Annotated in this window: 24 protein-coding genes; 13 read left to right on the top strand and 11 right to left on the bottom strand. The window is 64.7% G+C overall.

Translation table 11 applies throughout. From position 1 onward, the window contains the following. Window positions 1-52: 52 nt before the first annotated feature. The 4 genes from EBS11_RS21835 to EBS11_RS21820 form a co-directional block, all read right to left on the bottom strand. Complete coding sequence (locus EBS11_RS21835; RefSeq protein ID WP_290606328.1) at window positions 53-13,720, bottom strand: filamentous haemagglutinin family protein; 13,668 nt, start codon at window positions 13,718-13,720, stop codon at window positions 53-55. 180 nt (window positions 13,721-13,900) lie between these two features. After that, window positions 13,901-14,848, bottom strand: a complete 948-nt coding sequence (locus EBS11_RS21830; RefSeq protein ID WP_290606327.1) for a FecR domain-containing protein — start codon at window positions 14,846-14,848, stop codon at window positions 13,901-13,903. Further along, entirely contained in the window at window positions 14,841-15,398 is a 558-nt protein-coding gene (locus EBS11_RS21825) for an RNA polymerase sigma factor (protein ID WP_290606326.1), read from the bottom strand. Before EBS11_RS21825 ends, EBS11_RS21830 begins: the two co-directional genes overlap by 8 nt. A gap of 2 nt (window positions 15,399-15,400) precedes the next feature. Beyond that, window positions 15,401-16,120, bottom strand: a complete 720-nt coding sequence (locus EBS11_RS21820) for a secretin and TonB N-terminal domain-containing protein (protein ID WP_290606325.1) — start codon at window positions 16,118-16,120, stop codon at window positions 15,401-15,403. 192 nt (window positions 16,121-16,312) lie between these two features. Here EBS11_RS21820 and EBS11_RS21815 point away from each other — a divergent pair, with 192 nt between their 5' ends. The 5 genes from EBS11_RS21815 to EBS11_RS21795 all read left to right on the top strand — a co-directional run bounded on the left by EBS11_RS21815 (window position 16,313) and on the right by EBS11_RS21795 (window position 20,635). Continuing rightward, the gene (locus tag EBS11_RS21815) at window positions 16,313-16,678 is read left to right on the top strand and encodes a hypothetical protein (protein WP_290606324.1); all 366 of its coding nucleotides are present in this window, start codon (window positions 16,313-16,315) and stop codon (window positions 16,676-16,678) included. A 94-nt stretch (window positions 16,679-16,772) separates the two neighbouring features. Then, on the top strand, window positions 16,773-19,121 hold the full coding sequence (locus EBS11_RS21810) for a Tex family protein (protein WP_290606323.1): 2,349 nt from the start codon (window positions 16,773-16,775) through the stop codon (window positions 19,119-19,121). A gap of 4 nt (window positions 19,122-19,125) precedes the next feature. Next, window positions 19,126-19,599 (top strand): GNAT family N-acetyltransferase, encoded by a 474-nt coding sequence (locus tag EBS11_RS21805; RefSeq protein ID WP_290606322.1) that lies wholly within the window; start codon window positions 19,126-19,128, stop codon window positions 19,597-19,599. A gap of 105 nt (window positions 19,600-19,704) precedes the next feature. Then, the gene (gene grxD, locus EBS11_RS21800; RefSeq protein WP_034753766.1) at window positions 19,705-20,016 is read left to right on the top strand and encodes a Grx4 family monothiol glutaredoxin; all 312 of its coding nucleotides are present in this window, start codon (window positions 19,705-19,707) and stop codon (window positions 20,014-20,016) included. Beyond that, window positions 20,009-20,635 carry a UbiX family flavin prenyltransferase gene (locus tag EBS11_RS21795; protein ID WP_290606321.1) on the top strand — a complete coding sequence of 209 codons (627 nt, stop codon included), beginning with the start codon at window positions 20,009-20,011 and terminating at the stop codon, window positions 20,633-20,635. Before grxD ends, EBS11_RS21795 begins: the two co-directional genes overlap by 8 nt. A 187-nt stretch (window positions 20,636-20,822) precedes the next feature. On the opposite strand, the gene EBS11_RS21790 is transcribed toward EBS11_RS21795, so the two are convergent. After that, window positions 20,823-21,149, bottom strand: a complete 327-nt coding sequence (locus EBS11_RS21790; RefSeq protein WP_290606333.1) for a hypothetical protein — start codon at window positions 21,147-21,149, stop codon at window positions 20,823-20,825. An 89-nt stretch (window positions 21,150-21,238) separates the two neighbouring features. Then, window positions 21,239-21,646, bottom strand: coding sequence for a hypothetical protein (locus EBS11_RS21785; protein ID WP_034753756.1), 408 nt, complete (start codon window positions 21,644-21,646; stop codon window positions 21,239-21,241). 716 nt (window positions 21,647-22,362) lie between these two features. On the opposite strand from EBS11_RS21785, the gene EBS11_RS21780 reads away from it, so the two are divergent. The 6 genes from EBS11_RS21780 to EBS11_RS21755 all read left to right on the top strand — a co-directional run bounded on the left by EBS11_RS21780 (window position 22,363) and on the right by EBS11_RS21755 (window position 29,058). Then, complete coding sequence (locus EBS11_RS21780) at window positions 22,363-22,767, top strand: MerR family DNA-binding transcriptional regulator (RefSeq protein WP_290606331.1); 405 nt, start codon at window positions 22,363-22,365, stop codon at window positions 22,765-22,767. A gap of 126 nt (window positions 22,768-22,893) precedes the next feature. Further along, window positions 22,894-24,078 (top strand): isovaleryl-CoA dehydrogenase, encoded by a 1,185-nt coding sequence (locus EBS11_RS21775; RefSeq protein WP_290606320.1) that lies wholly within the window; start codon window positions 22,894-22,896, stop codon window positions 24,076-24,078. A 53-nt stretch (window positions 24,079-24,131) separates the two neighbouring features. Next, the gene (gene aceK / locus EBS11_RS21770) at window positions 24,132-25,955 is read left to right on the top strand and encodes a bifunctional isocitrate dehydrogenase kinase/phosphatase (RefSeq protein WP_290606319.1); all 1,824 of its coding nucleotides are present in this window, start codon (window positions 24,132-24,134) and stop codon (window positions 25,953-25,955) included. Then, window positions 25,948-27,144 (top strand): acetyl-CoA C-acyltransferase, encoded by a 1,197-nt coding sequence (locus tag EBS11_RS21765; RefSeq protein WP_290606318.1) that lies wholly within the window; start codon window positions 25,948-25,950, stop codon window positions 27,142-27,144. Before aceK ends, EBS11_RS21765 begins: the two co-directional genes overlap by 8 nt. Window positions 27,145-27,223: 79 nt before the next feature. Then, window positions 27,224-27,892: an SDR family oxidoreductase gene (locus tag EBS11_RS21760; RefSeq protein WP_290606317.1), complete on the top strand. Its 669-nt coding sequence runs from the start codon at window positions 27,224-27,226 to the stop codon at window positions 27,890-27,892. Between the two features lie 38 nt (window positions 27,893-27,930). After that, window positions 27,931-29,058 carry an acyl-CoA dehydrogenase family protein gene (locus EBS11_RS21755; protein WP_290606316.1) on the top strand — a complete coding sequence of 376 codons (1,128 nt, stop codon included), beginning with the start codon at window positions 27,931-27,933 and terminating at the stop codon, window positions 29,056-29,058. Between the two features lie 479 nt (window positions 29,059-29,537). Here EBS11_RS21755 and EBS11_RS21750 read toward each other — a convergent pair whose 3' ends face one another. From EBS11_RS21750 to EBS11_RS21735, 4 genes are all read right to left on the bottom strand, one after another. Further along, complete coding sequence (locus EBS11_RS21750; RefSeq protein ID WP_290606330.1) at window positions 29,538-30,431, bottom strand: YihY/virulence factor BrkB family protein; 894 nt, start codon at window positions 30,429-30,431, stop codon at window positions 29,538-29,540. A 96-nt stretch (window positions 30,432-30,527) separates the two neighbouring features. After that, window positions 30,528-31,607, bottom strand: a complete 1,080-nt coding sequence (locus tag EBS11_RS21745; protein ID WP_290606315.1) for an LD-carboxypeptidase — start codon at window positions 31,605-31,607, stop codon at window positions 30,528-30,530. Window positions 31,608-31,695: 88 nt separating this feature from the next. After that, window positions 31,696-34,449, bottom strand: a complete 2,754-nt coding sequence (locus EBS11_RS21740) for a TonB-dependent receptor (protein ID WP_290606314.1) — start codon at window positions 34,447-34,449, stop codon at window positions 31,696-31,698. A gap of 218 nt (window positions 34,450-34,667) precedes the next feature. Then, a complete protein-coding gene (locus tag EBS11_RS21735) occupies window positions 34,668-36,470 on the bottom strand; it encodes an ABC transporter substrate-binding protein (RefSeq protein WP_290606329.1) in 1,803 nt (600 codons plus the stop codon). 216 nt (window positions 36,471-36,686) lie between these two features. Here EBS11_RS21735 and EBS11_RS21730 point away from each other — a divergent pair, with 216 nt between their 5' ends. Continuing rightward, the gene (locus tag EBS11_RS21730; protein WP_034753725.1) at window positions 36,687-37,925 is read left to right on the top strand and encodes a nucleoside recognition domain-containing protein; all 1,239 of its coding nucleotides are present in this window, start codon (window positions 36,687-36,689) and stop codon (window positions 37,923-37,925) included. 8 nt (window positions 37,926-37,933) lie between these two features. Then, window positions 37,934-39,436 (top strand): D-alanyl-D-alanine carboxypeptidase/D-alanyl-D-alanine-endopeptidase, encoded by a 1,503-nt coding sequence (dacB, locus tag EBS11_RS21725; protein ID WP_290606313.1) that lies wholly within the window; start codon window positions 37,934-37,936, stop codon window positions 39,434-39,436. Window positions 39,437-39,450: 14 nt separating this feature from the next. On the opposite strand, the gene EBS11_RS21720 is transcribed toward dacB, so the two are convergent. Next, the gene (locus EBS11_RS21720) at window positions 39,451-40,332 is read right to left on the bottom strand and encodes a type II CAAX endopeptidase family protein (protein ID WP_290606312.1); all 882 of its coding nucleotides are present in this window, start codon (window positions 40,330-40,332) and stop codon (window positions 39,451-39,453) included. Between the last annotated feature and the right edge of the window lie 364 nt (window positions 40,333-40,696).

Here is a 40,696-nt window from a genome sequence, read left to right as displayed (position 1 = left end):
GTCGCCGCGCGCGGCGACTGCCGAATGTCATCAAATGTTCATAAAACTCCGCTCAAGGCTGCAAACCGCGCCGCTCGTTCGGCGTGAGCGCCTGCAGCTGCGGCGCCGTCAACGGCCCCGCGCCCAGCACCTGCACCACGCCGGCCGGCTGGTAGCTGGACGCCTGCGGCTCGCCGCCCGTGTGCTTGCCCAGGCCGCCCTCGTCCGCCTGCTCGTTGCCAAAGCCCAGCACCTTCACGGTGAACAGCGACGGCTGCGCCTGGCGCGTGGCGGCCCGTTCGCGCTGCAGCACGTCCTGCGCCGCCGTCACGGCCTGCGTGGCGGCCGCGCTGGCGTTGCTGAGCGCCCCCACGTTCACCGAGGCGATCACGGGCATACCCGTGGACTTGCCCTGCACCTGGATGTTTTCCGCGTTCACCACCTGCAAGGCCGCCAGGTTGACGTTGCCCGACACGCGGATGCCCGCCTCGCCCGCGTCGATGGTGCCCAGCGGGGCGATCAGGTCGATGTCGCCGGGCGGCACCTCCGGGATCGGGTTCAGGGTGGCGATGCCGGCGCCCGTGCTTGGCGTACTCGGCGACAGGCTGACCAGGCCGATGCTGTCGTAGAGGCGGCGCTGCGGCGTGTAGACGACGGTGGACTTGGTGCCGCGGCCCGCATTGATGTCGCCCGTGGCCGACCAGGCCAGGATGTTGCCGCCGAAGGTGGTGAAGATGCGGCTCTGGCCCAGCAGGATGCTGTCTTTCGCATACATCTGGATCTCGCCCGCCCCCTGCGTCAGCACGCCCGAGCCTTCGCCCGGCGCATAGCCGCCATCGACGCCGATCAGCGCGCGCCCGCCCGGCACCATGATGCCGATGTCGCCGCCGAAATCCGTGTGGATGCCGGCATCGTTGACGATCACGTGCGGCACGTTGACGGCCGGACGGCCCGCCTCGGCCCACTCCTGCGGACTCAGGTAGCGCACGCCCGCGACCGGCCGCTTGGTATAGATGCCTGCGTAGTCGTTGACCGTGTACAGCGCGCTGCTGAACATCGTCAGGTCGCCCTTGTACTCGATCTTCTTGCCCGCCTTGTCCTGGGAGGGGAACAGGGTGGCGATGGCTTCGCGGCCGCGCAGGTAGCTGCCGCGGCGCATGCCGTCCGGATCGTTGTATTCGCGCCCGGCCGCCTTCAGTTCGGCAAAGTAGACATTGCTCAGGTACACCTGCTGCTGTTCCTTCGGCAAGGCGGCAAAGAAGCTGCGCGCATCGGTGGCCGGGTCGTAGCGGATGCCCAGGCCGCTGTCGCCGCCGAAGCGCGTCGTCAGCCAGTTCACCAGGTGCAACTGGCTGACCAGCGCGTATTCGCGCGCCAGGTCGCGCCGCACGCCGCCCGTTTGCGCGCCGGCCTTTTCCAGTTCCGCCTGTTTCGTGCCGAGGAAGGCGGAAGCGCCCGCCTCGTCGCCGCCGTAGCCGAACTGGCCGCGCAGCCAGTCGGCCAGGGTCAGCTTGCCGCCGTAGACGTACACGGCGCTGCCGGCCTGGTCGGCCAGCGGGCGGCCCGGGTCGGCCAGCTTGGCCGGGTCCAGGTAACGCGCCGCGAAGGCCGCATAGTCGGGGCCATTGCGGCCCACGCCGGCGGCCACGCTGATGCCGGCGCCGTTGCCGCGCTCGCCGGAACCGGTGCCGACGATAGAACCGAGACTGCGCAATTCCGCCTTGTCGGCCATGTACAGGTCGCGCCCGGCGCTCACGTCCAGCTGGCCGGGACCCGCCACATAGAAGGTGCTGTAGCGGATATCGCGCCCGGCGCTGACGACGGAGACGTCATCGGCACGGCGGTGCACGAACAGATTGCCGCGCGCCGACGAGCTGCCGGTGACGACCGGCTTGTCTGGATAGTCCGGCCGGCCGACAAAGCCCTGGCTGGTCCATCCGGCCGCGCCGTCCGGCACGTCTTCGACGCTGCCGAGCGGCGTGCCCGAATTGACGATGTCGCGCCCGGCGCGCACGGCCACGGCGCCGCCGCCCTCGTACCACACGCCCAGCGGACCCACGTCTCCCCTCAGCGTGGCCCGGTACACGATGCCGCCCGTGCGCAGGCCGACGATGTCGCCGCTGTTGGCATAGAAATGCGCAGGCAGCTGGCCCACGGGCACATAGTCCGACACCGTCGGTGCCGTCATGCTGAACAGCGGATAGGTCTGTGCCTCCACGCCGGCACCATTAGCATTCCCCGCAAACGACTTCAGCGGCGAAGGCGCCAGCGCGTTCGTGCTGACGTTATGCAAGGGCAGCAGGCCGAACCAGACCTTGTCCAGCGCCCCGACGAAGCCCGGATTGAACGGGTTCGGCAAGAGGCGCGGATCAGCGCCCGATGGCGTGATGGGATAGCCGGCCGCATGGATGGAATCGGCGGCCAGCATTTCCAGCTGGCCCGTGCCCGTCTTGACGAATTGCGGCGCCACCGGCGACGGCGCCAGGATCACGCCGTTTTGCGGCATGTCGACCTTGCCGCCCTCGCCCAACCTGCCCAGGCTGGCATTGCCGTAATACAAGCTGCCGCTGGCAGCCACGGCGCGCAGCACGGACGGCATGACGAATCGTCCGTCCGAGGGCGCATGGTTGTCGCCCGTCGCCGATCGGATCCAGGCGGACGTCGGCGTCAGGTTGCCGCCGGCGCTGAACAGGTCGATGGCGGTGGCCGGCGTCCACAGCGAGAACCAGCTCCAGCCCTCGCCGGCGCGCTCGACGCCCTGGTAGTTGAACGGCGAGCCATTGCCCAGCTGCTTCACGCGGCCCGCATCGGCCGTGCCGCCCAGCACCAGGTCGCCACGCGCATCGATGCGCACGCCGCTGTCGCCCGGCACCAGGATCGGTCCGCCACTGGCAATCGCCGTGCCCGCCGTATAGGTTTCATACGGCCGCGATTCCTTCGGATCGGCGCGGTCGAAACGCAGCTCGACGCCGCCCACGGCGCCCGCCTCCATGCGCAGCGCGCCGCGCAGGTTCGTGAAGGTGCTGTTGAGCGTGAGAGACTGGCGCTCGTAGCGCGTATCGACATTCTGGGCATCGCTGTTGCGGTCGAAACTGCGCACCTCGGCAACAGGGTTGAGCCCGCCGCCGATGCGGATGTCGAGGTCGCCGCCGCCCGTCAGCAGCAGCTTGCCGTCCGGCGTCACCCTGCCCGTGCTGCCCACGGCCACGTTCAGGCCCTGGCTGCGCGGTGCGTACTCGCCGCCCGGATCGGTGCGCGAGGTCAGCATGCCGGCATCGCCGCCCGCCTGCAGCAGCACATTGCCGCCGCCCAGGGTGCCGATGCCCGTAAAGCCCGACACGGCCGGCTGGCCGGCAAACAGCTCGCTGCCGTCGGGACGCGCGACATAGGTGCCGAAATTGATCCACCATGCCGTCGGCACGCCCGCGCCCGTGCTGCCGCTGCCCTGGCGCCACAGCCAGGTGCCGATGTCGCTGGTATCCTGCTGCCGGCTCAGGGCGCCGATGGCGTCCTCGCGGCGCTGCGTGGCGGTGCCCACGGTGTCGCCCTTGACGTCGCCCTGGGCGCGCAGCAGCAGGTTGCCGCCGTGCTCAGGATACCAGGCGCGGTACAGGCTCTCGCTGCCCCCATCGACGAAACGCGTCAGCTGGTTGTCCAGGGCGCCGAGCAACTGGCCCTTGGCACTGACGCCGCGGGGCAGGTTGAACAGATCCTTGCCATCGACCAGCGGCGAAGCCGACTGCGTGCCCGCCGTGTAGACGCCGTACAGCGAACGCATGTCGAAATCGCCGGCGGCCAGCAGGTCGAGGTCGCCCGTGCCCGTACGCAGCACGCTGAACAGGGGCTGGCGCGCCGGCGCAATCACGTCCACGTATTCGGGCGGTGTGCCATCGGCAACCTTGACCACGATTGCGCCATATTCATTGAAGCCAAGCAGCACTTCTTCGCTGCCAAAGTCATCCAGGTTGATCGGCGTGCCCGGTTCCTGGCCAAACAGGCCGGCATCGTCGCCCCAGATGTATTGTCCGGGCAAGCCGGTGCCTGGAACCAATTCGCGGGCAGGGACCATGCCGTAATGCGTATCGGCCAGCATCAGATGGGCGTCCTTCGCATGCGGCCGCAGCGCACGCGTGTCGGCCGCGGCCGTATCGGCGCCGCCCACCAGGCGCAGTGACCACGCTTGCGAACCCTGGGCCAGCATGGGCGCCAGCGCCAGGTTGCGGCCCTGGCTGCCGCTGCCATCCTCGCTGCGCAGCGCCACCATGGTCGCGTCGCCAGGCAGCTTGACCACGGTGCCGGCGGGCAGCACGCTGCCCTTGTCCAGCGCCAGCGCGGTGGCCAGCACCACGCCGTTGACGGGATTCCATCCATCGCCCACATCCCACGGCTTGCCTTCCGGGAAGGGCAAGGCCACATTCGCGGGCCACACCATGGCCGCCACCCTGGCCGCGCCAGGCAGGCGCAGGCCGGGATCGAGCTGCATGCCGCTCGATAAGGTCAGCGCCTTCTGCAAGACCGTGCCGGCCGCGTACAGCACGCTGCCATCGGCGTTGCGCACGGCGCCGCCCAGCACGCTACCGGCCGGCAAGTTCAGCTCCGCCGTCAAGGTGGCGCGCACCGCCAGCAAAGTGCCGCCGCGCAATTGCATCGCCTTCATCGGCACGGCGAAATTGAGGCTCGTGCCCGATTTGAAATACGTGTCTTCGGCCAGGGTCACCAGGCCCCCTTGCGGCACGACGACATCGCCGCCCCACGGCAAACGGCCCTTCACCAGTTGCCAGCCCTGGTCGTCCGACGTGACGGGCAAGGTGCGCGTATCGAAACCATCCGTGATGCTGCCGAAGACGCTGAGCTTGCCACCGGCGCGCACGACCAGCGCGCCCGCCTCGCCCGAGCCGTACACGCCGCTCAGGCGCGCCAGCGGATTGACGCCGTCGTAGCGGTGGCCGGACAGGTCGATGTCGCCATCGATATACAGGTCGCCGCCCGGCGTGGCACTGACGATTTCGACGCCGGGGCGCAGGTGGAAGGCGTTCGCATCGCCGCGCAAGCCGCGCAGTTTGTTGTTCATCAAGTTGCCGTTCGCCAGCGCATTGACCATGAAGGCCTGGCTGTCCGCATGCTTCCCGTCCAGGTAAGCCTGGGTAATGCTCTGGTAGTTGCGGCCGTCCGCATCCTTGTCGTTACCCGCCGGGGCATCCTTGTATTGCCAGAAGGCGTTGACGTTGATGTTGCGCGCGCCCGCGATGTTCAAGGCGCCGGCCGCATCGATATCGATATCGTCGCCCGTGGCGCCGCCCAGGCGGCGCGCGTTCAGGTCGATGCTGCCGTAATTGCCGCCCTTGTCTCCGCTGCGCAGGTCGAGCCGCGCGCCGTTTTCCAGGGTCAGGCGTCCGCCAGGCGACGCCAGTTCGATCACGGCGCGGTTCGGCGCCTCGATCACTTGCCCGTAGCTGTCCGTGCGCAGCACCGTGCCATGCGCGTCGAGTACGGCGCCAGACTTGATGGTGACGCCGTCGCGGCCGGCCAGGCGGATGCTGCCCACCTGTTCGCCGCTGGCGTCGATGCGGCCGTTCACCGTCAGCGCGCCGCCATCGACGGACACGCTCACTTCGCGCGCCTTGACCTCGTCGCCGATGGCCAGGTCGCCCTGCTTGAGCTGGAAGCTGCGGCTGCCGAACACCTTGCCCGTGTTCAAGCGCTGGTTCAGGCCGGCGAAGTCGCCGATCCGCTGGGCGCGGATTTCCGCGCCGCCGGCCGCATAGGCTACCTGGGTGCCGCCCGCGTCATAGCTGCCGCTGGCGCCGCCCAGCAGGCTGCCGCGCAAGTCGGCCGTGCCGGCCGCCTCGCCCGTGGCGATCACGCTCAGCTTGCCGGCGCGGTTGTTCACGGCCGACAGGTCGATCACGGAAGCGGCCGCCTGGCGCACATCGCCCTCGCGGCTGTCGAGGATCACGTCGCCGCCCCAGCTGTACTTGCTGGTGTCGTAGAAATCGATCTTGCGTCCCGCCAGGTCCAGCTTGGCCTTGTCGCCCAGCAGCACATCGCGCTCGGCCGACAGGGCCAATTTTCCGCTTGGCAAAACCACCGACGTATCCACGCTGACATTGTTGCCGCTCAGCGCCACTTCGGCGCCCAGGGCGCCGGCCAGCGCCGCATTCGTCGGCGTGGCGGCGGCCGCACCTGCCGGCGCGCTCACCGTCAGGTTGCCGCCCGCCGTGATGCGGTTGACGGAACCGGCCGCGCCCGTCAGCAGGGGCGTGTTGATCACGACGTCGCCACCGCTGTAGCGGTAGCCATTGATGGCCGTATCCCACGCGCCCTGCGACTGGTAGACGGACAGGCTGCCCTTGTTGTTGGCGGTGACTTGCTCGCTGGCATTAAGCGCCACCTGGCCGAAGCCCAGTATCAAGCGGTCCAGATTGTGGATGGTGTCGGGACGGCTGTCCGGCGTAAAGCCGAACTCGATGCGCTTGGCATCGACCTGCAGGCGGCCGCTGCCGGTGCCGGGGCCATCGGCAACCACGGCGCCGGGTGCGTTCGTCGCGCCTTGCCACACCAGGGTGTCCGTGTGGATGCGCGCCAGCGCGTCGGCGCCGCCATAGCCATAGATGGCGGGCGTATTGAGCACCAGGCGCGACAGCGACGACTTGCCCGTGGCCGCATCGATGGTCGACAACTGCGTCGAGTCATAGAAATTGAAGGAATTGCGCGCCGTCAAGCCCAGGCTTTCCAGTGCCGGTGCGCCCGTGCTGGTATCGCCGCGCAGCAGGCGGTCGAGCACGCCCTGGTTCAGCGCCAGGCCATCCGGCAAGGCACCGCGGGCGCTGGCGTCCGCCAGCGCGGCTTCGCTGCCGATATTGATCGCGCCCATCGCCAGCTGCAGGTTGCGCGTACCGTAGCGCACGTTGTCGCGCAGGGTAAACGCGCGCTCCGTCACGGCCGCGATGGTGCCCTCGGAGTACAGCGCGGTGCTGCCGCCGCAGGCGCCGCCCGCCTTCCTGCAGGCGCCGATATCGATGATGCCGGGGCCATACGATTCGGACGGCGGCACTGCGGCCGGCAGCATGTCCAGCCAGCCGTTCGAGACGGCCAGCACGCTGCCCATCGGCTGGTACACATAGCCGTCGCGCGAGTCCCAGGCCGCCTTGCCGCGGCCCAGCGTATTGATGCCGGAACCCTGCTCGAGGATGATGCCGTCGTCTTTTTTCGACGTCACCAGGAACACTTCGGCCGCCTTCAGTACGGCGCCGTCGCGCAGCACGATGCCGCCCGCCGACTCATTGATGGCGGCGATGTTGGCGCGCTGGTTGCTGCCCGTGGCGAAATCGCTGTAGGTGACGCGCGGCAAGCCGCCGATGCCCACGCGCTGGGCGCCGAAGGCATTGATTTGCGAGGCGTGCACGGACACGCCATCGAAGTCCGCCAGCGGCGCCGTGCCGTCGGCCAGCACTTCGTAGCGGGTCGACGCATGCGACCCCGTCCCCAGCAGCAGGGAACCGCCAAAGCCGCCCTCGGCAGGCGTGTACAGGGCGCTGCCATCCATCATCAATGGCGTGTGGTTATTCTCGACGCCGTGCAGGGACGGGGCGATCAGCTGCAGTCGCAAGGCCTTGGCGTCGCGTTCGAGCATGGCGCGCGGCACGCCGTCGCGCGTGGCTTGCGCCATGGCAAAGGCCGCATAGCCTGTTTCATTGTATTGCGAATAGCTGCGCAGCACGTCGGCCGGGGTCAGGATGGCCTGGCCGGGCACGGCGTCGCGGATGGCCGTGCCGGCGATGCCCGTCTGCGCCGCCGTGGCATACGAGCCATTGCGCATGGCCACCGTGCCGCCCGCCTCGACGGCGCCGGCCAGGCCATTCAATTCCACACGGAAAGCGCCAGGCAGCAAGGCGAAATTCGATGGCAGCAAGGTGTAGGTACCGGCCGCCAGGCCGGGTACGCCCGCGCCGATGGTGATCTGGCGTCCCACGGCAGGCATGCCCGCGCCCTGCTCGGCCGTCAAAGGTGCCACGTCCGGCTGGACGCCGGGAATGATGGCGTACACGGGGTTGGTATTCAGGCCGGGCAAGGTGAAGCCGCCATTCGGCTTCATCTGCACCAGCGGATTGAGGCGCGCATCGGTGGAGCCGCCCCGTCCTGCCAGGAAGGCCGCGCCCGTCAAGGTGCCGCCGCCCGACAGGTCGAGCACGGCGCCGGCTTGCACGTCGACTGCGGCGCCCGTCAAGGCGATCTCGGGGCCGTTGCCCACGCCCTTGAACACGACGTCGTTGCCGTCATACAGGTAGCTGAGGCCATCGAGCGTGCCGCCGTACGGCATCGTCAAGCCTTTCGCGCTGACGGAAGTCAGGCTGCCCGGCAACAGGTTGACACGGTCCGTATAGGCTTCATAGCCTTCGGCGCCCAGGGTGATCTGGCCCAGCGGCGCGCGCAGCACGCCGCGCTGGTTGATGGTGGGCGCAACCAGGTTCAGGCTGCCAAAGACGGAAAACGGCTGGTTCGGCGTGGCGCTGCCGGCGCTGCGCTCGATATTGAGCGTGCGCAAGGGATCGAGCGTGACGCGCACGATGCCGTATTCGTCGACCCGGCTGCTCTGGCCCACGGTGACCGTGCCGCTGTCGCCCGTGGCCGGGTAGATCTGCGCGGCCACCAGGGTGGCATTGCCCGGCTGGTACAGGGCGGCGTTGTTCGACATGCGCAAGTCGCCACGGCTGTTGAGGGTCAGCTGTTCGAAGGCATCGCGTTCCACGGCCAGCGGCTTGCCGCTGCTTTGCACGATCTCGCCCCGCGTGCCCATGTTGACCTCGCCCGCGAGATCGAGCATGCCCGCATCGATCTGCAGCAGGGAGCCGTCGGCCACCAGCGGCACGCCCAGCATGCCGCGTCCCTTGCCCGAGTTTTTCGACCCTTTCACGGCATTGGGCACGATGAAATTGTCCTTCTGCGCGCGTGCGGCCGTTCCCAGGCGCACATACGGCGCCGCCAGGTGCACCTGGCTGGCCAGGCTTGGCCGCTTTTCCTGGCCGTCCTTTTCCTGGCCATCCATATCCGGCTGCTGCGGCGGCTGCGCCAGGCCCAGCGACGTGGCGCTCAGGCGCAGGCTCTGGCCCAGCGCCAGGTTGACGTCGCCATCCACGCTGAGCATGCCGTTCACGTGCATGGCCAGGTTATCGAAGCCGCCGGCCTGCACGCGGTCGGCGCCCAGGCGTGCACTGCCGTAGCGCAAGGCTTCATCCTGCTGGCCGGCGCGCAAATCGGCCGGCAGCACGCTGTCGCCCTGCACTTGCGCCAGCACGAATTCACGCGGCACCCGCACCGCATTGTCGACGCCCGCGCCTTCCAGCGTCTGGCGGTCCACCTGGCCATAGTTGGGCGTGTCCAGCGCCAGCGCCAGGGTGCCGCCGGCCGCCCCCGCGCCACCGGCCGCCGCGCGCATGGTGCCATCGGCAAAGATGCCGTTGTAGGAACTGAGCGAAATCAAGCCGCCGCTGCCGGCCACGTTGACGGCGCCCTGGTTCGGCAAGTCCAGCGTGGCTGCCGCGCCGCTGGCGTCGAGCAGTGCGCCCGGGCGCACGACGACAAAGGCATCGGCCGCATCGACGCTGGCGGCGTCGGCCTTGTAGCGGGCGCCGATTTCGATGCTGCCCCCCTTGTCGGCGCGGCCATAGCGGCCGCCGCGCATGTCGGTGGCGACGGTGGCGCGGCCCGCGACGTCGAGCACGGCGTGTTCGCCGATCCAGATCGACGTGGCCTGTCCCTTGCCGTTCGGCACATCCACATCGTTGCCCGTGCCAAACGTGCCCGGCAGCACGGCGATCTTGCCGCCCCAGGCCTCGAGGCGGCCATCGATGCTGACCTGGCCATTGCCCGTCAAGCTGATCTGGCGGCCCGGATCGACCGTCACGACGGCGCCCTCGGCCACCGCCAGGCCGCCCTTCACGTACGGGCTGCCCGCCGTCAGCGTCAGGTCGGCGCCGGCGCGCTGCGTCAGGCGGCCCTTGCGCGCATCTTCCTGGTACAGCGGCGGCGTCCACACTTCCAGCGCGGCCCCTGGATCCGTGCCGCCCGCCACCGTGTGGCCGGTGGCGGGGTTGAAGCGCAGCACGGGCATCCGCACGTCGATCTGCGCATTCTTGGCCACCACGACGCCGTCGCGGCCCGTGACGGCGTAGTCGGCAAAGCCGCTCTGGAACAGGCTGGCGTCCAGCGCCAGCATGGGCTGCACGGCAACGTCGCGCCCCAGCGCGACACCGGTCGGCAGCAGCTGGCCACGGGGCGCGGCCAGCGCTTCGGCAGCGATGCTGCCAGCCGCATACCGCGTCGTCATCGGCTGGATGGGCAAGCCGTTCGGAAAGGCCGCCGCCGAAACCACGAAGCCCGCATTCAAACCGTTAATCGACGTCAACACGCTGCCGGCGGGAACGATGGCGCCGCTGCCCAGATAGATCGCACCATTGACGACGACCTGCGCGCCCTGCGGCACCACCATGCTGGCCCCCAGGACCAGCGGTTTCTGCGCCGACACATCCACCGTCACGGCTTGGCTCAGGGTCTGGCCCGGCTTGATCAGGCTGGTGCTGAGCGCGAAATCGAAGGGGATCTTCTCGCCCTTGGCGATCAGGAATTCGTCGACGAGGCGCAAGCCGACGGGGGCGCTGCTTCCCGCAGGCAACACGTCGCCGTCGAGCAGCTTGCCGCCGATGCTCACGGCCGTGCCGCTATCGATCGTCAGACGGCCGCCGCCCTTCACGCCATGGCCGCGCAGCTCGCCGTCGAGCTTGAGCAAGGCGCCCGTCGGCGCTTTTTCGCGCGGCAGATCGACGGCCAGGGTGATGTCGCCGCCGCGGCCGCCCTGCAGGCTGCCAGTGCTCATCAGCGCGGCGCCGGACGAGACGTCGATGACGCTGCCGCCGGCCAGCTCGATGCCGCCGGAGCTCCTCAGGCTGACCTTGCCACCATTGATATACGGCAAACCGGCGCTGGCGCCCGGGTCCAGTTCCAGGTTGCTCCACAGGCCGCGCGCATCGAGACGCACGCCGGGCGCCACGCGCACGCTGGCCGCGCCCGCGGGACGCCCTTCCGGCGACACGGGCAGGTCCGCCCACACGGCGCCCCCGGTGGCAAGGTAGCGCGAAATCATGTTGCCGGCGGCAATGCTGCCGCTGCGCGCACTCACGTTCGCCTTGATCGCCACGTCGGTGGCGTGCAGGGCGATGTCGCCGCCATCGGCCACGCGCACGTCGGCATTGACGTCGAGCTTGTCGTAGGCGTAGATGTTCAGTGCGCCCAATTCCAGGCCATTGAGCCAATCCGCATCGAGCTGCAAGGTGTTGCTGCGCGCGGCCGGCAAGGCCGCAGTGAGCAGCTGGCCATCGGCGATGGAGGCCACCTTGCCGATCTCGACCTTTTCCAGCACGGCTTGCGGGCTGTCGCGCAACTGGCCCGTCTTCGGATCGAAGACGGGCGTCATTTTGCCGACGATCAATTGACCGGCGCGCGCCGCCGACGTCTGCGCCTGCTTGTAGCTGTCCACGCCGTCGTCGCGCTTGCGCTGCTGGCGTTCGCCCTGGAACACGGACGTGTCGATGTCGCCTTCCAGCACGGCCGCGCCCGTGGAAACGATCAGGCGGCCCGCATCGCGGCCCACCGTGTAGCCGTTTTCCAGGCGGTCGCGGGGACCGATCAAGGCATTGGCAAAGGTTTCCGTCGTGTTCGCGCCCCAGCGCGCATGCGTGCTTTCATAGCCGCGGTACAGGCCCGTGTACAGATTGTCGCCAGGGGCCGTGCTGAGCTTGTACATCGCGCCATCGGCGCCCTTCAGCCACGTCTGCTTGACCATGCCCGTCTGGACGTCCAGCGAACCGCCGGCGATGTTGATGCGCGAACCGGCCTGCGTCACCACTTCGCCGCCGCCAAAGCCGACGGTGCCGCCCTGGGCCGCCCATTCGCCGATGCCGTGGCCGCTGGTATTGAGGTAGCCGCTCACTTCCAGCAAGCCGCCCGCCGTGTACCAGCGGTCCGTGGCATAGCCGTTGGTGCCAGCCGGCACCAGCACCAGGTCGCGGCGGTCGACCCACACATCGCTGTTGTTCAGGTACTTGGCGTCGCGGCTGCCCGGCGCGTCGCGCTGCTCGTTGCCCTGCACATTGATCAGCACATTGTTGCTGCTCATGTCGACCTTCACGCCGACGGCGCCGGAGACGTCGATGGCGGCGCCGCGCGCCACGTGGCTGCGGCGGGCCGCATCGGCCAGCACCTGGCCGCCCGTGGCCAGGGTCAGCGAATCGCCCTCGAACTCGATGTTGCCAGCGGACACGATGCGCACCAGCGACTGGTCGCGCCGGTCCTGCGGCGTGTCCGTGCCCTTGCCCGTGTCTTTCAGCAGGGTATCGCGCTGCACGTCCAGCGCCGTGGCGCCATTGTCCTCGATGAGGATGGCGCTGACGCTGCCGCGCGCCAGGGTGACGCCGGCGTTCTCGTCCGCCGCCGTCAGGTGGATCGTGCCGCGGCCATTGACGGTCGTGCTCGACAACAGCACGCCATCCTGGCGCACGCTATTGCCGCTGAGCGTGATGTCGCCCGTCGCCGCCTGGATCAGGCCGCTGTTGACGACGCTGCCGGCGCTGCTGCCGGCCACGCGCAGCATCCCGACTTCATTGCCGCGCGTGCTCGAATATTGGTTCTTATCCGTGCCCATGCCCTGGCGCACGACGATGGCATCGCCGGCCGCCAGCATCGTCTGGCCGTTCGGCGTGGTGATGGCGCCCGCATTCTCGACGCTGCGGCCGGCCAGCAACACGTAGCCGCCGCCCTCGGTGACCGTCTGCGGCTTGCGCGTGTCGATGCGCGCGCCGGCGGCGACGACGACGTCCGCCTCGGCCGCGCCATGCGTGTAGGTGTTCTGCCCCAGCAGCAAGTCATTCGCGAAGGTCGGCACGGCGCCCGTGCCCTGCGCCTTGCCGTACAGGCCGCTCTTGAACTGGCTGTCGCTCATGCCCATGGCGGCGGCGGCCAGGTTGCGCGTATCGACCTGGCTGCTGCCCGTAAACACGATGCCGTTGCGGTTGACGATCATCACCGTGCCGTCGGCCTTGATCTGTCCCTGGATCTGGCTGGGGCGCGCCAGCGGATCATTCACGCGGTTCAACACGGCCCAGTTCGATTTCTGGTCGAATTGCAAGGTGGTGTTCTTGCCGACGTTAAAGCTTTCCCAGTTCAGGATCGCCTTGTCATCCGTCTGCACGACCTTCACGACAGTCTTGCCGTCGGCCTGGGTCTGCACGGGCGCCTGGGCGTTGAGCCAGCCCGCCGTCAGGCTGTTGCTGTCGACCTGCAAACCGCCCTTGACGAGGCCGTCCGGTGCGCCGCCGGCGGCCAGCGCCGCCTGGCGCGCGGCCGCCTGTACCGCTTGCTCGGCGGCGATGCCGCGCGCGGCCTGCAAGAGGTTGTTCAGCGATTGCTGCAGCTTGCCTTCGGCCTTTTGCTGCTGCAGCAAGGGATTGTTCAGCGAGGTGGCCGGCTGGCCATTCGGCAAGCGTCCCGTGGCGGCGGCCGTGCCCTGCTGCGCCCCCTTGCCCGCGAACCAGGCGCCGCTGAACGGCTGCTGCGCCTGCGTACCGCCCGCCTGCAGCAGCATGGCGATGGCCAGCGCCAGCGGTTTCAGGCGCACCGGGCGACCGGTCCGATTGCCCGCCATGGCGGAGGAGGATGCGTGTTTCGTGACCGACTTGCTTCGCTGCATGGCGACATTCCCTTTTCATGTTCCGTTGCTGACCGATATCGCGAGGCGGCGCGCGGCACGCACGGGGCGGGCGGCAGGCACTGATTCGCGGCTTCCAGCAGCATTGACAGGGAACAAGGTCCGGGACTGCAAAAGGTCATGAAAATGTCATAATTGGCGGCAGGCCATCGGCGTGCCGCGCTAGCCGAACAGCACGATGCCGCCCGGCAGCCGCGTCACGCGCGCGCCATACGCATCCTGGATCAGGGCGATCACGTCGTCGAGGCGGTCCAGCGAAAAGCTGGCCTGCACGCGCGTGTGTTTCAAGGCGTCGCCATTGAGGATCAGCTTGCCGGGACGGTAGCGGTTCACTTCCTCCACCACCTCGGCCAGGGTGCTTTGCTTGAAGACCAGCAGGCGCTGGCGCCACGCGCTGACCTCGCCCGCCCGCACCGTGCGCGTGATGCCGAAATGCGCGGGACGGTAGCGCAGCTGCTCGCCGGCAGCCAGTTCCGCATCGTTGCCGTTCTGCACCACGCGCAGGCGGCCCGCCAGGCACGTGACGCACACTTCCTGGCCAAACAGCCGGATATTGAAGCGCGCGCTGGCGGCCGAGACGCTGCCGTCGCCCGCCTGCACGCGCAGGCGGGCCGGGCCGCGCAGACCGGCCTGGAATTCCGCCTCGCCGGCCAGCAGCTCCAGCGCCGCCGTACCGTCCTGCAGGGGCGCCGCATCCAGGCGCGTCTGCGTATTCATCTGCACCAGCACGCCGCCGTCGAGCGCCACTTCGCGCTGCTCGCCCGTGCCCGTGGCGTAGTCGGCGCCCAGGCCCGCCACGGCCGGCCACAGGTCCGTGGGCGGGCGCAGCACCAGCAAGCCCAGCGAGGCCGCCACGGCGCCGCCCAGCCAGGCGCGCCGCGCCGTGTTGACCGGCTGCTGCGCCCGCCGGACGGCGCGCGCGGCCGGCGCCATCGCGCCCCACACGGCGCGCGCCTCGGCAAACGCCGTCGCATGCGCGCGGCTGCGCGCGCACCAGTGGCGAAACACTTGCGCATCGCGCTCGCTGACCTGGCCCGAGGCCAGGCGCACGACCCATGCCTGCGCTTCCTTCTGGATGACACCCATGTCGTCTTCCGCTTGTTCAATCATGATGGTTAGACGTTTTTCCCGCGCCGGGACCGAAGCGCTGGATGAAATCACGCCCCATGCGGGCGCAGCAATGTTCCAGGCCGGCGCGCAATTCCTTCTCGACCGTGCGGGCGGAAATGCCGAAGCGCTCGGCGATGTCGCGGTGCGGCAGCTGGTCGACGCGGGCGGCGATGACGATGGCGCGCCGGCGCTTCGGCAACTCCTGCAGGGCCCGTTCCAGCTCCTCGATCTCGGCGCGCGCGCTGAAGGTGCGGGCCGGGTCGGCCAGCTCGTCGGCCATCTCGTACAGCTCGTCGATGTCCGGCAGGCTGAGCAGGCGCGCATTGTCACGGCGTTGATCTTCCGCAATGTTGATGGCGATACGCATCAGGTAGGCGGACGGGTAGCTGATCGCTTCGGGCGCGTTCATCTTTTCCACTCGTAAATACGTTTCATGCAGCGCGTCGTTGGCCAGGTCTTCCGAGCCCAGGCGGCGCTGCAGGTGGCGGCGAAACTGGCCGTAGCGTTCCAGGAACAGCTTGCGCAGGGTGGCTTTCAGCACGTCCGTCACGGTCAGGGTGCTCCCGCCAGTGACAGATACGGCGCGCAGTCGGCAGCCGGGTCCGGCCGCGGCGTGAGGAGGATCGTCAGCGGCTGCGGCAGGCCGGCCGGCGGCGCGCCATCCATCAGCAGGCTGCGCAGGCGCTGCAGCACGGCGCGGTCGCGCTGCGCCACGCCGCTCGGCTCGAGCACGTGCACGTCGCGCACCCTGCCCCGCTCATCGAGCCACAGCTGGAAGGCCAGGCGGTAGCGGCCGAAGGCGTCCGGATGCAAACGGCACAGGGCGCGCGTGAGCGAGCGCTGCAGCACGGCCGCATACGCCGGCAGCCCCGGTGCGGCGGGAAGGGGCGCGGGCGCGGCCGGTGCCGCCGCAAGATCGTCGGCCAGCGCCAGCAGGGTAAACGCATTGCGGCCGCTGAAACGCACGCCCAGCTGCGTGCCCGCCAGCAGGCGCTGCAGCGCTTCGACCGGCGTGTAGTCGCCGCGCACGGGCGCGGCCATGCGCCCCGCCGCCAGTTCGCTGCTGACCAGCACGGAATAGCCGGTCGCTTCGCCAAACGCCACCAGAGCCGCGTCCAGCGGCTGGGCGGGCAAGTCGAAATACCGGCTCGCCGCCGGCGCGGCATCCATGGCGGACGCGGCCGGACACACGAAGGCCATCCATGTCATCAGCAGGCAGGCGGACAGGGCCAGGGCATTGCCCGTTGCGGTGCGGCGGTGGGGTCGTGTCATTTTCCAGGGAAATCAACGAGAACCTGCATATGAAGTGTCTTAACTGCAATGTTGCCTGCAGAATGGCAAGATCATAGCTTCACAAAATGACAACTGCATGACATGCGGCCCAGGCCCGGACGGGGTCCTGTCATCACGGCGACACATGGCCTTGCTACGCTGGCGGCTTCTTCATTCGCTACGGGAGCCAGCATGGCGCGCCTGTTCCTGACCGTCCTGCTGGCCTGTGCCGCCCTGTGCGCGCAGGCGGCCGACAAGGTCGTCATCGTCACGCCGGAGAAAACGGACGACCATTGCATGTCCACCGATGGTGCAGGCCGGCGCGTGCAATCGATGTCTTGCCTGAATGAAAAATTGCTGCCGGCGCCTGATGCCGCCACCCGGCAGCCGCCCGCCCTGTCGACGGCGGAAACGAATCTGCAGCGGCCGTCGAACCAGCTGGGCCTGTACAACCGCGCCGCGCTGGAACACCGCATGGGCAATGCCTTTGGCAAATCCGTCACGCCGCAGCGCCCGCCGCCGGCACCGCCCGCCAGCCCGCTGCTGCCGCCCCGCTGACGCCGTTGTCAACGCACAGTCCATTTGCGCTGTCAAGATTGCGCAATCGCGCCGATTGCGTATCATTCCAGGCTTGATCGCTCTGGAAACAACCATGCTGCCCACTATCGAACAACGCCTTGCCCTTGAACTTGCCGCCAAACCCGTGCAGGTTGCCGCCGCCATCGAACTGCTCGACGAAGGCGCCACCGTGCCCTTCATCGCCCGTTACCGCAAGGAAGCGACCGGCGGCCTCGACGATATCCAGCTGCGCCTGCTCGAAGAGCGCTTGCGCTACCTGCGCGAGCTGGAAGAGCGCCGCGCCGCCATCGTCGCCTCGATCACGGAACAGAACAAGATGACGCCCGAGCTGCTCGACGCCGTCATGCACGCGGAAGACAAGACGCGCCTGGAAGATTTGTACCTGCCGTACAAGCAGAAGCGCCGCACGAAGGCGCAGATCGCCATCGAGGCGGGCCTGATGCCGCTGGCCGACGGCTTGCTGGAGAATCCGGAACTGACGCCGGAAATGGAAGCGGGCAAGTTCCTGCGCGAAGCGTTTACTAGTGCCGACGGCAACAACCCGGGCGTGGCCGATACCAAGGCAGCCCTCGACGGCGCGCGCCAGATCCTGATGGAGCGTTTCGCGGAAGACGCAACCTTGCTGCAGACCCTGCGCGAATACGTGCAGGAACACGGCATCGTCGAATCGAAAGTGGTGGAAGGCAAGCAGGACGAAGGCGAAAAATTCGCCGATTATTTCGACTACTCGGAAACCATTTCCACCGTGCCATCGCACCGCGCCCTGGCCCTGCTGCGCGGCCGCCGCGAAGGCATCCTCGACGTCACCCTGCGCCTGGACACGGAAGCGGAAAAACCGAAATGGGATGCGCCGCACAACCCGTGCGAAGGCCGCATCGCCGCCCGCTTCGGCATCAAGGGCCTCGGCCGCCCGGCCGACAAATGGTTGCTTGATACGGCGCGCTGGACGTGGCGCGTGAAAAGCTTCATGCACCTGGAAACGGAACTGATGGGCGCGCTGCGCGAACGCTCGGAACTGGACGCCATCAACGTCTTCGCCACCAACCTGAAAGCGCTGCTGCTGGCCGCGCCGGCCGGCCAGCGCGCCACCATGGGCCTGGACCCCGGCCTGCGCACGGGCGTGAAAGTGGCCGTCGTCGATGCCACGGGCAAGGTGGTCGACACGGCCGTGATCTATCCGCACCAGCCGAAGAACGACTGGGACGGTTCCCTGCACACCCTGGGTCGTCTTGCCGCCAAGCACAACGTGTCGCTCATTTCCATCGGCAACGGCACCGCCTCGCGCGAGACGGACAAGCTGGCGCAGGACTTGATCAAGCAGCATCCGGAAGCGAAGATGACGAAGATCGTCGTCTCGGAAGCGGGCGCGTCAGTGTATTCGGCGTCCGAATTCGCCTCGAAGGAATTGCCGGACATGGACGTATCCCTGCGCGGCGCCGTCTCCATCGCCCGCCGCCTGCAGGACCCGCTGGCCGAACTGGTGAAAATCGACCCGAAATCCATCGGCGTGGGCCAGTACCAGCATGACGTGAGTCAAAGCCAGCTGGCCCGCTCGCTCGATGCCGTGGTGGAAGATTGCGTGAATGCCGTGGGCGTGGACGTGAACACGGCGTCGGCGCCCCTGCTGGCGCGCGTTTCCGGCCTGTCGGCCAGCGTGGCGCAAAGCATCGTCACCTACCGCGACATGAAGGGTGCGTTCACCTCGCGCGCGGCCCTGAAAGCCGTGCCGCGCCTGGGCGACAAGACCTACGAACAGGCAGCGGGCTTTTTGCGCGTGATGGGCGGCGAGAACCCGCTGGACGCCTCGGCCGTCCACCCGGAATCGTACCCGCTGGTGGAAAAGATTTTGGCCGACATCAAGAAGGACATCAAGGCCGTCATCGGCGAGACAGCCCTGCTGAAAACCCTCAGCCCGGCAAAGTACGCGGATGACACCTTCGGCGTGCCGACCATTTCCGACATCTTGAAGGAGCTGGAAAAGCCGGGCCGCGACCCGCGTCCGGAATTCACGACGGCCACCTTCAAGGAAGGCGTGGAAGAAATCCGCGACTTGCGCCCGGACATGATTCTCGAGGGCGTGGTCACCAACGTGGCCGCCTTCGGCGCCTTCGTCGACATCGGCGTGCATCAGGATGGCCTCGTGCACATCTCGGCCCTGTCGAACACCTTCGTCAAGGATCCGCACACGGTGGTGAAGGCGGGCCAGGTCGTGCGCGTGAAAGTGCTGGAAGTCGATGAAAAGCGCAAGCGCATCGCCCTGACCATGCGCCTGACGGACAGCGCGCCGCAGGCGGGCAGCAAGCCGGAACAGCGTGGCGACCGCAACGACCGCCGCAGCATGGCGCAGCACCAGTCGCAGTCGCGCAACGCGCCCGAGCCGGCCGGCAGCATGGCCGCCGCGTTCGCCAAGCTGCGCGGCTAAGTCCATGGCCGCCGGGCAGGACATCACCATCCTGGCGGCGGACGCCGCCGGCCCGGATGCGCAGTTGCTGCTCGATGCATTATCGGCGGCCTTGTTGCGCATCAATGGCGACAGCGGCCGCTCCTCGTTCGACGTGGAGGCGGCCACGCCGCGCGGCGGCTTCTATATTGCCCGCGACGGCGCCGGTGAACTGCTGGGCTGCGCCGCCCTGCGCCCGCTGGACGGCGTGGCGGACAGTCCCGTAGGCGAACTCAAGCGCATGTATGCGCGCCCCGGCTCTGCCGGCGTGGGCGCGGCCCTGCTGGCCCATGTGGAAGCGCAGGCGCGCCGCTTCGGCTATGCGCGGCTGCACCTGTCCACCCGCGTGGCAAATGCCCGCGCCATGGCGTTTTATGCCAAACACGGCTATGCACCCGTCATTGCCTGGGGAAAATACGTGGGCGCGGCGCAATCGGCCTGCCTGGGCAAGCCCTTATAAACGCCGGCGTGGCTCACTTGCCCGATTTATGACCTGGGCGCATACCCGCGCCGGCGTTTTCTTATAAAATGACGGCATCTATTTATTTACCCATCAGAGGCAGCTATGAGCGACGTACAAACCTGGATCAAAGAAACCGTGACGAACACGCCCGTCGTGCTGTTCATGAAGGGCACGGCCCAGTTCCCGCAGTGCGGCTTTTCTGGCCGCGCCATCCAGATCCTGAAAGCATGCGGCGTGGAAAACATCGCCACTGTCAACGTGCTGGATGACCCGGAAGTGCGTCAAGGTATCAAGGATTACTCGAACTGGCCCACCATTCCCCAGCTGTATGTCAAAGGCGAGTTCATCGGTGGTTCCGATATCATGAATGAAATGTTTGAATCGGGCGAACTGAAGTCCCTGCTGGATGCCTAATCAGCAGCAGCAGCAGCAGCAGCAGCGGCCGCGCCGTATCGTCGTGGCCATCACGGGCGCCACGGGCGCCGTGTATGGCTTGCGGCTGCTGCAATTGCTCGGCGCCATCCCCGGCGTCGAGACGCATCTGGTCCTGTCCGATGCCGCCGTACTGACCCTGCACCAGGAAACGGGCGTGGGGCGCAAGGATATCGAAGCGCAGGCGCACGTGGTGCACAAGCTGCGCGACATCGGCGCGAGCATCGCCAGCGGCTCGTTCCAATCGGACGGCATGGTCGTGGCGCCATGCTCGATGAAGACCCTGGCGGCCGTGGCCCATGGCCTGTCGGATAATCTGATCACGCGGGCCGCCGACGTGGTGCTCAAGGAGCGCCGCCGTCTGATCCTGATGGTGCGCGAAACGCCGTTCAACCTGGCGCACCTGCGCAACATGACGGCCGTGACGGAAATGGGCGGCATCATCTTCCCCCCCTTGCCCAGCTTTTATCACCATCCCGGCAGCATTGCGGAAATGGTCGACCATACGGTGGCGCGCGTCATCGACCTGCTCGGCATCGAGCACAGCCTGGCACCGCGGTGGAATGGCTTGAAGTCCGCTGGCGACACCCCTATCCTCTAGTTGGCGTCACTAATTCACTAATTCACTGGCATCACGATGCCTGACAAAAGCGTAGCGAGCGGCAGTGAGGCTCGGTGCCTCCGTGTGGTCAGGCAGCGCAACCGTGCTGAAGCACGGGGGCGCCGAGCCGATGAGGATCGCCGGCCGCAAAGCGCGACGCGCAGCAGCTTTGGTCAAGCATCCACCACTAGCGTTTTTCGAATTGCGTGGCACTGGCCTGCTTCAAATCCCTGGCTTCTTCCACCATCCTGCGGTGGGCGATCCGTTTGCGCATCACTTCCGCATGCTGCGCGGCAGTCATGGGAGGCACGGTCATCAAGTCCTTCAGCTGCGCGGTATTGCTGTAGTTACTTTTCATAAGACGGCTCAAATGCTCGGCTCCGTAGTGGATGAACTGGCTGTTTCTGATGTGATTATGCGCTGGTATTGGCCGCTGCGCCGCGGCAGGCAGGATTATTATCAAATAATCCCGCTGCAGCGCAACATGCGAGGTCTCATTGTGCGGCAAAATCATGTCTCCAGTATGACTCTGCGCAAATAAAAGAACAGGAGATACGCCGCCAGCGAAAAGCGGACGGCGCCGGCCTGAACAGGCCTGATGGACTACTTTTGGTAGTTGACTCTCACCAGCATGCGAATAAATTCACGCGCGATTTGACGATGATGTTCATCTAATCTTTGCAAATCGGCAATCAATTTCACATCGGCGGACTCAAAACGCGACAAGGCGCTGCCCGCTTCGCCATTCGGCGTGGCACTTTCCGGACCGCCAAAACGCAACCATTCCGCAGGCACGCCCAACCACTGGGCAATCATGCGCAATTTCTCTTGCGTGGGAATTGCTTCACCTACTAACCATTTCCTAGCAGCATGCACGGTAATCGGACGCCCGTCGAAACGGATATTGAATTCCCGCGCCAGTCTGGTCGGGCTGTCTGGAGAATAATGGGCGTTTTTGAGAGCCAACTGAAGTCGCTGGCTGAAGCTTTCGCGTTCGTTAGAAGAATTCATAGGTGTACTATTTCATGTTGTAACATGAAAGTCAGTTTCTTGAATGACCATACAGATTGTTACATTTGAAAAATGCATTAATTAACAATTAACACTCCGGCAGGGCTTTTCGGGTGAAAACCTGGGCCGAATTTTCTCTTGTTATCCTGCGTGGCTTCGGGTCAAATTCGCGGCTAGCCTTGATTTTCGCACTGCAGCACGATTCAAAGCCTCGGTTTGGCACTACAACGTACGGTATCGGATAATGCCTTCCTCCACCGATTAGTGCAATGCTCATGTCATACAATTTCTTATAGACAAAGTTTTCAGAAGGGCCATTTTGTTTTCAATATGGAAACAATCGTGCCGCCGTTCTCATAGTGCATCGTTGTTTTTTGATCGTGCCGAATGGCAAGAATTCGGCTCTCAAAATTTTACTGCCATCGCAGCGAAAGAAATGTCGCCATTCCGCCAAGAAAGCTCTTTTTGGTGTCATCTCGGCCACCAACTCTCGATCTTAAGCGGGTTTGTGCCCGATGAATCAATTTATTTTCAGTAACTGTTGCCGATATCGCCAAATCCCGTCTTTCCGGCCCCATTTTTCTGTGTTGCGGTACGGGCAAGGCACGCTACAATACAGTTGACGTTGACGTAAACGGCACTTTGCCGCCCTGCCTGCCTTGCAGCGCCCGATTCTTTCTACCGACCGCCCCATGCAACCAACACCGCCCGCATCCATGACGACCTATACCATTACCGAACTGGCGCGGGAGTTCGACATCACGGCGCGCGCCATCCGTTTCTATGAAGACCAGGGCTTGCTCAGCCCGAAACGCGAAGGTGCTGGCGGACGCAACCGCGTCTACACGCCGCGCGACCGCACCCGCCTGAAACTGACCCTGCGCGGCAAGCGCCTGGGCCTGGCGTTGTCGGAGATCAAGAGCCTCGTCGACATGTACGAGTCGCCGAAGGACACGCGCGCGCAGATGGACCGCTTCCTCGGCGTGCTGGCGCAGCACCGCCAGACCCTGGAACAGCAGCGCATCGATATTGAAATGGCCCTGGCGGAAATCAGTTCGCACGAAGATGCGTGCGCGCGCATGCTGGCGGATTTGAACATTGACAAGGCGCAAACAAACTAGCGCTCCCTGCGGCAGCACCGGTCGCGCGCGCCTCACTTTACGTTTACGTAAACGTCACAACTGAGTATCATAGCTTTACTGACCCGGCACCCATGACCGCCACACTATAACGACGACGAGGACGACATGCTCCATCTCCCAGGCTTGACCTTTGACCACGGCGAAGACATCGCCTCCCTGCGCGCAGCGATCCAACAATTTGCCGCCGCCGAAATCGCGCCGCGCGCGGCCGAGATCGACCGCACCGACCAGTTCCCCATGGATCTGTGGCGCAAGATGGGCGACATGGGCTTGCTCGGCATCACCGTCAGCGAAGAATACGGCGGCGCCGGCATGGGCTACCTGGCGCACATCATCGCCATGGAAGAAATCTCGCGCGCCTCGGCCTCCGTCGGCCTGTCCTACGGCGCCCACTCGAACCTGTGCGTCAACCAGATCAAGCGCAACGGCACGGCCGAGCAAAAGGCGAAATACCTGCCGAAACTGATCACGGGCGAACACATCGGTGCGCTGGCCATGTCCGAGCCGAACGCCGGTTCCGACGTCGTCAGCATGAAGCTGCGCGCCGACTTCAAGGGCGACCGCTGGGTCCTGAACGGCACCAAGATGTGGATCACCAACGGCCCCGACGCGGACGTGCTGGTGGTGTACGCGAAGAACGACCTGGAAGCGGGTCCGCGCGGCATGACGGCCTTCCTGATCGAAAAGAACTTCAAGGGCTTTTCCATCGCGCAAAAACTCGACAAGCTGGGCATGCGCGGCTCGCACACGGGCGAACTGGTGTTCCAGGATTGCGAAGTGCCGGCCGAAAACGTGCTGGGCGGCCTGGGCAAGGGCGTCAACGTGCTGATGTCGGGCCTGGACTTCGAACGTACCGTGCTGTCCGGCGGCCCGCTGGGCATCATGCAGGCCTGCATGGACCTCGTCGTGCCTTACGTGCACGAGCGCAAGCAGTTCGGCCAGGCCATCGGCGAATTCCAGTTGATGCAGGGCAAACTGGCCGACATGTATTCGACCATGATGGCGTGCAAGGCCTATGTCTACGCCGTAGGCCAGGCCTGCGACCGCGCCACCACGCCGGAAGCCGTGCGCCAGCTGCGCAAGGACGCGGCCGGCGCCATTCTGTATAGTGCGGAAAAGGCGACGTGGATGGCCGGCGAGGCGATCCAGGCGCTGGGCGGCAACGGCTACATCAACGAGTATCCGGCCGGCCGCCTGTGGCGCGATGCGAAGCTGTATGAAATCGGCGCCGGGACCAGCGAAATCCGCCGCATGCTGATCGGCCGTGAATTGTTTGCCGAAACCAAGTAAGCACGGGCGCGCGGATATCGACTGGGTGATGAGCTTTCAATGCGAGCAGACACATGACGCACATTGCCTTCCCCAAACTGCTGTCTTCCCAGATTGCATTCGATATCGCGCGCACCATCCGCGAAGGCTTCGACAAGCATTACCGGCTGTTCCGCGCCACCAGCCAGCAGGCCCGGCGCTACTTCGAGCAGGGCGCGTGGGCGGCGGCGCAGACGGCGGCCCGCGAGCGCATCGGCTTTTATGACCAGCGCGTGCAGGAATGCGTGCAGATGCTCGAAGATGAGTACGAAGAGTCGGAGTTGAGCGACGAAGTGTGGCGCGAACTCAAGCTGCACTATATCGGCATGCTGAGCGGCCACAAGCAGCCGGAACTGGCGGAAACCTTCTTCAATTCCGTCTGCTGCAACATCCTGCACCGCACGTATTTCCACAACGATTACATCTTCGTGCGCCCCGTCGTTTCCACGGAATACATCGAAACGGAAGAGCTCGTTCCCACCTACCGCGTGTATTACCCGGGCCAGGATGGCTTGCGGATCACCCTGCAGCGCATGGTGACGGACTTCCAGCTGGACTGCGGCTTTGCCGACCTGGCGCGCGACGTGGCCCAGGTGGAGACGCGGCTGCGGCAACTGTTCGGCGGTGAGCCGCTGGAACCGAACCACCAGATCCAGGTCCTGACGAGTTTGTTCTATCGCAACAAGGGCGCCTACCTGGTGGGCAAGGGCATCAACGGCAACCGCGAATACCCGTTCGTCGTGCCCATCCTGCACAACCGCCAGGGCAGGCTGGTGCTCGACACGGTGCTGTTCGAGCACCAGCAGATCGCCATGCTGTTCTCGTTTACCCGCGCGTATTTCCTGGTCGACATGGAAGTGCCGTCGGCCTACGTGCAATTTCTCCGAAGTTTGCTGCCGCGCAAACCACGCAGCGAAATCTATACGATACTGGGCCTGCAAAAACAGGGCAAGACGCTGTTTTACCGCGACTACCTGCAGCATTTAAAACATTCCTCGGACCACTTTGAAATCGCCCCCGGCATCCGCGGCCTGGTGATGCTGGTGTTCGCGCTGCCGTCGTTTCCCTACGTCTTCAAGGTGATCAAGGATTTCTATCCGCCGCCGAAGGAAACCACGCGCGCGCAGATCAAGGAAAAGTATTTGCTCGTGAAATACCACGACCGCGTGGGCCGCATGGCCGACACGCTCGAGTATTCCAACGTGGCCTTTCCCCGCGCCCGCTTTTCCGAGGAACTGCTGGCCGAGCTCAAGCATTTCGCCCCGTCCCTGGTCGAAGAGGACAAGGCGCAGATCATCATCCGCCACCTGTACATCGAGCGGCGCATGGTGCCGCTGAACATGTGGCTGAGCAATGCCGACAAGGAAGGCCGCGATGACCTCGTCGAACACGCCATCGTCGAGTACGGCAACGCCATCAAGGAACTGGTGGCGGCAAATATCTTCCCCGGCGACATGCTGTACAAGAACTTTGGCGTGACGCGTCATCAGCGTGTCGTTTTTTACGATTACGATGAAATCGAGTACATCACCGATTGCCAGTTCCGCGTCATCCCGCAAGCGCGCACGGAGGAGGAAGAAATGTCGGCCGAACCGTGGTATCCCATCGGCAAGCACGATGTGTTTCCCGAACAATTCGGCAGCTTCCTGCTGGGCAATCCCCGCATCCGCAAATACTTCATGCAGCACCATGCCGACCTGCTGACGGCCGCCTACTGGCAGGCGCGCAAGCAGCGCATCCTCGACGGCCATATCGAGGACGTCTTTCCCTATCCGCAACACATCCGTTTTTGTAAGCAGACGCACTACCTTCCCCCGGCGCCACAAACGCCATTGATACCGGAGATCCACCATGAATGATCCAGTCGTAATCGTCGGTGCCGCGCGCACCCCCATGGGCGCCTTCCAGGGCGATTTTGCCAACGTCACCGCCAGCGACCTGGGCGCCGTCGCCATCCGCGCCGCCGTCGAGCGCGCCGGCATCGCGCCGGATGCCGTCGAGCACGTGTATTTCGGCAATTGCCTGATGGCTGGCCAGGGCCAGGCACCCGCCCGCCAAGCCTTGCGCAAGGCCGGCTTGCCGGACTCCACCGGCGCCGTGACCCTGTCGAAGATGTGCGGCTCGGCCATGCAGACGACCATGTTCGCGCACGACACCTTGCTCGCCGGCAGCGCCGACGTGGTGGTGGCGGGCGGCATGGAATCGATGACCAACGCCCCTTACCTGGTGCCGAAGGCACGCGGCGGCTACCGCATCGGCCACGGCATGATCTATGACCACATGATGATGGATGGCCTGGAAGACGCCTACAGCCGCGATGAAAAGGGCAATGCCCGCTCGATGGGCACGTTTGCCGAAGAGTGCGCCAGCCAGTACGCCTTCACCCGCGAAGCGCAGGATGCATTTGCCATCGAATCCGTGAAACGCGCCCAGGCCGCCACCAAGGATGGCAGCTTCGCATGGGAAATCGTGCCCGTGACCGTCTCCGGCCGCGGCGGCGACACCGTCGTCAGCATCGACGAAGGCCCGCAAAAGGCGCGCCTGGAAAAAATCCCCACCTTGAAGGCGGCGTTCAAGAAAGACGGCACCATCACGGCCGCCTCCTCCTCGTCCATCAACGATGGCGCGGCCGCCCTCGTGCTGATGCGCGAATCGACGGCGAAAAAGCTGGGCTGCACCATCCTCGCGAAAATCCACGGCCACGCCACGCACGCGCAGGCGCCGAACGAGTTCACCACGGCCCCCATCGGCGCCGTGAAAAAACTCTATGCCAAGACGGGCTGGAGCAGCAGCAATGTGGACTTGTTCGAGATCAATGAAGCGTTCGCGGCCGTGCCCATGGCCGCCATGCACGACCTCGACATTCCGCACAGCAAGATCAACATCCATGGCGGCGCATGCGCGCTGGGCCACCCGATCGGCGCCTCGGGCGCGCGCATCATCGTCACCCTGCTGGGCGCCCTGAAAAAAACCGGCGGCAAACGCGGCGTGGCCGCCCTGTGCATCGGCGGCGGCGAAGCGACGGCGATGGCGATCGAACTGGTATAAGCTCTTCCCGAGCACGGGCGCGCACCGCAGTGCAGTGCACTGGTGCGCGCCTTTCATTTTATTTTCAGGGAGAAAACATATGCCTACCGCATTGATCATCGGCGCCTCGCGCGGCATCGGCCACGAACTCGTCCGTCAATACCGCCACGATGGCTGGCGCGTCATCGCCACGGCCCGCACGCCAGACGCGTGCGCGGAGCTCAAGCAACTGGGCGCGGAAGCCCACCAGCTGGACGTGACGGACGTGGAAGGCTGCGCCGGCCTGGGCTGGAAGCTCGACGATGAAAAGCTCGACGTGGCCATCCTCAACGCGGGCGTGTACGGCCCCCGCCACGACGGTTTCCCCGCCCAGGCCGATTTCGACCTCGTCATGCACACCAACGTGCTGGCCGCCATGCGCTTGCTGCCGATTCTGGCGCCCCTCGTCGCCAATGCCAAAGGGAAATTGGCCGTGCTGTCCTCGCACATGGGGTCCCTGAGCGAACGGGGCAATCCCAGCGGGTCGCTGTACCGCGCCAGCAAGGCGGCCTTGAATTCCGTGCTGATCGACACGGCCCTCGTGCACGGCCCGCAAGGCGTCAGCTGCGTGGCCTTCCACCCTGGCTGGGTGCGCACGGACATGGGCGGCGTCGGCGCCGATATTTCGCCCGAAGAAAGCGCTGCCGGCATCCGCGCCACCCTGGCCAGCCTGCCGGCCACGGACAAGGCCGTGTTCCGCAACTACGATGGCAAGCCCATAGCCTGGTAATTCCACCAGACACCATAAAAATTACGAGACGACGTCCCATGATACTCAATGAAGAACAAACGATGATCCAGGAAGCGCTGCGCAGTTTTTCGCGCGAGCGCCTGGCGCCCAACGCGGCCCGCTGGGACAAGGAACATCATTTCCCGAAAGAAGAATTGCAGGAGCTGGCCGCCCTGGGCGCCTTTGGCGTGGCCGTGCCGGAAGCGCTGGGCGGCGCCGGCCTCGACTACGTGTCCCTGGCCCTGGTGCTGGAAGAAATCGCCGCCGGCGATGGCGGCACGTCGACCATCATCTCCGTCAACAATTGCCCCGTGTGCAGCATCGCCATGATGTACGCCAACGATGCGCAAAAGGAGCAATGGCTGCGGCCGCTGGCGCAAGGCAGCATGCTGGGGGCGTTTTGCCTGACGGAACCGCACACGGGCAGCGATGCCTCGGCCCTGCGCACGACGGCCACCCGCGAAGGTGACGAGTACGTGATCAACGGCACGAAGCAGTTCATTACCAGCGGCAAGTATGCGGACGTGGCCATCGTCATGGCCGTCACGGACAAGGCGGCCGGCAAGCGCGGCATCAGCGCCTTCTGGGTGCCGACGAACACGCCCGGCTACATCGTGGCGGGACTGGAACAGAAGATGGGCCAGCACTCGTCGGACACGGCGCAGATCCTGTTCGAAAATTGCCGCATCCCCGCGGAAAACCTGATCGGCGAAGAAGGACAAGGCTACAAGATCGCCCTGTCCGGCCTGGAAGGGGGACGCATCGGCATCGCCTCGCAAGCCGTGGGCATGGCGCGCGCCGCCTACGAGGCGGCCCTGAGCTATGCGCGCGAGCGGGAAAGTTTCGGCAAACCCATCTATGAGCACCAGGCCGTGCAATTCCGCCTGGCCGACATGGCCACGCAGATCGAAGCGGCACGCCAGCTCATCCGCCACGCGGCGGCCATGAAGGATGCGGGCTTGCCGTGCCTGAAGGAAGCGGCCATGGCCAAGCTGTTTGCGTCGGAAATGGCGGAAAAAGTGTGCTCGGACGCCATCCAGGTGCACGGCGGCTACGGTTATGTCTCCGACTTCCCCGTCGAGCGCATCTACCGCGACGTGCGCGTGTGCCAGATTTACGAGGGGACCAGCGATATTCAGAAGATACTCATCGCCAGAGCTTTATAAGCAAGGAAAGAAGGCGCGTGAAGCGGTAAAAGTCTCGGCGCCTTGAGCAACCGTAGCGAGCAAGCTCGATATCGGCTTGAGTAACGCAGCCGTACTGAAGTACGGCGAGTAACGCCGAGTCGAGAGCGGGCTGCGCAGTAGGTTGCTCAACGCGCCAGCAACAGACGAAAAAAAGCCCGCTAAAACGCGGGCTTGTTCCAATGTATTACCAATGCTTTAATCGTGTCATGGACGCCAGTGCTATCTGCAAAGTGCCTCCTGATTTTCGGACTCCCATGCTATCTGCATGGTGACTCCAAGGTGTAAATCGACCATCGTATCCGGAATTACAAAATCCACGCTTTCGCACTGTCACGCCATCGACATTACACCTGTCGGTCGCCGCGCTGAGCCTGGATAGTGAGACTATTTGCAAGCAAATCTCAATCACTGAACGGAGTATAGCACAGCTTTTTGTGCAGTGCAATAATCTTTTTAAATCAAGTCCTTAGCGCCAGCGGCTTGTCTTCCTCGCCGCCACGGGCCACCCTTTCGTATTCGGAAATCACTTGCGCGCCCAGCAGCAGCAAGGTGGCGCCGATTTCCAGGCTGAACATGACGACGATGGCCGTCGTCATCGAGCCATACACGACATTGACCTGCGACAGGGTGGAAAAATACCAGACCAGCACATGGCGCGCGATTTCCCACAGCAGGGCCGCCGTGACGCCGCCGATCAGCGCATGCGTGAGCGACAGCCGCCCCACGGGCATGACCAGGTAAATCGAACTGAGCACCAGGATTTCGCCCGCCAGCCCCAGCAAATACAGCAGCACGCCGGATACCCCTTCCAGGCCCCAGTCATGGCGTAAAAAGCGCACGCTTTCCTCGCCCATCACTTGCAAACTGCCCGCCACCAGGGTGATCAGCAAGATGCCCACGCCCAGGCACAGGATGTAGCAATACGGCAGCACGGCGGAGATGAGGAAGTGACGGCGGCGGATGGCCACGCGGTGAATGAAAATCACGCTCATGGCGTTTTCCAGCACGGTAAACGCCAGCGAACTGAAAAACAGCATGGTCAGCAGCAGCAGCCAGCCGATCACGCCCCGGTTGTCGAGGAAATGCGCCACTTCCGCCACGATGGCCTTCGACTGGCCCGGCACCAGCCATTCCAGGTAATGGCCGATTGTTTGCAGCAACTCGTCCTGTGCGATCACGTGCGACAGGGCCACCACCACCAGCATCAGCAGGGGTACGATGGACAGCAGCGAGTAATACGCGACGGCGCCCGCCAGCAGCAAGCCCTGGTTGGCGCGAAAGCCCTTCAGCACCTGCAGCGCGAAGGCCAGCGGGTGGCTGAGAATGTAGGCGCTGGCGCGGCGGTTGATCATGAAATAGGCCATCCCGGGTGCTGGCATGGCTCCATGCCACGTCCAGCCCCTAGCATACTGATAATCCGCATGCCGTGCCGTGCGCGAACGAACAGACTAGGAAACGGCCGCTTCCAGCAAGGTCAAGGTTTGCCGGTCCGCATCCAGGGTCGCCAATATGCCCATCGGTATCGTGAACTGGTGGCGGATGTGGCCAAACGAGTAGCCGCTGACGGCCGGCACGGCCAGGGGCTGCAGATGCTGGTCCAGCGTCTCGTTCAAGGTCAGCGAAGTATCGCCCTCGGCCGCCTCGCAATGCTCGAAAATGCCCAGCATCAGCGCCGCCGCCTGCTGGAAGCCGATGGACAGGTCGAGCTGGCACAGCATCCTGTCGATACGGTACGGCACTTCATTGATTTCTTCCAGGAACAAAATACCGTCGCGGAAATCGGCCGCGTACGGCGTGCCGGCCAGGGCACTGACCATGCACAGGTTGCCGCCCGTCAAGCGTCCCGTGGCCTGGCCGCCGTGCACGGTGCGGATGGCGAAGTTGGCGTCCGTCTGCGCGCGGCGGTGGTTCTCCAGCGCCATCGGGATCGTATAACTGTCTTGCGGCGTCATCAGCACGTTTTGCAGCTGCGTCACCGTGTACTCGGAAAACGTCGACGAGGCCACGGGGCCGTGGAAGGTGACCAGGCCCGTCTGGCTGCCGATAGCCAGGTGCAGGGCCGTGATGTCGGAATAGCCGATCAGCACCTTCGGGTTGCGCCGGATCAAGGCATAGTCGAGCAGCGCCAGCAGCGAGATGCAGCCGGAGCCGCCGCGGATGGCCCAGATGGCCTTGACCTCGGGGTCGGCGAAGGCCCCGTGCAGATCGTCCAGGCGCTGCTGCACCGTGCCCGCATAGTTGCCGTGCACGGCGCGGATGTTGGCCCCCAGGCTGGCGCGCAGCCCCAGCGATTCGACATTGCGCACGGCCTTGGCGATGGCGTCCTCGTCCGTAAAACCGCCCGGTGCGATGATGGCCACCAGGTCGCCCTGGCGCAGGCGCGCCGGTTTGATCAAAGAATGTTGCTGTTGCATGCGTTTGCCCTTCCCTTGCGCGGCCGCCGCCCACGCCGGTGTGCCCGCCGCCCCCAGGGTAGCGGCCAGTAGGCCGCCGAAGCGGCGCCGGCTGAGATTGGTCTGACTGGACATGCGGCCCTTTCCTGGAATAAAAACGGCGGCGCCAGGCGCCGCCGCACGAGGTTAGCATGCCGGCAGGATCACCGCCGGCATGCTTGCCTTACATGAACTTGTACTTCAGCTGGAAGGACAGCGAGCGGCCACGCGGGTCGGCCACGCGCGGGTCCCAGCCGGCACCCACCACTTCATCCACGTTGTGCGCGGTGAACGGTGGATCGCGGTCGAACAGGTTCTGGATACCCACGGTGATGGTGGTGTTTTTGAAGCCCGTGTAGGTGCCCGACAGGTTATACGTCGTGTAGCTGGAAACGTCCGGATTGAAGCCCGGCGGCGGCGTGCCCTTGCCACCGTTCGGCACCTGGTCCTTGTAGCCCGACGAAAAACTCTGGATCAGCAAGCCGCTCCAGTCGCCGCGCGACACGCCGAAGCTGGCATTGTGTTTCCAGCGCAGGTACAGATCGCGCGTATAGAACTTGCCGACCAGTTCCTGGTATTCCTGGCCTTGATATTCCGCAAACTTGAAGCTGTCCATGTACGTGCCGTCCAGGGTCGCCGTCCATTTCACGTCGTTGACCTTGCCTTCGCCGCGCAAGCCCACGTCCAGGCCGCGCACGCGGCTGCCCGCCGCATTGATCCAGCCCGCCTGCACGTAGTCGATGGTGCCGTCCGGCTTGCGGATGATGTACTGGTTCAACGCCTGGTAGTTGGCCAGCACGATTTGCGGCGTGCGGTTCAGGATGCGGTCCTTGGTGTTGATGGCCCAGTAATCGAACGAGGCCGAGTATCCCTTGAACGGCTCGATGACGATGCCGACGCTGCCCTGCTTCGACGTTTCCGGCTTCAGGTTCTTGTTGCCGCCCGTCTTGTAGTCGAGGCGGTCGATGGCGCAATACTCGGGCACGCCCGGATGCTGGGCACAGCCTTCCTGGTCGATCACGCCGTTCGGCAATTCCTGGCTCAGCGAACCGGAATACAGTTGCTGGAAGCTCGGCGCGAGGAAGCCCTTGCTGGCCGAACCACGGAACAGCAGGAAGTCGGCCGGCTGGTAGCGGAAGGCCACTTTCGGGTTCGTCGTCGCGCCCACCAGGCTGTAATCGTCGCGGCGGATGGCCAGCTGCATTTCCAGGTCTTTCATGACCGGCACCAGCAGCTCGGCATACACGGCCTTGACGGTACGGCTGGCATCATTCAGCGCGGCATTGCCTGGCGCCAGCAGAATCTGCGTGGCATCGACGTCTTGCGCAAAGTTATAGCCTTCGCGGCGGAAGTCAAAACCGGCCGCCACGGCCAGCGCGCCGGCCGGCAGCTGGAACAGCTCGCCCGAAACGGAGCCGTCGATCTGCGTCAGGGTCGTCTTGCCGTGCTGGAAGGCGCCACGGAACTTGGTCGATTCGATCAATTGCTTGGCCGCTTCCGTCTGGCTCTGGCCCGCGCCTACCCACGGATTGATGATGCCCGTGGCCAGGGCCGCGTACAGCTTGTCCGTGTAGGAATAGCCATCCGTCAGCTTGGTCTTGGTGCTGCTTTCCGCGCGTGAAATGCCGGCCTTGTAATCCCATTTGCCGAAATTGCCTTCGAAGCCGATCAGCACACGGGCATTGTCGGTGGTGTTTTCCTGCGTGCGGTTGCCCACGTCATTGGCGCGCCATTTGTAGGAAATCGGCTTGGTGTTGTCGAACGTGGGAATGTAGGCCGACAGGTCCTGGTAATAGGCGCCGCCCACCGGATACACGGCCTTGTTGGCGATCGTCGCCTGCACCTGCATCGGCGTCAGGATGGCCGTGGCCTTGGTGCGCGAACCGAGCACTTCGACGAACATGCGGTGGTCAGGTGCCAGCTGCACGGTGCCGCGCGACAGGAAATTGGCCCGTTCGACGGGGAATTGCAGCACGTAGTCGGCGCCATAGTCATAGGCGCACGAGTACTTGGTGCGCAGCGGCGAAGTGACGTCTTTCCACAGTTCCGTCTGGTATTGCGACATGCCGGGGATGGTGTCGCACTTGCCCTGGAAGCTCAGCGGATTGGCTTGCAGGTATTTGTTCGGATCGCCAGGCAGCTGGAACGAGGCGCCCAGCGCCGTACCGGCACCCGACAGCTGGTTGGCAAACGGCGTGCCCGTGGTGTCGGGCGACAGGCCGCGTTCCGGCTGGAAACCGTTGACGAAGGAGCGGTCGCTGCCGTTCAGGCGCTGGGCCTTGTCGACGGTCAGGCTGGCCATGATGTTGTAGCGGTCCGTGTCCAGCGAACCCGTGCCCGCCAGCAGGGAAGCGCGGCGCGTGGCGCCGCCGCCGGCCTGCGTGTCATTCGTGGAAACGGACGCTTCCACGCCGCTGTAATTGGTTTTCAGGATGAAATTGATCACGCCGCCGATGGCGTCCGTGCCATAGATGGCCGAGGCGCCATCCTTGAGAATTTCCACGCGGGCAATCGCGCCCAGCGGAATCGAATTCAAGTCGACCGACTTGCCGCTGGCGCCGTGCGTGGCAATGCGGCGGCCGTTCAGCAGCACCAGGGTGCTCGACGGTCCCAGGCCGCGCAGCGAGGCGAACGAGGCGCCGCCGCTGACACGGTCCGCATCGGCGCCAAAGACGTTATTGCCCGAAGTCATGTTATCGGCACCCGTGCCATTTGCCGACAGGGTGCGCACCAGCTGTTCGGTCGTCGTGATGCCCTGCTTTTCGATCTGGTCAAAGGTGATGACCTGCACCGGCAGCGCGCCTTCCTTGGCCACGCGCTTGATGCTGCTGCCCGTCACTTCGACCCGCTGCATTGCTGGCGCCGCCGCCTCTTGTGCCATCACCGGCCCCACCACCCCCATCAATGCCACCAACTGCGCTAGCTTCTTCAATTTCACAGGTCTTCTCCTTGTTGGGCAATCGAAACTTGAGTTATCAAGTCAGGCTGTTTTTTCACGTCGCAGCTGTCTGTCTCGCGGTACATTTTTTTATGACATTTGCGCATGACTTTATTTGTTTTCATTTTCAGAGTAGCGCGATGCATCCGCGGCCAGCCAATGAAAAATGCTTTCCTAACCATAACTTTTAGGAATGAATGCCCGTTTCAGCGGCGTGGTCACTTGCGTGCGGGGCTACCCTTGGCGGTATCGACATCCAGGTAGCGCCAGGACGTGAATTCCACGGGGTGGCGCCTGTAGTTTTTTAGCCACGGTTGCTGCAAGTCGGCAGAGATGGGATGCGTCAGCAATGCCCACGGCGTGTAAGCGTGGATCAGCTGAGACAGGTCGAAGTACAGACTGCGTCGGCGCGGCGTATCGGATAGCAGGCGCGCCTCCTCATAGCGTTTATTGTAATCGGGCAGGTTGAAGCGGGCATAGTTGGCGCGGCCAACGTTGCCACCATACAACAATTGCATAAAGTTATCGCCGTCGGGAAAGTCCGCGATCCAGTTGGTCTCGAACATCTGCACCTTGCCCAGGCGCGAAGCCTTGATGATTTCCGTCTTCTTGTCGCTTTTAAATTCCACGCGCAGGCCGATGGCGTTCAAGTTGCGCCGCCACAATTCATCGCGCAAGCGTCCCACCGTGCTCGGCTCCGTGTGCATGGTGAGCACCAGGGGCGTGCCGTCCGGCTGCGTGCGGAAGCCATCCGGACCCGTCTTGTAGCCGAAGCGGTCCAGCAGGGCGCGCGCCAGGACGGGATCGTAGACGACGGGACTGCGGTAATCCTTGTCATAGCCCAGCACATTCGGCGGCAGCGGCGATTGCGCCGGCAGGGCCAGGCCTTTTTTCAGCAAGGCGATATCTTCGCGGCTGTTGTAGCTGAGGGCGATGGCGCGCCGCAGGGCCAGTTTGTCTTTCGTATAGCCGCCCAGCACGGGGTCGTCCATGTTCATCCACATGTAGTACGTCTGCAGCACGGGAAAGCGCGTCAGCTGCAAGCCCTTCGCGGCCAGTTCCGGTTTCAAGCCGCCATTGACGAGCACCATGTCCGTCATCGATTCGGGCACCTGCTCCAGGTAATCGAATTCGCCTTTCAAGAAACCCAGCATGCGCGATTGATATTCCTCAACGATGCGCACCTCGATGCGTTCGACCAGGGGCAGGCGCTGGCCTTCCAGCGCGCTGGCGATGGGGCGCGCATCGGGCGGCAGGGCGGCCAGGGCCTTGGCCTCCGTATGGAAGACGGTGGGGCGGAAGGTCGGGTTGGCTTGCAGCACGATCTTGTCGCTGCGCTTCCATTCCTGCACCAGGAACGGCCCCGTGCCCACGGGGTGGTTGCCGATCTGTCCCGGCGCCGCATACGCTTCGGCCACCTCGCGCGCCACCACGGCCGTCGCCGGCATGGCCAGGTAAAACAGGAAGTTCGGGTCAACGCCGTTGAGGCGGATGCGCAGGGTGTATTTGTCCAGCGCCTGCAGGCCGGCGATCGGCGTGTCGTAGCTGAACTTGCTTTTCAGGGCCGCATCGCCCACCAGCTTGTCTTCCAGCAAGAACAGCCAGGGGGACTTCAGGGCCGGGTCATACAGCCGCGTCAGGCTGTAGACATAATCCTGCGCCGTCACTTCGCGCGGCTTGCCCTTGAAGGCGGGATCCGGCGTGAAGAAGATGCCGGGCTGCAGGTGAAAGAGATACGTGCGCCCGCCATCTTCCACCGTCGGCAAGCCGCGCGCCGTATTGCCCTGCAGCCGCACCGGGCGCGCCAGGTAGTCATAGCGCAGCAGCGGGTCGAAGATGTTTTCCATCAAATTCAGGCTGGCCAGGTCCGACGCCACGGCCGGGTCCAGGCCCGTCTCGCTGGTGCTCAAAAACAAGTGCAGGGTTTTATTCGCGCGGGCATCGGCGGCGGCATGCACGGGCGCCATGAAAAGCGTCAACAGGGCCAGGCCGGCGGCGCAGGCGGATTTGCGTAAAAACATCATCAGTGGTCCAGTGCAGACAGGAGTAACAAATCAGGTAAAGAACAGGCCTTGCCCAGACTACGCGGGCAAGCCATGGGGCGCCAATGAAAACAGGCTGCCAGCTTATAACTTTTTGGCATGCGATTGCTGCATTCTTTCATCAACTCGTATCGGGCTGCCCCTATACTTTGTTTGCAGACATTTCTCACTCCCGACACACAAAATTGATCGCATATGGCACTTAATTACATCTGGTCCGGCTTTTTCCTCGTTGGCTTTCTGGCCGCAGTGCTGCAGTGGCTGTTTCTCGGCGATACCGATATCTTCAAGCGCATCATCGATGGCACCTTCGAGACGGCGCGCATGGGCGTGATGGATATCGCCCTGCCGCTGGCGGGCGTGATGACCTTGTGGCTGGGCATCATGAACATCGGCGAAAAGGCGGGCATCGTCGGCTGGCTGGCCAAAGTGATCGCGCCCTTCTTTTCGCGCATCTTCCCGGAAATTCCCAAGGACCATCCGGCCACAGGCCATATGGTGATGAATTTCTCGGCCAACCTGCTGGGCCTGGACAATGCGGCCACGCCCTTCGGCCTGAAAGCCATGGAAAGCCTGCAGACCCTGAACCCGAACAAGGAAGAGGCGACGAATGCGCAGATCATGTTCCTCGTGCTGCATACTTCGGGCCTGACCCTGATTCCGCTGGCCATCATGGCGCAGCGTTCGATTCTCGGCGCGGCCGACCCGTCCGACATCTTTATCCCCTGCATGATCGCCACCTATGTCGCCACCATGGTCGGCATCATCACGGTCTCCATCAAGCAACGCATCAATCTGCTCAACCGCGTCGTGCTGGGCTGGATGGGCGGCATGACGAGCGCCATCGTCGCCATGATCTGGTACTTCACGCAATACCTGACGAAACAGGAAATCGAGCTGGTGTCGAAGGTGGTCAGCAACCTGGTATTGATCAGCGTCATTGCCATTTTCATCATCGGTGCCCTGCGCAAGAAGGTCAACGTGTATGACGCCTTCATCGAAGGGGCGAAGGGCGGCATCCAGACGTCGATCACCGTGATTCCCTACCTGGTCGGCATGCTGGTGGCCATCAGCGTGATCCGCAACGCGGGCGTGTTCAATTTCCTGATGAGCGGCATGAACTGGTTCTTCGCCAACCTGGGCATCAATACGGACTTCGTGCCCGCCCTGCCGACGGCCATGATGAAGCCGCTCAGCGGCTCCGGCTCGAAAGCCATGATGATCGATGCCATGAACACCTACGGCGTCGACTCCTTCGTCGGCCGCCTGGCCTGCGTCTTCCAGGGCTCGGCCGACACCACCTTCTATATCGTGGCCCTGTATTTCGGCTCCGTGGGCATCCGCAAGACGCGCTATGCCATCACGGCCGGCCTCATCGCCGATCTGGCCGGCGTGATCACGGCCGTCTTCGTTGCCTACGTCTTTTTCCACTAAGGAGAGCCATGTTCCGTCCCATCCTCATCGCTGCCTTGCTGGCCGGCATCGGTCTGTCCAATGCACAAGCGCAATTGCCCGAATCCGTCAGCCTGCTGCTGCGCAGCGCGAATATCCCCGAAGACGCCATGGGCGCCATCGTCTTGCGCGGCAACACCACCGTGCTTTCGCATGGCGCGGAGCGCAGCATGCAGCCCGCCTCCACCATGAAGCTGGTGACGACGGCCGTGGGCCTGGAGCAGCTGGGTCCCATCTTCCGCGGCCGCACGGAACTGCGCACCAGCGCCGACGTCATCAATGGCGTGCTGAAGGGAGACTTGATCCTGCGCGGCGGCGCGGACACGGATTTCAATGCGGACGTGCTGACGCACATGCTGCAAACCCTGCGCACCCAGGGCATCGTCAAGATCAAGGGCGACCTGATCCTCGACCGCCAGCTGTTCCAGCCGGCCCGGCCCGATATCGGCGCGCCGCCCTTCGATGAATCGGCCGAGTTCCGCTACAACGTCATTCCCGATGCCTTATTGCTCAATACCAATCTGATCGATATCGACATGAGCGCGACGGAGCGGCAACTGACCTTGCAGATGCAGCCGCCGCTGGAAAATGTCACCATCACGAGCGACATGAAGCTCGTCAAGGGCAGTTGCGCCAAGTGGGAAGACGGCTGGCGCCCGCCCGAATACCGACGCGATGCGGGCGGCAAGCTGCAGGTGATACTGCACGGCACCTTCCCGCAAAATTGCAGCAAGTCCACCAGCATCAACGTGCTCGACCGCAACGACTACGCGGACCGGCTGTTCCGCGCCACGTGGAAACGTCTGGGCGGCACGATCACGGGCACGGTGCGCGAAGCAGCGAGCACGGGCGTGCCGCCCACGGCCGATCCCGTCGGCACCCGCCTGCTGGCCGACCACGTGGCGCGCGCCTTGCCGGAAGTACTGCGCGATATCAACAAGACGTCCGACAACACCCTGGCCCGCACCCTGTTCCTGAGCCTGGGCAGCCTGCAAAGCGATGGCTGGCTGGGCAGCCGTCCCGTCGCCATGGCGGCGCCGGAAGACACGGCCACGCGCGCGCGGCAAGTCATCCGCGAATGGTTCCAGCGGCACAATATCAATGATCAGGGCATGCTGGTCGACAATGGTTCCGGCCTGTCGCGCACGGGGCGTATTGCGCCAGCGCAAATGGCCGGTGTCCTGCAAGCGATGCAGTACAGCCCGTGGGCGCCCGAGTTCCAGTCCAGCCTGCCCATCGTGGCGCTGGACGGCACCATGCGCAAGCGCCTGCTGAACAGCCCGGCCGCCGCGCGTGCCCGCATCAAGACGGGCACCTTGAAGAATGTCGTGGCCATCGCCGGCTACGTGCCCGATGCCAACAACCAGCTATGCGTGGTGGTCGCCATGATCAATAGCGACCTGGTGGGTAACGGCAACGGCCGCGCCGCCGTCGATGCCTTGATCGAGTGGGTGGCCAGGAGCGGCGCCACGCCGGCGGTCGCGGGCCAGTAAAACCCCGTTGCCGCTTATGCCCGCGGCGCGTACGGTGCCGGCCGGGCAGCCTTTTCACTGGCCAGGGCCAGGCGCAGCACGTAGGCGGCAACGGTGCCGATCAGCAAGATAGTCACCAGCGACGCTTCCACGCCGAAGGCGCCGCCGGTCAGCAGGGTATTGCCCGCCAGCTCGCCACGCAGCAGGCCGCCCGTGGCCGCATGCCCCGATACGGTCGAGGAAAACACCTGGCTGACACAGTAATTCCAGCCGACATGCGTGCCGATGCACACCCACAGCCGGCGCGTCTGCAGGTACAGGGCCGCCTGCAGCATGCCGTAGGCGGCAATGGCGGCAATGGCCAGCAGGGAAAAACCCGCATTGGGCAGATGGGCCAGGGCGAACAGCAGCGACGAAATCACGATGCCCGCCTTGTTGCCCAGCGCGCGTGCGGTCACGCCGAACAGGATGCCGCGAAACATCATCTCCTCGGCCATGCCGACCAGCAGCAGCTCGGCCAGCGGCAGCAGCAAGGCGGCATGCAGGGCATTGACGCCGTTGAATTGATATACGCCCAGCATGGCCAGCACCAGGAAAGTGAGGCCGACCAGTCCCGCGCCCAGCAGCAGTCCCCGCCCCAGTTCACGCGCCATGCCCGGCAGCGCCAGTTCGACGGGCTGGCGCTTCTCGATATGGCGCACATAAAAACGGTAAGCGCACCACACCAGCGCCGCCGCCAGCAGCTGCGGCCACAGGATGCGGTAAGGCTTGTCCAGCAGGTGGGAAGCGATGCCCATCACCAGCGGTATCGCGGCAAAGGTGAGGACCATGCCTAGCACGATCTGCACCAGTGGATAGGCCATCAGGCGTGCCAGGGGGGATTTTTTCGTTGCCAGGCGCAGTGTGTTGTCCATCATCGTTTTCCTCAAAGGTTGTCAGGGAGTGCTTGTTACTGTCTTCAATCAGGGGACGTCTCGGGAGTCCGGGGGCTTGTTGCATGTAGCCATACTAGCAGTATTTATATAAGCACTTATATAAATATGTCTGCTTGTTGCCTTTTATGCACAAACGAGCACCTGGATGGGAAAGAGAGGGGAAACAAGCTCGCTGGCGTCGACGCCAGCGCATGGCACCGCGCAACGGTGCCATCGGTTTTTTTGCTTGAACAAGAGGAGAAAGCAGCAGACGAAAAAAAACCCGCTCATTGCTGAGCGGGTTTTTCTCTACTGCGAATAACAAGCCTGACGATAACCTACTTTCACACTGGTTGCAGCACTATCA

This window comes from Janthinobacterium sp. (assembly GCF_009923995.1).
Classification (GTDB): Bacteria; Pseudomonadota; Gammaproteobacteria; order Burkholderiales; family Burkholderiaceae_D; genus Janthinobacterium.
Note: the sequence above shows the minus strand (reverse complement) of the source record. Positions and strands in the feature narration are given on the sequence as shown.

Excerpts from the sequence above, each read along its gene's own strand:
- aceK (WP_290606319.1), top strand. The coding sequence starts at position 24,132 with ATGACGCACATTGCCTTCCCCAAACTGCTGTCTTCCCAGATTGCATTC.
- EBS11_RS21835 (WP_290606328.1), bottom strand. The coding sequence starts at position 13,720 with ATGCAGCGAAGCAAGTCGGTCACGAAACACGCATCCTCCTCCGCCATG.
- EBS11_RS21810 (WP_290606323.1), top strand. The coding sequence starts at position 16,773 with ATGCTGCCCACTATCGAACAACGCCTTGCCCTTGAACTTGCCGCCAAA.
- EBS11_RS21815 (WP_290606324.1), top strand. The coding sequence starts at position 16,313 with ATGGCGCGCCTGTTCCTGACCGTCCTGCTGGCCTGTGCCGCCCTGTGC.
- EBS11_RS21765 (WP_290606318.1), top strand. The coding sequence starts at position 25,948 with ATGAATGATCCAGTCGTAATCGTCGGTGCCGCGCGCACCCCCATGGGC.
- EBS11_RS21775 (WP_290606320.1), top strand. The coding sequence starts at position 22,894 with ATGCTCCATCTCCCAGGCTTGACCTTTGACCACGGCGAAGACATCGCC.
- EBS11_RS21785 (WP_034753756.1), bottom strand. The coding sequence starts at position 21,646 with ATGAATTCTTCTAACGAACGCGAAAGCTTCAGCCAGCGACTTCAGTTG.
- EBS11_RS21830 (WP_290606327.1), bottom strand. The coding sequence starts at position 14,848 with ATGATTGAACAAGCGGAAGACGACATGGGTGTCATCCAGAAGGAAGCG.
- EBS11_RS21730 (WP_034753725.1), top strand. The coding sequence starts at position 36,687 with ATGGCACTTAATTACATCTGGTCCGGCTTTTTCCTCGTTGGCTTTCTG.
- EBS11_RS21735 (WP_290606329.1), bottom strand. The coding sequence starts at position 36,470 with ATGTTTTTACGCAAATCCGCCTGCGCCGCCGGCCTGGCCCTGTTGACG.
- dacB (WP_290606313.1), top strand. The coding sequence starts at position 37,934 with ATGTTCCGTCCCATCCTCATCGCTGCCTTGCTGGCCGGCATCGGTCTG.
- EBS11_RS21720 (WP_290606312.1), bottom strand. The coding sequence starts at position 40,332 with ATGATGGACAACACACTGCGCCTGGCAACGAAAAAATCCCCCCTGGCA.
- EBS11_RS21745 (WP_290606315.1), bottom strand. The coding sequence starts at position 31,607 with ATGTCCAGTCAGACCAATCTCAGCCGGCGCCGCTTCGGCGGCCTACTG.
- EBS11_RS21805 (WP_290606322.1), top strand. The coding sequence starts at position 19,126 with ATGGCCGCCGGGCAGGACATCACCATCCTGGCGGCGGACGCCGCCGGC.
- EBS11_RS21755 (WP_290606316.1), top strand. The coding sequence starts at position 27,931 with ATGATACTCAATGAAGAACAAACGATGATCCAGGAAGCGCTGCGCAGT.
- EBS11_RS21820 (WP_290606325.1), bottom strand. The coding sequence starts at position 16,120 with ATGACACGACCCCACCGCCGCACCGCAACGGGCAATGCCCTGGCCCTG.
- EBS11_RS21795 (WP_290606321.1), top strand. The coding sequence starts at position 20,009 with ATGCCTAATCAGCAGCAGCAGCAGCAGCAGCAGCGGCCGCGCCGTATC.
- EBS11_RS21790 (WP_290606333.1), bottom strand. The coding sequence starts at position 21,149 with ATGATTTTGCCGCACAATGAGACCTCGCATGTTGCGCTGCAGCGGGAT.
- EBS11_RS21760 (WP_290606317.1), top strand. The coding sequence starts at position 27,224 with ATGCCTACCGCATTGATCATCGGCGCCTCGCGCGGCATCGGCCACGAA.
- grxD (WP_034753766.1), top strand. The coding sequence starts at position 19,705 with ATGAGCGACGTACAAACCTGGATCAAAGAAACCGTGACGAACACGCCC.
- EBS11_RS21780 (WP_290606331.1), top strand. The coding sequence starts at position 22,363 with ATGACGACCTATACCATTACCGAACTGGCGCGGGAGTTCGACATCACG.
- EBS11_RS21750 (WP_290606330.1), bottom strand. The coding sequence starts at position 30,431 with ATGATCAACCGCCGCGCCAGCGCCTACATTCTCAGCCACCCGCTGGCC.